The 57,671-nt window shown below is 59.1% G+C and carries 49 protein-coding genes and 1 pseudogene (1 of these 50 running past the window's edge); 21 read left to right on the forward strand and 29 right to left on the reverse strand.

Annotated elements, in window-relative coordinates; all coding sequences use genetic code 11:
• The 3 genes from repA (at nucleotide 1) to repC (ending at nucleotide 3,743) form a co-directional block, all read left to right on the forward strand.
• Nucleotides 1-1,191, forward strand: a complete 1,191-nt coding sequence (gene repA / locus Amn_RS32200; protein ID WP_286300064.1) for a plasmid partitioning protein RepA — start codon at nucleotides 1-3, stop codon at nucleotides 1,189-1,191.
• An 84-nt stretch (nucleotides 1,192-1,275) separates the two neighbouring features.
• The gene (repB, locus tag Amn_RS32205) at nucleotides 1,276-2,271 is read left to right on the forward strand and encodes a plasmid partitioning protein RepB (RefSeq protein ID WP_286300066.1); all 996 of its coding nucleotides are present in this window, start codon (nucleotides 1,276-1,278) and stop codon (nucleotides 2,269-2,271) included.
• Nucleotides 2,272-2,429: 158 nt separating this feature from the next.
• Nucleotides 2,430-3,743 carry a plasmid replication protein RepC gene (repC, locus tag Amn_RS32210; RefSeq protein ID WP_286300071.1) on the forward strand — a complete coding sequence of 438 codons (1,314 nt, stop codon included), beginning with the start codon at nucleotides 2,430-2,432 and terminating at the stop codon, nucleotides 3,741-3,743.
• A 12-nt stretch (nucleotides 3,744-3,755) separates the two neighbouring features.
• On the opposite strand, the gene Amn_RS32215 is transcribed toward repC, so the two are convergent.
• Nucleotides 3,756-4,697 carry a recombinase family protein gene (locus Amn_RS32215; RefSeq protein WP_286300072.1) on the reverse strand — a complete coding sequence of 314 codons (942 nt, stop codon included), beginning with the start codon at nucleotides 4,695-4,697 and terminating at the stop codon, nucleotides 3,756-3,758.
• Between the two features lie 275 nt (nucleotides 4,698-4,972).
• On the opposite strand from Amn_RS32215, the gene Amn_RS32220 reads away from it, so the two are divergent.
• Nucleotides 4,973-6,118: an RHE_PE00001 family protein gene (locus tag Amn_RS32220; protein WP_286300139.1), complete on the forward strand. Its 1,146-nt coding sequence runs from the start codon at nucleotides 4,973-4,975 to the stop codon at nucleotides 6,116-6,118.
• A gap of 50 nt (nucleotides 6,119-6,168) precedes the next feature.
• Here the strand turns inward: Amn_RS32220 and Amn_RS32225 are convergent, their stop codons facing one another.
• From Amn_RS32225 to Amn_RS32235, 3 genes are read right to left on the reverse strand one after another with little or no spacing between them, the layout of a single operon-like run.
• Nucleotides 6,169-6,894: a PP2C family protein-serine/threonine phosphatase gene (locus tag Amn_RS32225; protein ID WP_286300075.1), complete on the reverse strand. Its 726-nt coding sequence runs from the start codon at nucleotides 6,892-6,894 to the stop codon at nucleotides 6,169-6,171.
• Entirely contained in the window at nucleotides 6,884-8,350 is a 1,467-nt protein-coding gene (locus tag Amn_RS32230; RefSeq protein ID WP_286300078.1) for a hypothetical protein, read from the reverse strand. The genes Amn_RS32225 and Amn_RS32230 overlap by 11 nt, the downstream gene beginning before the upstream one ends.
• Nucleotides 8,347-11,814: an AAA domain-containing protein gene (locus Amn_RS32235; protein WP_286300081.1), complete on the reverse strand. Its 3,468-nt coding sequence runs from the start codon at nucleotides 11,812-11,814 to the stop codon at nucleotides 8,347-8,349. The genes Amn_RS32230 and Amn_RS32235 overlap by 4 nt, the downstream gene beginning before the upstream one ends.
• 351 nt (nucleotides 11,815-12,165) lie before the next feature.
• Between Amn_RS32235 and Amn_RS32240 the strand changes: the two genes are divergently transcribed.
• Genes Amn_RS32240 through Amn_RS32250 form a run of 3 tightly spaced genes read left to right on the forward strand, consistent with a single transcriptional unit; the run spans nucleotide 12,166 to nucleotide 21,010 of the window.
• Entirely contained in the window at nucleotides 12,166-14,010 is a 1,845-nt protein-coding gene (locus tag Amn_RS32240) for a hypothetical protein (protein WP_286300084.1), read from the forward strand.
• A gap of 2 nt (nucleotides 14,011-14,012) precedes the next feature.
• Entirely contained in the window at nucleotides 14,013-15,554 is a 1,542-nt protein-coding gene (locus tag Amn_RS32245) for a methylation-associated defense system protein MAD7 family protein (protein ID WP_286300091.1), read from the forward strand.
• Nucleotides 15,551-21,010, forward strand: a complete 5,460-nt coding sequence (locus tag Amn_RS32250) for an FtsK/SpoIIIE domain-containing protein (protein ID WP_286300094.1) — start codon at nucleotides 15,551-15,553, stop codon at nucleotides 21,008-21,010. The genes Amn_RS32245 and Amn_RS32250 overlap by 4 nt, the downstream gene beginning before the upstream one ends.
• 14 nt (nucleotides 21,011-21,024) lie before the next feature.
• On the opposite strand, the gene Amn_RS32255 is transcribed toward Amn_RS32250, so the two are convergent.
• From Amn_RS32255 to Amn_RS32290, 8 genes are all read right to left on the reverse strand, one after another.
• Nucleotides 21,025-21,864 carry a phosphoadenosine phosphosulfate reductase family protein gene (locus Amn_RS32255; protein WP_210057572.1) on the reverse strand — a complete coding sequence of 280 codons (840 nt, stop codon included), beginning with the start codon at nucleotides 21,862-21,864 and terminating at the stop codon, nucleotides 21,025-21,027.
• Nucleotides 21,861-25,169 (reverse strand): hypothetical protein, encoded by a 3,309-nt coding sequence (locus Amn_RS32260; RefSeq protein ID WP_286300105.1) that lies wholly within the window; start codon nucleotides 25,167-25,169, stop codon nucleotides 21,861-21,863. The genes Amn_RS32255 and Amn_RS32260 overlap by 4 nt, the downstream gene beginning before the upstream one ends.
• On the reverse strand, nucleotides 25,166-26,089 hold the full coding sequence (locus Amn_RS32265) for a DUF4007 family protein (protein WP_210057576.1): 924 nt from the start codon (nucleotides 26,087-26,089) through the stop codon (nucleotides 25,166-25,168). Before Amn_RS32265 ends, Amn_RS32260 begins: the two co-directional genes overlap by 4 nt.
• A gap of 10 nt (nucleotides 26,090-26,099) precedes the next feature.
• Entirely contained in the window at nucleotides 26,100-27,269 is a 1,170-nt protein-coding gene (locus Amn_RS32270) for a cysteine desulfurase family protein (RefSeq protein ID WP_286300109.1), read from the reverse strand.
• Nucleotides 27,270-27,330: 61 nt separating this feature from the next.
• Nucleotides 27,331-28,020, reverse strand: a complete 690-nt coding sequence (locus Amn_RS32275; protein WP_286300110.1) for an RES family NAD+ phosphorylase — start codon at nucleotides 28,018-28,020, stop codon at nucleotides 27,331-27,333.
• The gene (locus Amn_RS32280) at nucleotides 28,017-28,454 is read right to left on the reverse strand and encodes an MbcA/ParS/Xre antitoxin family protein (RefSeq protein ID WP_233470353.1); all 438 of its coding nucleotides are present in this window, start codon (nucleotides 28,452-28,454) and stop codon (nucleotides 28,017-28,019) included. The genes Amn_RS32275 and Amn_RS32280 overlap by 4 nt, the downstream gene beginning before the upstream one ends.
• Before the next feature lie 88 nt (nucleotides 28,455-28,542).
• Entirely contained in the window at nucleotides 28,543-29,298 is a 756-nt protein-coding gene (locus Amn_RS32285) for a hypothetical protein (protein ID WP_286300114.1), read from the reverse strand.
• 148 nt (nucleotides 29,299-29,446) lie between these two features.
• A complete protein-coding gene (locus Amn_RS32290) occupies nucleotides 29,447-30,076 on the reverse strand; it encodes a hypothetical protein (RefSeq protein ID WP_286300116.1) in 630 nt (209 codons plus the stop codon).
• 118 nt (nucleotides 30,077-30,194) lie between these two features.
• On the opposite strand from Amn_RS32290, the gene Amn_RS32295 reads away from it, so the two are divergent.
• The 8 genes and pseudogenes from Amn_RS32295 (at nucleotide 30,195) to Amn_RS32330 (ending at nucleotide 36,170) form a co-directional block, all read left to right on the forward strand.
• Entirely contained in the window at nucleotides 30,195-31,769 is a 1,575-nt protein-coding gene (locus tag Amn_RS32295) for a recombinase family protein (RefSeq protein ID WP_286300117.1), read from the forward strand.
• Nucleotides 31,769-32,668, forward strand: a complete 900-nt coding sequence (locus tag Amn_RS32300) for a plasmid partitioning protein RepB C-terminal domain-containing protein (RefSeq protein ID WP_286300141.1) — start codon at nucleotides 31,769-31,771, stop codon at nucleotides 32,666-32,668. Before Amn_RS32295 ends, Amn_RS32300 begins: the two co-directional genes overlap by 1 nt.
• Nucleotides 32,661-33,602, forward strand: a complete 942-nt coding sequence (locus tag Amn_RS32305) for a plasmid partitioning protein RepB C-terminal domain-containing protein (protein WP_286300119.1) — start codon at nucleotides 32,661-32,663, stop codon at nucleotides 33,600-33,602. Before Amn_RS32300 ends, Amn_RS32305 begins: the two co-directional genes overlap by 8 nt.
• A gap of 104 nt (nucleotides 33,603-33,706) precedes the next feature.
• A pseudogene (locus tag Amn_RS32310) lies at nucleotides 33,707-34,686 on the forward strand (3'-5' exonuclease).
• 16 nt (nucleotides 34,687-34,702) lie between these two features.
• Entirely contained in the window at nucleotides 34,703-35,083 is a 381-nt protein-coding gene (locus Amn_RS32315; RefSeq protein WP_286300122.1) for a hypothetical protein, read from the forward strand.
• Between the two features lie 29 nt (nucleotides 35,084-35,112).
• Complete coding sequence (locus tag Amn_RS32320; RefSeq protein WP_286300126.1) at nucleotides 35,113-35,523, forward strand: DUF429 domain-containing protein; 411 nt, start codon at nucleotides 35,113-35,115, stop codon at nucleotides 35,521-35,523.
• A 93-nt stretch (nucleotides 35,524-35,616) separates the two neighbouring features.
• Nucleotides 35,617-35,919 carry a DUF736 domain-containing protein gene (locus tag Amn_RS32325; protein ID WP_286300128.1) on the forward strand — a complete coding sequence of 101 codons (303 nt, stop codon included), beginning with the start codon at nucleotides 35,617-35,619 and terminating at the stop codon, nucleotides 35,917-35,919.
• 92 nt (nucleotides 35,920-36,011) lie between these two features.
• The gene (locus Amn_RS32330) at nucleotides 36,012-36,170 is read left to right on the forward strand and encodes a hypothetical protein (protein WP_286300130.1); all 159 of its coding nucleotides are present in this window, start codon (nucleotides 36,012-36,014) and stop codon (nucleotides 36,168-36,170) included.
• Between the two features lie 52 nt (nucleotides 36,171-36,222).
• On the opposite strand, the gene Amn_RS32335 is transcribed toward Amn_RS32330, so the two are convergent.
• Nucleotides 36,223-36,501 carry an HU family DNA-binding protein gene (locus Amn_RS32335; protein WP_286300132.1) on the reverse strand — a complete coding sequence of 93 codons (279 nt, stop codon included), beginning with the start codon at nucleotides 36,499-36,501 and terminating at the stop codon, nucleotides 36,223-36,225.
• 54 nt (nucleotides 36,502-36,555) lie between these two features.
• Nucleotides 36,556-36,849: a WGR domain-containing protein gene (locus tag Amn_RS32340; RefSeq protein WP_286300143.1), complete on the reverse strand. Its 294-nt coding sequence runs from the start codon at nucleotides 36,847-36,849 to the stop codon at nucleotides 36,556-36,558.
• Nucleotides 36,850-37,008: 159 nt separating this feature from the next.
• Here Amn_RS32340 and Amn_RS32345 point away from each other — a divergent pair, with 159 nt between their 5' ends.
• Nucleotides 37,009-37,236: a hypothetical protein gene (locus tag Amn_RS32345; RefSeq protein WP_286300134.1), complete on the forward strand. Its 228-nt coding sequence runs from the start codon at nucleotides 37,009-37,011 to the stop codon at nucleotides 37,234-37,236.
• Nucleotides 37,237-37,238: 2 nt separating this feature from the next.
• On the opposite strand, the gene traG is transcribed toward Amn_RS32345, so the two are convergent.
• The 3 genes from traG to traC are packed head-to-tail and all read right to left on the reverse strand — an operon-like array spanning nucleotide 37,239 to nucleotide 39,679.
• Nucleotides 37,239-39,158 carry a Ti-type conjugative transfer system protein TraG gene (gene traG / locus Amn_RS32350; RefSeq protein WP_286300145.1) on the reverse strand — a complete coding sequence of 640 codons (1,920 nt, stop codon included), beginning with the start codon at nucleotides 39,156-39,158 and terminating at the stop codon, nucleotides 37,239-37,241.
• On the reverse strand, nucleotides 39,151-39,366 hold the full coding sequence (gene traD, locus Amn_RS32355; protein ID WP_286300147.1) for a type IV conjugative transfer system coupling protein TraD: 216 nt from the start codon (nucleotides 39,364-39,366) through the stop codon (nucleotides 39,151-39,153). Before traD ends, traG begins: the two co-directional genes overlap by 8 nt.
• A gap of 4 nt (nucleotides 39,367-39,370) precedes the next feature.
• Complete coding sequence (traC, locus tag Amn_RS32360) at nucleotides 39,371-39,679, reverse strand: conjugal transfer protein TraC (RefSeq protein WP_286300135.1); 309 nt, start codon at nucleotides 39,677-39,679, stop codon at nucleotides 39,371-39,373.
• A gap of 247 nt (nucleotides 39,680-39,926) precedes the next feature.
• Between traC and traA the strand changes: the two genes are divergently transcribed.
• The 5 genes from traA (at nucleotide 39,927) to Amn_RS32385 (ending at nucleotide 46,196) form a co-directional block, all read left to right on the forward strand.
• Nucleotides 39,927-43,229, forward strand: coding sequence for a Ti-type conjugative transfer relaxase TraA (traA, locus tag Amn_RS32365; protein WP_286300137.1), 3,303 nt, complete (start codon nucleotides 39,927-39,929; stop codon nucleotides 43,227-43,229).
• 17 nt (nucleotides 43,230-43,246) lie between these two features.
• On the forward strand, nucleotides 43,247-43,756 hold the full coding sequence (gene traF / locus Amn_RS32370; RefSeq protein ID WP_286300149.1) for a conjugative transfer signal peptidase TraF: 510 nt from the start codon (nucleotides 43,247-43,249) through the stop codon (nucleotides 43,754-43,756).
• A gap of 28 nt (nucleotides 43,757-43,784) precedes the next feature.
• Complete coding sequence (locus Amn_RS32375; RefSeq protein WP_286299966.1) at nucleotides 43,785-44,924, forward strand: conjugal transfer protein TraB; 1,140 nt, start codon at nucleotides 43,785-43,787, stop codon at nucleotides 44,922-44,924.
• A 13-nt stretch (nucleotides 44,925-44,937) separates the two neighbouring features.
• Nucleotides 44,938-45,567, forward strand: a complete 630-nt coding sequence (locus tag Amn_RS32380) for a TraH family protein (protein ID WP_286299969.1) — start codon at nucleotides 44,938-44,940, stop codon at nucleotides 45,565-45,567.
• Between the two features lie 320 nt (nucleotides 45,568-45,887).
• Nucleotides 45,888-46,196 (forward strand): transcriptional repressor TraM, encoded by a 309-nt coding sequence (locus Amn_RS32385; RefSeq protein ID WP_286299973.1) that lies wholly within the window; start codon nucleotides 45,888-45,890, stop codon nucleotides 46,194-46,196.
• A 3-nt stretch (nucleotides 46,197-46,199) separates the two neighbouring features.
• On the opposite strand, the gene traR is transcribed toward Amn_RS32385, so the two are convergent.
• The 12 genes from traR to Amn_RS32445 all read right to left on the reverse strand — a co-directional run.
• Nucleotides 46,200-46,904 carry an autoinducer-binding transcriptional regulator TraR gene (gene traR, locus Amn_RS32390; protein ID WP_286299975.1) on the reverse strand — a complete coding sequence of 235 codons (705 nt, stop codon included), beginning with the start codon at nucleotides 46,902-46,904 and terminating at the stop codon, nucleotides 46,200-46,202.
• 219 nt (nucleotides 46,905-47,123) lie between these two features.
• Complete coding sequence (locus Amn_RS32395; RefSeq protein ID WP_286299978.1) at nucleotides 47,124-49,271, reverse strand: methyl-accepting chemotaxis protein; 2,148 nt, start codon at nucleotides 49,269-49,271, stop codon at nucleotides 47,124-47,126.
• A gap of 244 nt (nucleotides 49,272-49,515) precedes the next feature.
• Nucleotides 49,516-49,902: a nitrile hydratase accessory protein gene (locus Amn_RS32400; protein WP_286299981.1), complete on the reverse strand. Its 387-nt coding sequence runs from the start codon at nucleotides 49,900-49,902 to the stop codon at nucleotides 49,516-49,518.
• Complete coding sequence (gene nthB / locus Amn_RS32405) at nucleotides 49,889-50,557, reverse strand: nitrile hydratase subunit beta (protein WP_353622458.1); 669 nt, start codon at nucleotides 50,555-50,557, stop codon at nucleotides 49,889-49,891. The genes Amn_RS32400 and nthB overlap by 14 nt, the downstream gene beginning before the upstream one ends.
• A gap of 12 nt (nucleotides 50,558-50,569) precedes the next feature.
• On the reverse strand, nucleotides 50,570-51,199 hold the full coding sequence (nthA, locus tag Amn_RS32410) for a nitrile hydratase subunit alpha (protein ID WP_502874788.1): 630 nt from the start codon (nucleotides 51,197-51,199) through the stop codon (nucleotides 50,570-50,572).
• A gap of 10 nt (nucleotides 51,200-51,209) precedes the next feature.
• Nucleotides 51,210-52,592: an amidase gene (locus tag Amn_RS32415; RefSeq protein WP_286299987.1), complete on the reverse strand. Its 1,383-nt coding sequence runs from the start codon at nucleotides 52,590-52,592 to the stop codon at nucleotides 51,210-51,212.
• Between the two features lie 118 nt (nucleotides 52,593-52,710).
• A complete protein-coding gene (locus Amn_RS32420) occupies nucleotides 52,711-53,814 on the reverse strand; it encodes a phenylacetaldoxime dehydratase family protein (protein WP_286299990.1) in 1,104 nt (367 codons plus the stop codon).
• Nucleotides 53,811-54,845 carry a branched-chain amino acid ABC transporter permease gene (locus tag Amn_RS32425; protein WP_286299993.1) on the reverse strand — a complete coding sequence of 345 codons (1,035 nt, stop codon included), beginning with the start codon at nucleotides 54,843-54,845 and terminating at the stop codon, nucleotides 53,811-53,813. The genes Amn_RS32420 and Amn_RS32425 overlap by 4 nt, the downstream gene beginning before the upstream one ends.
• Nucleotides 54,842-55,720, reverse strand: a complete 879-nt coding sequence (locus Amn_RS32430) for a branched-chain amino acid ABC transporter permease (protein ID WP_286299995.1) — start codon at nucleotides 55,718-55,720, stop codon at nucleotides 54,842-54,844. Before Amn_RS32430 ends, Amn_RS32425 begins: the two co-directional genes overlap by 4 nt.
• Nucleotide 55,721: 1 nt before the next feature.
• Nucleotides 55,722-56,435, reverse strand: a complete 714-nt coding sequence (locus Amn_RS32435) for an ABC transporter ATP-binding protein (RefSeq protein ID WP_286299997.1) — start codon at nucleotides 56,433-56,435, stop codon at nucleotides 55,722-55,724.
• A complete protein-coding gene (locus tag Amn_RS32440; RefSeq protein WP_286299999.1) occupies nucleotides 56,432-57,202 on the reverse strand; it encodes an ABC transporter ATP-binding protein in 771 nt (256 codons plus the stop codon). Before Amn_RS32440 ends, Amn_RS32435 begins: the two co-directional genes overlap by 4 nt.
• Before the next feature lie 7 nt (nucleotides 57,203-57,209).
• A protein-coding gene (locus Amn_RS32445) for an ABC transporter substrate-binding protein (protein ID WP_286300001.1) crosses the window boundary here: on the reverse strand, nucleotides 57,210-57,671 show its final stretch. It continues 867 nt past the right edge of the window; only the last 462 of its 1,329 coding nucleotides appear in the window; its start codon lies beyond the right edge, outside the window; it ends in the stop codon at nucleotides 57,210-57,212.

Raw genomic sequence — 57,671 nt, forward strand, 5'->3', positions numbered from 1 at the left:
ATGAGCCACCCGCAGCCCAACCGATTTGATCTCGAGATCGCCCAGCAAGGGTCAAAGATCTCGAGCGCGCTGCATATGTTGCGCAGTCAACAATATCCGCCAGACGCTCGCAAGGGGTTGAGGAAGTTTCAGCTCGGCGAAGTGGCCGAGTTCATGGGGGTAACTCAAAGCCATCTCAGACAAATCCATTCTGAGGGCAAGGGTCCCGAGATCGAAGCCACTGGCGGTCGGCGCTATTATACGGCCGAACAGATGCTCGAGCTTCGTGAATATCTGGAGGCCAACAAGAAATCGGACAAAAGGTATTACATGCCGCAGCGAAGGCCGGGGGAGCCGCTGCAGGTCTTGTCCGTCGTAAACTTCAAAGGTGGTAGCGGCAAGACCACCACTGCTGCACATTTGGCGCAGTATCTTGCCCTCACCGGCCACCGTGTTCTCTCTATCGACCTTGATCCCCAGGCATCCTTGACATCGCTCTTCGGCATCCAGCCGGAGCTAGATGAAGTAGCCTCGTTGTACGAAGCGCTCCGCTTTGACAAGGAACGCAGATCGATCTCCGAGATCATTCAGAGGACCAATATCCCCGGCCTGGACGTCGTTCCTGCAAGCCTGATCTTGCAGGAATATGAGTATGACGTGCCACTGGCGATTTCGTCACAAAACGGCGCTGAAGGTCGACTGTTTCACATGCGTATCGTCAACGCCTTGAAGGAGGTTGACGACAAGTACGATGTGGTGGTCATCGACTGCCCTCCCCAACTCGGCTACCTGACACTGACAGCCTTGATGGCTTCGACAGGCATTCTGATCACCATCCATCCACAGATGCTGGACGTTATGTCGATGAGCCAGTTTCTGATGATGCTCGGCGGAATCATGACTCCTGTTGCCGAGGCTGGAGCGCAAATCCGCGTTGAATGGTTCCGATACCTCGTCACCCGATTTGAACCAACGGACATTCCACAGGCTCAAATGGTCGGCTTCATGCAGTCCATGTTCGCTCAGCACTTGCTCAAGAACCCTGTCTTGAAATCCACCGCGATTTCCGACGCCTCCATTAAAAAACAGACGCTCTATGAGGTCGAGAGAGGAGAGTTTGTTCGTTCGACTTATGACCGCGCCATGGAAAGTCTCAACGCTGCAAATGGCGAGATCGTGGAATTGGTCCACAGCGCATGGGGGCGGAAATGAGAAACTTGTCAGCCGTTTTTTTCGCTGTTTTTTCAAGGATAAACAGCAGCTTATCGGATTTGAAGGCGAAGCCGGAGGCCCATGATGTCTCGTAAGAATCCCTTTGCAGCATTGGATATGGCTTCGATCTCGGCGGAAGCAGCCCCTGCCAAACCTGGTTACGGCATGACTGGCGCCGCCAAGACGGTCGTTCGCTCAATCGAGGACCTGGCTGAGAACGCCAAAAAGCTCATGGAAGGCGAAGTGATCGTGGAGTTGGATCCTCGTTCACTTGACGTTTCCTTCGTAGCGGACCGCCTGTCTGACGACGATGAAGAATATCAGGAACTGAAAGAGGCCATCAAAGCGTCAGGGCAAACGACACCTATCCTTGTTCGGCCGAGCCCCAAGGATGCGCAGCGCTACATGGTGGTCTTCGGCCACCGCCGTCTAAAGGTCGCCCATGAACTCGGGATACCGGTGAAAGCCGTCGTTAAGACGCTCGACGACATCACGTCTGCGATTGCCCAAGGGCAAGAGAATTCTGCCCGCGCGAACCTTTCGTTCATCGAACGGGCCTACTTCGCCCAAAACCTTCTGGCCACCGGAATGAGCAAGGATGTGGTGAGGTCGTCACTAGCGATCGATGAAGCCATGCTCTCGAAGATGCTGAGCGTCATCGAGATCGTACCAGCGGCTATGCTCAAGGCGCTTGGCGCATCGAAGAAGATCGGTCGTGACAAGTGGCTCAACCTGCGCCAGATCCTTCTCAACCCCGCCCACCTGGCAGTCGCGTGCGATTACATCTCTTCGGATGAATTCATTGCGATCGCTGAAGAAAAGAGGTTCGACGACCTTCTCGGCTACTTGAAAAAGTACAAGGCCAAGTCGGGAGCGAAAAAACCCAAGCGTGACGCCGCCGAAAAGGAATGGACCGCGAGCGACAGCTCGTTGAGTTTCGTCATGAACGCGAAGTCGAAGAAGGTTGCCATCGAACTCTCAAAAGCCGAGGCGCGGCCCTTCAGCGACTGGCTATCGACCCATATCGATCGTCTTTACAGCGAATACAGGCGATCACAATCTGAAGCTGATGGAGACTAGAACGCGAAAGAAAAAGGCCCCCAAGCGGTAAACCGTGGAAGCCCTTCTCGTTATCCGTAGCAAGATCGAGAATCGCATTTCCCTGAATCTCAGTCAAGAGTCTTTGGCACCGTTTTGGTGAGCGTATTTCTTTTGCCTAAAGAAAGGTGAGAGAAAAAATGCATTCGGGAAGTGTGACGACGCCCTTCGGGCGGCGGCCGATGACGCTCGGCCAAATTTCAAGCCAGATGGCGGCAAAAGCCATCAAGCCGGACGCCGTGGCTCACAAGTGGCAGGTTTTCCAGCATATTCGTGAGGCGAGGGAACTCATCGGCGCTACAGATCGCGGGCTTGCGATCTTGAATGCATTGCTGACCTTCCATCCGGAAACCACTCTTACAGGCGATGCCGAGCTTGTCGTCTGGCCATCCAACGAACAGCTGATGGCGCGTGCCAACGGGATGCCGCCGACGACGCTGCGTCGGCATCTTGCCGTGCTGGTCGACTGCGGTCTCATTATTCGGCGCGACAGCCCGAACGGCAAGCGCTTCGCGCGCAAGGGTAGGGGAGGGGAGATCGAGCAGGCTTACGGCTTTGATCTCTCGCCGATCGTTGCGCGAGCAGAGGAATTCCGCGACCTCGCTCTGGCGGTGCAGACCGAGAAGAAGGCATTCAGAGTCGCTAAGGAGCGCTTGACGCTCGTGCGCCGCGACATCGTCAAGCTGATCGAGACCGGGATTGAGGAGCACGTTCCTGGCAATTGGGGCAGGGTCACGCAGACCTACCAGCAGATCGTGAGCCGCTTGCCACGCTCGGCGCCACGTCAGCTCGTAGAGGATGTGTGGCAGCAACTTCACGAGCTCTACGTCGAAATCCATGACGTGTTGGAATCCTTCGTGAAAAACGAGAATGCGGACGCCAATGAGTCCCATTCTGGACGCCACATACAGAATTCAAAACCAGACTCTATTTTTGAATCTGAAAACGGCTTTCGAGAAGAAATGGAAGCGGGCGGCAACGTCGAGGAAACCGACAACGTACGGAGCTTGCCGAAGCGGGAATTGCCTTTGGGAATCGTGCTGGACGCCTGCCCTGGGGTGCGAGAACTGACCACCGGCCGCGAAATCCGGCACTGGCGGGATTTCGCGGCCGCAGCTGAGCTTGCCCGGCCGATGCTGGGGATCAGCCCGAGCGCTTGGCGGGAGGCGCGCGAGGTCCTGGGCGAGCAGCACGCGGCGATCACGCTTGCGGCGATCTACCAACGGGCTGAGCAGATCAACAACGCCGGCGGGTACCTCCGCAGCCTGACAGATCGTGCCCGGGAGGGCAAATTCTCAACCTGGCCGATGATAATGGCCTTGCTCCGAGCCAAGCTCGATGCGCAGAATTCCGCTGACACGGATGCGCCGCACCCGACAGATCCGGTTGACGGCGTCGGGGGAATGCGCGTCTCGGAAGCGCTGCTGAAAACCCTGCGAAAGCCGAGGGCTTAATGAATGGCAGGGTCACTCCGCGGCGCGAGCTACTTCGGCTTCGATCAAGCCGGACCGGCGAGCCCGGTCGATGAGGTTCTTCACCGAGGAGGGCGACCACTTCGATCCTCCGCGCGGCGTGCGCTCATGAAGCTTTTCGAGCTGCGCAGCGATTTCGCGCAGGGTCAGGTTCGGATTGCTCGAATGAATGCCGGCGACCAGAGTCATCAGGCGATCTTCGGGAAGGCGAGGAGGGGACTTCCTCAGCAAGCTCGGATCGGCCATGTGTTCGGCCACGAGCCATTTCACTGCCCGGCGCAAGCGTTCGGGCGTCCAGTCGAAGCCTCGTTGCTTCAGGACGCGCGCGATGTCGTCCCAGGTGTGGTCAGGCCGCATACGCCGGACGGTTGGCAGCCATTGGTTCGCCGTCGCCTGTACCCGATCGCCATAGGCAGCCCTTTGCGCGGCCGTCATATTTGCCAGCACCTCCGGCGTCCCTGCCCTGAGGCCCGGGTTACCTGGCATCCGTCCTTTTGCCTTCGCCGCCGTGATGCCTGCTTTGGTTCTTTCGGAAATCAGCGCGCGCTCGAGTTGCGCCACCGCGCCGAGGACCTGGAGCGAAAACATGCCCTGGGGCGTCGTCGTGTCGATTGGATCCCGCAGCGACCGGAAGTGCGCCCCCTTGGCGGCCAAATCCTCGATCATCTCGAGAAGATGGCTGACGGATCGGGCAAGGCGGTCGAGGCGAACCACCACGAGCGTGTCGCCGGCGCCGATCTCGCGCAGCAGCTTTGCAAGAGCTGGTCTGGCTCGCGAAGCGCCCGAACCGTGCTCCTGGACGATCTCGCTGCAGCCGGCCGATCGCAGTTCCATTTCTTGCGCTTGCGTTGCCTGCTCCTCCGTCGAGACGCGTGCGTAGCCGATCAGGCGGCCCTGTGGTCGACCAGAAATCCGATTTTGTGTGTCAGCGGCCATTTGGAGGGTCTAAGAGGTCGTTAGTTGAGCGGTTTTCCAAATCCAGAGGATACGGATAACCGATCGTTTGTAAACGTCTATAGCGTGGTTTCGCTGGCTTGGGGGTCGCCTGAAACGACTGGAAATCGGGCTTTTCTATCCAGAAAAGCTCGTTCTCAGAGGGCTTTGTTCAATTCGATATGGGATACTTATCGGAAGTGAGAGGCCCAACTATGGACCGTAGCAAGTGAGGAACTCTAATTTTCAGATAGAGTTCTTTTACAAAATCATTTATCATAATTTCAATGGCTTACGATCTTGCCAAATTGCCTACCCAGAGCCTGCTGCGGCCCATCTCGGACGCCGGCATCGCGCTCGCCCGTCTGGACGAGCGCATCGCCCGTTCGCCGGTCGGCGCGGGCTTTCTCGAACGCGCTCATTTTGCCGATGCCTGCGCCTCATTGTGGATCGACGGGGAACTCGTCCACCTCGAGGATCTGGTACTGCACGACGCCCGCGCCGACGTCCGCACCCCGACCCATGAACTGACCATCGCCCGCGACGTCCTGAAAGCCCGCCGGCGCATGGTATCCCAGCCGCCCGGCTGGACCCTCAGCCCCGACGGCCTCCACACGCTCCGGCAGGCATGGCCTGCAGCATCACTTGGTCGCGACAGCGCCGGGGGAAATGCTGGCGCCGCGGCGGATCTTGCTTCCATCGAAGAAGGGGAGGGGGAAGCCGCATCCGAACAAGATTCCAGTCCCCTCGAAGCAGAGCTAGCCGCCATCGATGCGCTGCTCGCCCGATCGGAAGCAGCCATCGAGGCAGCGAAGACGCCCGGCCGGCTCGGGCTGCCCGGGAAAAAAGATCCGCTGGTCTACGATCTCGATTGGGACGAGGACGCGCGCCTCAACGAGTGGCGCGGCGTGCTCGCCGTGATCGGCGATCTGCCAGCGGTGCTGCTGGCGATCGTTGCCCTCGACGCCTGGAACGAACTCGCGGTGCTGCAGCATGCGCCCTGGCTTGGCCGGCTGCTGTCGGCGTCGATGCTGCGCCAAGCTGGCCTCACCACCGCAGCGCATCTCACCGCCTTCAATCTCGGCCTGAAATCCATTCCCGTCGATCGGCGCCGGCATCGTGATCGCGAAACCCGGCTGCTCGCGATCGCTCACGGCCTGATCGCAGCCGCCGAGCTCGGCCTGAAGGAACATGACCGGCTGGCGCTGGCGCGGCAGATGATGGAGCGGAAACTTGCCGGCCGGCGGACGTCGTCAAAGCTGCCGGAGCTGATCGAGCTGGTGATGGCAAAACCGCTGGTTTCGGCGGGCATGGTCGTGAAGGCGCTCGACGTCACGCCGCAGGCGGCGCGGCGGATTGTTGGCGAGCTCGGCCTGCGGGAGTTGACGGGGAGGGGGAGGTTTCGGGTGTGGGGTGTTAATTGATTTTCACCACACGGGCATCAAGTGCCGTTAACACTACACTGGACGGAAAGTCATGCGATAAAAATAACAGATACATTGTCGTCGCCACCTGCGTCCAAGGCAGAGGTGAGTAGTGCGTTGGCAGGGTTATTCGGATTTCTCACTATTATGTTTGCGATCTCGTCATCAGCCAAGAGATCCGATAGGCCATCGGAACATAATAGGATTGGTCGGTCGAGAGTTGTTCCCTTTTGCATTATATGTGGTCGGATCGGGAGGCGCTTTGTTGAGCCACCAAGTGATTGTGTTAGTGCGTGGCTACGTACTCCGCGAATCGATGCTGTGTCATCTTTGCTGACCTGCAGCAGTCCGTTCGGCTCGACAACATATGCCCTGCTGTCACCTATATTGAAGAAGAAGGTTTGGCTGCCGCAGAACTTTATGCCGACGATAGTACTGCCCATCCTTGGGCGCCCTCGCGGATCGAGCATAGATATGAATACCCTTTCGTTAGTTTGTTGGAGAAGGGCCTCCAATTCTTCATTCGAGTTGGCGCTATCAATGCCGCCGAGCATATGTTCTACGACAATCTCACTGGCATATTCTCCAGCGTCGTGGCCTCCCATTCCGTCAGCTATGAGGGCCCATCCGCGTGATGCCGATATCTTGCCATGCCAACTTCCGTGGTTCGCGCTGCTCTTCCATCCCTGAACGGCAATGCGATCTTCGTTGTTGGATCGCACGAGACCCACATGGCTAGATGCCCAAACCTCCCTGATGGCACCGCTATCCCCCATGAGTACCTCCGAGGAGGTGGGTCATGGCGCTTCGTATCGCGTCGACATATTCAGGGCGTCGCGTAACTACGCCCTCCACCCGCCTAAAGCCGGATCGACGGACCATTTCCCCAAGAAAAGGCCTGTTCGAAACCACCGCCAGATCATTGTCCTTGAGCAGAAAGAAGATTTCTTTCGGTTTTGTTTGTGTCAGCCGAAGGAAGCCCTTTACTGACCTGCGAGTCAATTCGGATAAAGGGTCATATGTGTTGCCCTGCCGCGGTTCGCTTTGAGGTGCAACCATTGAGTAGATTTCGATGTCCACTTGTTGTGATATCAAGCTATCTACGTCTCGCAGCATGAAGCCGTTAACAATGACGGATTGGACGCCTGCCGTTGATACGACCAACTTGCTGGCCGCTGTCTTCAGAGCCTCCTCAAGCAGCTCACCTTGCTCGTACGGCGCCAACGTGCGAACTGGAAGGGCGTCGATACCGTGCTGGGCAACCTTGTGCCTTTCTTTCGCCGCCAGCAAAGCAGCGTGCGCAGGATTGGCCCTTCGGGGCCGGGTGTCGGATTGAACAGCCGGAGCGATCGAACGCACCTGTCCGCGGGCAGTCGCCTCTTCCAATCTGAGAGCACGAATATCCTCGGCGTGCGGCAAGGCCGCAACTATACTTCTCCCAACCAGGCGATCGAGGCGCCTTCGTCCTTCCGATTCCTCTATTGCCTTGACAAAGCCCATTTTCCTTGGACCGCCGTGTTCGGCGAATGCTCGCTCGTGCGGCTCCGAGAGTTTCCCGTCAAGAGCAAAGCCAATCTGTATTTCCTTTCCCTTCTCTGCCATGTAGACCAAGGCAATGGCCTGCCGAAACACATTGCTGCGGCGGACAATCCGCTTCAGGGCGAGAACGTTGCGTCGAAAATCTTCCCCGCCCTGCCGGCGGATCACTTTAGTCACATCAGGAATATTGAGTTCGCTGATTGTTGGAGGATCTGCGGGATAGGGTCTGATCTCGACCGCTCCGCCGCTCTTGAGTTCAGACGCCCTGACAACGCTCTCGCCCGCAAGACGGATAGGCAGTCTCTGTATCCCATCATAGTCGATTACAAGCATCTCTTCTTGGGGGACTTCCTCGCGCTCGATCAAGAGCCTTGCGTCGCCAGCATTCGTCAGCTTGAAAGATTGAAAGTCCGTCGAGATCTGCCTCGCCACAAAGCCTTCTGCGACGAGCGTATCGATGGTGCTCTTGACGATATCAGGCTTCAGCCCGAGCATTCCGGCAATTCTCTTCTCCTGCGTTTCGCCTAATGACAAGCATCGCATAACAAATTCGCTGATTGTCGGAAGTATCCGATGCGAGGTTGTCACAGCTTCGATGGTGAGACGGAAGATAGGAAGGCCCACCTCCCCATAGTCGATCAACCGGAAACCTTCTCGAAATTGGTAGGCCCTTGCGACATCTTCCGGGCTCATGAAAGGGTCTCCGTCTCACAAGTTTCGTCGTTCCTGTCTATGTAGTCAATTACCTTGCGAAAAGGGTTTATACCTTCAACTGACCGGCAAAACATCTGATCCCCAACGATGACGAGTGCGCTCTTACCACGAGAAAGAGCTACATTAAGCCGGGGCTTTTCCCGCAAGAAGCCGAGTTGATTATTTGAGTTCGAGCGAACGACCGAATAGATGCAAACATCTGCTTGCCGGCCCTGGAATGCATCGACGCTGTTGCAGGTGACTTCCAAATCGGACCACTCCGCCAGACCCTGGGAGTTCATTTCGCGCAACGCGGCCACCTGGCCGGTGTATCCGGCAATAACGGCAACCGAGATCTTCTTCTTCTGTGCCTTGGCTAGAAACTGAAGACGCTGCAGGATTCCCCTAATAGCTGCGACTTCGGACTGGTTACTGTAAGTCTCGCCTTCTTTCTTTTCACGCCTGTTCGGGAGGCTGTGCGTCGAATACCAGGTAACTGGTCTTGGAAAAGCGCTTGCGAGCTTCAAGCCGTGGGACATTTTTGGGCTATCCAGTCCACGATCGTAGAAACACTCGCTGATCAAATCGCCAATAGGCTTGATCATACGGTACTGATTGCGGAGCTTGGCTCTGTTAGCATTTGGCAATCCAAAGTCTTCCTGCAGAAAGCGATCGAGCAGCGTCGATTTCACTTCCGAGCTATCGAAATTCGCAAGCAGTTGTTCCCCGAGATCCTCAAAGAAAGGCGGAAGCTGTTTTGGATCGCCGACAACTATCCATTTCCGGCTCCTCGACATCGGAATGAGGATTTCCGTCGGCGTTGCCTTTGAAGCCTCGTCGACGATGCAAAGGTCGTAGGCTACGTCCTCCATACCCTGGACGCTTGCTATACCTACGCAAGTGCCCGCGATGATTTGTGCCGACGACAACATTGCGGCATTGAAGTCGGAAGATCTTCCAACTCGCAGCTGCCAATCCTCCAACAGAGAGAGCCGCTCACGGCAAGCATCGACCAACGGACCCGGGGCAAGAAAATGGATCGCCCAATCGGCCAATTCCGACTTATCGGTCGAATGAGCTAACGCCTTAGGGTATTCTCCCATTTGTTCGAGTTCACTGCGCAGCGTCGCTTGCTCGCGTCGACTGCGCTGCAATTCCGCTTGAAGCGCACCGATTTCGCTATCGAGCTGCGTTGTTTCCTCCTCCTGCTCCTGACTAGTCTGTGCCGGAGGGGTTCCCGTCTCGCTGTTTCCGTCCCGCTCCTTCTTTCGCCGCTCGATTTCCTCGACCGTGTCTTCTTCCCGCTTCAGGAGTTGGATCAGTCGTTCCACTTTGATGCCGATTGCCACAGCATGTTTGTCTACACCTACTGCCGCAGCCCACTTCTCGAGGTCTTCTTCTGCTGCCTTCCGAACTTCAGCGATCCAAGCATCCACCCGCCGCGACAGAAGTAGCGCTTTGCTTTGCTCCGAAATTCTCGGCTCATCGGCCCTACCGATGCGGATCATGTCCAGTTCGGGTGCAATACCTGACACTTTTTCAAGGACGTTATCCAAAGCTATGTGTGTCTGAGAGGATAGGAGTATCCGATCGCCTGGATTGCGTTTCAGCCATTGGAGGACGATCTCGGTAATCAGCGTCGTCTTCCCGGTGCCTGGGGGGCCTTCGATAGCGAGGATGTCTTCCACGCCAAGCGCTTGTTCAAGAATCCGCCGCTTTTCATCGTCCAAGGATTCAGTATCCCCATTAACGGATAGGTCATCGGCCGTTTCCAGTTCGACAGAGGTGATGGGTGTTGCAGTAGACGGATTGAGTATGAGTTGCTTGAGCCTTGGACTAACCGCTCTGTCGAATAGAACAGCATCGAGCGCTTGAGTCTGGTGGCTGAGAGCCTTCTGGGCTGCAATTGTATTGATGGCGATATCGCCTCGCCTTGGCAGCCGTGCGGCGTCGCCGAAGGTCACAGTCATGGTTATCTGGTTGAATGCGACGCCGGTGATCTTGCCGCAGACACGACCGTCGGAAAGTTGAACGAGCCTATCCTGACCGATTAGGTCGTCGCCATGAGCAAGTTCTGTAGTAAACACGACCTTGTCGCCCGACCGTTTCATGTCGACATATTTAATGGCGTTGCTTTTTCTTGCTTCATGATCGGCACGGTCTCGGAGATAGCTTCTCCAGACCCGGAAAATTCGTTGAGTGGCTTTTGCTCGTCTCTCTTGCTCGTATTCTTCGCAGGCTGCCTTCGCTTCTACCAACAGCACCCGTAACTGGCGCCCGGCGTCCTCCGGGTCCGCAGGACGGCCAAACGAAAAGCGCAGAGGGCGGTTGAATGCGGCCTCTCTCATCTCAGAGGCGAGGCTTGCACCGATTTCGCTAGCGCGTTCTACAAACAGCGCCTCTCCACTCTTGCCATCGATTGCCACCTGGTAGCGCCATGTCGCGCCAACGAGAGTTATCTGCAACCCGTCGCCATCTTTATCGCCCTTCACCCCTAGTGCAGCGCACTCGGAAAGATCCTCAAGCACAAATGCTTCGATTGCGCTCTGGCTGTCGGCCGATAGTCGTTTTTCCAAGGCAGACCTAACCCTAGGGGCGAGCAGAAGGTATATGTTGATCTCGGCGGCGTTGTGGTGATTAACCTGCGCCTGCTCGAGAAGTTCTTTTAGGACTGAGGCAAGCGGCGGCCTGGCCGATGGGTCGGCGTCCAAGCAACGCTCCATGATCGGTCGGATCTCAGCAGGGAGAGGAGCCTCCTGCAATCCAGCCATAAGCTCCTCTTCTTTGTCGAAAATTCGGCCCGTTACGCAAGAGATCGCAACAGCTGCAAACGCGTAACAATCTCTCGTGAACTGATAGGGTGGATATTCAGGGCTTGACGGGGTGTAACCCGGCGTGTGGTCGAAACGGAAGGTCAGCCCGGATGAAGGGAGCCAAGCACTATTATTGTCGGTCAACTTTGAAATGCCATAGTCAGCAAGTTTCGGCGTCCTGCTGGCATCGATGAGAATGTTCTTCGGTTTGATGTCGCGGTGGACGACCTGATGCTTTTGTGCGAAGGCGACACCCTCAAGGAGGCCGTGCCCAAAACGCTGCCAGAAGGAGTTCCAACTCATTGGACCTTCCTGCTTTATGACGTCCTCCAGATTGTCCTCAATCCATTCAAGAACGAGATACCAGTTTCTGTCCTCGTCTATGTCTGTGGCAATCCACTCAACAATATTTTTGTGCTTGATGTTCTGCAGGAACGTTGCTTCCCGCGTGAAACTGGCCATCGCACGTTCGTCGTGAGGACCGAATTTCACCCGCTTAATTGCCACGAGATTTGTAGATACTTGGTCGAATGCCTTGGTGACGGTTGCCTGAGCCCCGTATCTGATATCAGCAGTGAGGAAATAACGGCCTCCCAAGATGGAGTTTCCGCCGTTTGCCATTGCATCCTCCCAGCGCGTATTGATCGTCAACAGATGGACCGTGGTCGAGCCTACCAGCGGCTACGGCAATGTTATCCGTCTAGGGAACTTCAATTAGCCTCGCATTTTCTAGAACGGAATGCTTGAGCGTTTCAATTCTTATGGTTGCACTCCTCACAACTTTGCATCGAGGACGGCGCCGACAGTGCTCGACACCTGTGGCTATTCCAATCGGATGTTTCGTTAGCGAGCAGTCCAAGCGATCGAGCTGGCGTCGCAATCTTCTTAACTTGAAGCATCCCGCACCGCGCTGACTGAGACGCTGGTGAGAACTGTTGCTAAATAAGTTGATCGAATCAGTTCTTCGACTACAACTTAGCCGGAAACTCGGGGGCGGAGCTTTTGTCGGAAACACCTTCTACTCATGCGTGGATACGGTTTTTAAGGAACTACGGGCCGATCCCCACCAATGACAATATGTATGATGAGACGATCCAGCGCGCCCTGCGACGTCATAAGATCCGGCCGATCACGCTCCCAGCGCCGCTTCGCGACGAACTCGTTGAAAATTTTCGCGGCCCCTCCCCAGGGTCATACATCATCACCGGTACAGCAGGTGATGGAAAAACATATCATTGCCGAGAAGTCTGGATCGAACTCGGCGGCGACGCGAACCTCTGGAACCAGGGCGACAAGGTTCAGCGTCTGGACCTTGGCGACGGCCGCTTACTTGTCGTCGTCAAAGATTTGAGCGAACTGCGCGATGACGAAAGTGCGTCGCTTATTGCAGAATTCTCGGCCGATATCGCGAACCCAGCCGCCTCAACATCCTACCTCCTTGCCGCCAATCACGGGCAGCTCCTCGAGAAATTCAAATCGGCGCCGAAGACGCCTGAGATCGAACGGGCCAGCCGGGTTGTCGAAGACCTCTTGGTAACCGGGGTGACGAACGACGCGGGAATTCGTCTCGAACTGAGAGACCTCAGTCGATCTCCGGCGGCCCAGATGGTGACGGCGATCATCGAGGCGATGACCGAGCATGAAGGTTGGCAGGGGTGCGACAGCTGCTCCGCGCGCAGCGACGGCGCAATCTGTCCCATCTTCGAAAATCGCCGTCGGCTCATAGGCGTCGGCGAAGAGGATCCATTCAAAAGGCGACTAGCGGCGATCATTGAACTCAGCGAGCGTAACGGGAGCCATTTTCCGGTGCGTCAACTCCTGGCCCTGATCGCCAACAGTCTCCTCGGCCATCCCGAGGCCCGGGACGGCTTGATGACATGCGCCGACGTGCCTGCGCTTCAGGACGCCGGACACCTCGATCTTGCGAGCATCTACCGCAACATTTTTGGCGAAAATCTGAAGCCAAGCAGGGCCGAGAAGACGGAGCTTTTCCGTAAGCTCAATGCGTTCGGGATCGGTGCGGAAACGAGCAACCGGGTTGATAATCTGCTCGTCTATGGCGCTGATGATCCGGCCTTCAAAGCCGACTACGATGAACTTGTCGTCTCGGATCCTGTGTACGGGGCGACGCCCGCCTTCACCAGTGCTCAACGCACATACCTCGAGGGCGCTGATCCTAATGAACGCACCGCTTTCCTTGGAGCGCTTCGCGCACAACGGCAGCGCCTGTTTTTTATGATGCCGGAGCCCAAGCTCGACGAGTACGATCTCTGGGACCTCAGCGTGTTTCGTTACGCGGGCCTGTACCTCGAAACGGCGCAAAAAATTTCCAGCGGACAAACCGCTCCCCGGCAGGCGGTCAGTATGATTGTCCGCGGGCTGAATCGTATCTTCACGGGGATGTTGGTTCAGAACCAGGATGAGCTCGTGCTTGCGACGTCTGGCAGCTTTTCGCAGTCGAAGCGCAGTCCGCTGCTCGATGAAATCATCTCGGTGCCTCGAGCGAGCGGTGAAGAGGTCAGCGTTGTCTCGGACAAAGCCGGCCGAAACTTCGGAGTCTCGGTCAAGCTGGTGCGCGGTGGCGAAATTCCTCCTGTGTTCCTGGCATTGTCGCCGACTAGGTTCGAGTTCCTCGGGCGCGTCGCCGAGGGTGCCCTCCCCAGCAGTTTTTCGCTTGAGTGCCACGAAGATCTACTGGCCTTCAAAGCCCGGCTGCTGCGGGAGACCGAAAACCGCCGCAAGCTCGATGGCGATGACGTGACCGCAGACGGAGAACTCGTTCTGCGGTTTATCGACATCAATTCCGATGGCCGCGCTCAGCCGCGACGCGTGATCGTGCGAGTATGACAATGGAATTTCTTGATCGCCCTACCCAGTTCGAAGAACGCGCCGGTCCTGCCTATTGGATCGACGAAGCGATCTGGGGACATCGCCTTCATGACGAGCAGTCACCGTGGCTAACGTTTCTCGAGTTTCTGACGGTGCTCCTGTCGGAGCACCGTGAAGGGCGCGCACTCAGCGAGGAGGTGTATAACAGTCTCTCGTATAAGCCACAGCTTCAGCTACGTCTGCGCAACCTCGTGTTCAACAATCCGCATGTTATGACGGTTCGCGCCGAAGCGGGATCAGACGATGCGGCTTGGTCGCTTTGGCTCGATAAAATGGCGGAAACGGCAGGCGGCATCGACAAGCCTGATTTCAAGTATCTTCGCGATCGCTTCGAAACGTTCGACGATTTCGCGGCCGTCTTGAGCTTCCTTCAAGGCTCAGCAATTGAGGGGTCGAGCAACAAGCGGTGGAGCTCCAAATTCGTCTTCCCGTTTGGGCCGCATTCTCTGTTCGAAGACGTCAACGTCAAGCCGAACGGTAGCGTCTCGAACGATCGCCGCTTTTTTGCCCGCACCGGCGAAATCCTCTATCTCATGTTAAGCAGGAGCAAACACGCTGACGAGCTTCGCGCCTTGCTGACCTCCCGTTTTCTGGATCAACCGGCACCCTATGATGCGATGGCGCGCGCGCTCCAGGGAGACATCCAGCTCGCCAAGGCAGAACGTGGGGGCGCCTATCTGCCATGTTCGCGGCATCCTGTCTTCGATCGAATGGCGCAAGATTGGCTTTCGATCCTGAAGTTGCCCATTCCCGGCCACGACGCAATCCCGCACCTTGTGACCACTGCTGGTCTCAATTTGCTTCTTTATCAACTCGATCGGGCAAGAGAGCTGCTTGATCGTTCTCCTGTCGAACTCGTTTGCGAAATCGTCTCGCCCAAAAAGTCCGTTGTGCGGGATCTGTCGGCCGACTCCTATCAACACAACAACATGCTGCCGCAACTGGCGATCGAGCGATTTATCATGCGCATTGCCGAGACGCCGGCCTGGACGGCCGCCGTTGCATCTGACGAACCCGTCTTGAGGGCCAGTGACCTGATGCAGCGCGAGTTTGGATGGCCGGACGGGGACGAAGACGACACCGTCGGCGATCCGAAGGATCTGCTTGACGAGCTGCTCAGGAAGGCCACTACCCGTCACAAGCAGCACGTGGGCAAAATTCATGCGACATGGTCGCGGGCAATCGGACTGTCGTCACGTCGATCGAGCAGGCGCGTGCGCTACGCACCGACCGATCGGTTGCTGAAGACCCTCGTCGTCGCCTGCGTGGATAACAGGCTCGAATTCAAAGATTTCCTGGCGCGCTTGCATCATCGGTACGGGATCGTCATCGGGGATGCGCAGGCACGATCATTTGTCGATGCCGGGACCGCGGACCAGGAAGACTTTTCGGACAATGCCCATCGCCTTGAAGAACGATTGGCAAGCCTGGGTCTGCTGAGACGCCTATCGGACAGCTGCGCCTACGTCGAAAACCCATTCCAGAGAGCGAGAGCCGAGTGAACCCCTCTGATCTCATTGGCGCCGCCGGCGCGACATCGATCCGTTTGCGTCTTGACGCGCTCTCGCCGGAAGATGGAATGGCGCGATATCTTCTTGATCGTCTGACCGGCGAGCAGGTCGCCGCAATCACCCAGGCGTTGCTCACCGATGCGAAAGCCACTGAGCTTCTGAACATTGCGTTACCGCGCAGCCTGGTTTCACCGTTCGGACTTCCGGACAGTGTGATGACGGACGAGCGGATGGTAGCGATCCGGCATGCCGACTACGACCGGCCCGCACTTCTCTTTGCCAACACGGATGAGGACCAAGGTGCCTCTCTCGGGGATGTAACCCTGATTGGCGCGAAACAGCTGACGGAGGAGCCGGGGCCTTGGGTCGAGGCCGCCGCCGCGGGCCTTGGTCTGAGCGAGGGCCAGGTCGCGACTTGGATGGCTGCGTTGAAGGGGCTGACCTCGGCCGATGACTGGACGCTCCACCAGATTGCAACCTATGTCGCGATGACCCGCACGCGTATCGAAACCGATGCGGTGCCTGTCACGGACGCATTGGGGTGGGCATTGTCGGCGTTGCGCCTGCCGCGCGACAGCGGTTACTTCCTGGGGCTTGGCGAACGCGAACGCGAAGTCCCGCGTCGGTGGAAAAAGCTGTTCGAAAAGCTCGTCGCCGAGCGCAAGCCTTTGATGGTCAAGCAGCGTCCCAATCGCCAGCTTATCGAAAATGACGAGTTGAGAGAGCAGTTCGCGGAGGTGCGGGACGATATCCCAGCGGAGGTCCATTCGGCCATCGAGGCTTTCATTGAGGCCGCGCCAGGGTGGGGCCCACAAGCAGAAGCGCTCAGCCTGTTCGAATGGGAGGCCGAGAGCGTTCTTCAGTTGTTTTCCGGGATTAAGCTGAAGAAAACCTCGCTCGCCCAAGAGACAATCAATTTCTTCGAGTTCACGTTTCCCGACCGACTGAGCCCAGCCGACAACGAATACCTCCGCGCTCTCAAGGGGCGGTCGCTGAAGGAGACGCGGGAGGATGATCGCGAGTTTTTCGAGGCTCACAGGGATGATCTGGCGCAAGACAAGGCTCTCAGGGTCAAGTGGGAGCGCTTCGTCTTCGGTCGCCCGATCGAGTGCACAGATTTCCTTGAGGGCCTGCTGCGAGTAATCGAACGTCTCTTTGGCCAGGTGAACCTCGGAGGTGGGCCCCGTAAACTGAGCATTAAGTCGGCCAGGCGATCGCGTAACCAGTGGCTCGACCTCAATGCCGACGTTGGCCTGTATTTCGGCCTGCGCTACAGAGGGTTGCCCGCGCTTCTCGGCGCAGCCGTCGAATGGGACGTACCCCATCTCTTCAGCTACGAAGAACTGCTCGATCGCGCAAAAGCACGTCAGAAAAAGTACCGGCGAAACGAGTCGACGGCGCGAAGTGCCTTGCAGATCAAATTCGATGTGGCGCTAACAGTAGGACGGGAGCGGGCAACCGTTCAGCTCGTGTGGACCGGCCAGCCATCAGCCATCGGCCTGGAACTGCCGAAAGATCTCGGCCGCCTCATCAAGCGCCCGTTTGGACGCAGCAGCGTTGCACGTCTCTCGGTTAGTCGAAAGGGCGCCCTCCAGTCGGTATCTCTGAGCGATACGGGAACGCTGCAACCAGCCTTCGGGCAGGATGCCGGAACGCTTATTCCGCGCACGAGCACCGGAATCGACCTTGCAAAGCTCTTCCCAAAACTCTTGAGGGAGGCAAAGGAGGCAGGCCGGATCACACAGGCGGGCGCTGACGACATTGCTGCGGCGTGGAAGCAATTCGCCACCATGTATGCGGACGCACTTACATCACTGCAGTCGTCCGGGTACGCGTCTGCCACCCTCATCGCGCAGGCTGACGCCTACGGCGCCCTGCTGAACAGTTTGGCCAAGAATGCCATAGGTGATCTTAACCGCCGCGATATCTGGGAGCCGGTGCTGCGGATCGGGACGATCGAAGTCCTCGGCAGCGCGCCCTCAGCCATTGTCGCGCCTTGGCATCCGCTGCGCTTGGCCGGTGTCGCGGCCAAAATGCGATCGGTGACAGGCTTGGCCGATTACCTGTTGTCGGATGTCGATGTGAACTTCGGCGACTCGCGTCTGTTTTTCAGCGATCTACGCGACGAACTCAACCATCCCCTCTATCCTGAAGTGGCCGTCGGCTATGACGGCAGCGAACCTGTCTTGCTCACGGAAACAAGCACAGTCAACGACTACAGTCTGATCGAGCGGCCGGTCCGAGATCCATCCGAGGCGACCACGGATGTCGATCCCTCGGAGGCCGCAAGACAGATCCGCGCTCTGCTCGAACGCTATCTCGACCTGCAGCCGCATGAGCGGTCGAATCTCAGCATCATGCTCTACAATTGCGATGCGGCCGGGTTGCCGCTCGCAACCGTGAGCGCGCTAAGTTCGGTGCAGGACCAGGAAGAAGTTCATTGCAATGTGCTGGTCCGCCATCGCGACCGGGCCCGCTTGTCTGGAGTCTACACCGAGCTGCTTGAACGATCGGAAAACGATCCCGACGCGGTTGTGGTCAGCGAGACATCGCGGAATTTCATGTCGAAGCTGCGCATCGGCGTCATGCTCGACGTCGCGGGCGGATCAAAATCGGGCGGAGCACGCGAGATAGACGTGGCATTCCTGCACGACGTTGTGTCCCGTCAAGCGCGCGAACAGTGGTTTCCGGTTCCGGCCTTGACGGATAACCCCACCTTGCTGGAACACGTGCCCGCGCGCTGGTCGTACCGGCGCGTCACTGCCGAAGACGAACTCAAGGCGACGAGCTACTTAACCTGCCCGCGTCAGCCAAATGCTGGCTGGGCCTATATCGATGCCGTTGCAAACGTTATTCGACGCCAATCGCACGGTCCGGACGAACATTATCTCCCGGCTCGCCAAATCTCGTTCCAGGATGGCGGCCTGAAGGGCATGTTCGACGAGGTGCATAAACTGGCGGAGTGGGTCGCCACCTATGACGATCTTCTCGACAAGCGGCAGCTTGCTGCCCAAGGGATCAACGTGATCCGGTATCGTCGCCAACGCACGCACGGCCGCAACATGGTCGTGTCGTCGACATCGGAGCTGCGAATACTTCACGTGCTGTTCAAGCGGCGGCTTGCGGAACTCTCCTTGGGTCTTGGCGACGACCGCCTTGCGGGTCTCGCGCGGCGAATGATCGAAGACGCCAATGCTATATCGGGAGATATCGTACTGCGGGCAGCCAAACGGGGTGTCTCGGCCGGCGAGCTAATCGGTCTGGTGCTGAGCCGGGCGCTGGTCGAACAAGAGCTTGGTGAGCGCGCAGCCGTTGCCTGGTTCCTCCTCGATGATTATGCGGAATGGCTGGGACAGAAGGAAGAGGGCATCGCTGACATCCTTGGCATCAGCCTCTCGACAGGTGAGGATGGTCTTCCGAAGCTGAGGGCAATCGTGACCGAAGCGAAATACGTCGACCAATCCGGTTTGGCTGAGGCGAGTCGGAAGTCACGCAGCCAGTTGCGACAGACGGTCGCCCGGATCGATGACGCGCTGTTTGGCGATCCCGGACGCCTCGATCGCGACCTCTGGCTTTCCCGGATCTCCGATTTGCTGCTGGACGGGACAGCAGCCTTGGGTCAGGCAAATCTTCTCGAACGCGTTCGTGACGGCATTCGCCGGGGCGCTGTCCCGATAGATTTGCGCGGCTACTCGCATATTTTCGTTTCCGGCCCGGCTACGGACGGCATTTCGCCGGGAGAGCAGGATGAGTTGCCGGAAATTCAGATGGGGCTCCAGGAAACGTTCACGCGCGAGGGGCTTCGCAAACTGATCAAGGCTTACGAGGCGAAACAGAGCCTGACCGAACTTCGCGGCCAGCTTGGCGAAAAGCATACGTGGAACTCGGTCAGTTATCGTCACCCGGCGCCGCGGGTCGATTGGACGAAGACTATCAAAGAAGAGCATTCGATTGCGGGGAGCGAAAAGCCTATCAGCCATGACTATGATCAAGATGACGACGAGGGCGATCCCGAAGGCGGAATTGTTATTGAGGCCGTAGAACCGGGCACAAACGGCAATGGTTCGGTCGCCGTGAGCGGCGACGGCGGCGGTCTGTCCGGCGGGGAAATCACCCCCGCCCCAGCTCCGAACCAAACCAAAGACCAGCCAACCATCTCACTACCTTCTTTGACGAACACGCAACCGAGTGCTTCTGCGTTGCCGAGCGGCAGCACGGCTGCTCCGACGCCCGACAAATTTCCTCGCGCCGGCGCCGAGAAGGGCATTGCCGCTCTCATCGAAGCTCGCGCTCAGAAAGCTCGCGAAAACTCGGCGGATGAACGTGAGTGGCTGGACAGCACCGCACAAAAGCTGCGCTCCGCACTGCTCGGCTACAATCTCCAAGCCAAGATCGTCGGGACGCGCCTAACCCCAAACGCCGCACTCATCCGTTTCATGGGGTCGGATCGTCTGCGCGTTGAAGACATCGAAGCGAAACAATCATCCCTGCTGACGACGCATGGGCTTAGGTTGATCTCGATTTCACCATTGCCGGGCGAGATCGTCGTCGGCGTAGCGCGGCCTCAGCGACAGGTGGTTTCTCTTTGGGATGTTTGGGGCCGACGGGAAATTAATCGCAATGCCGCGGGCGTGAACACGTCCTTCGTGCTCGGCTTGAAGGAACTCGATGGCGATATCCTCTATCTGAACCTTGGTGTCCCGTTCGCCGGCGGACAACAGCATGAGCCCCACACGCTCGTCGCGGGCGCAACGGGGTCTGGGAAATCCGTGCTGATCCAAGCACTCCTCCTCGATATCGCTGCGACCAACTCCAGTGATCTGGCGCACATCCACCTGATCGACCCGAAGATGGGTGTCGACTATGCGGCAATCGAGCGGCTACCGCATCTGCAGGGCGGGGTGATTGTCGACCAAACGCGGGCGGTTGTAGTCATGGAGGGTCTCGTCACAGAGATGGAGCGCCGCTATGAGCTTTTCCGGTCCAAGGGAGCTCGAGACATTCGAGCATTCAACTCCAAAGTCGACACTGCTGAGCGGCTGCCATACGTCTTCCTGGTCCATGACGAGTTTGCGGAATGGATGTTGACGGAAGATTACAAATCCGCCGTGACATCCAACGTTTCGCGCTTGGGGGTGAAGGCGCGCGCCGCCGGCATGCATCTGATCTTCGCTGCGCAACGGCCCGATGCCAATGTCATGCCAATGCAGCTACGCGACAACCTCGGCAACAGATTGATTTTGAAGGTTGCGAGCGTCGGGACATCCGAAATCGCGCTCGGCGTGAAGGGAGCGGAACAGCTCTTGGGGCTCGGCCACCTTGCGGCAAGGCTGAGTGGTGAGCCAGCAATCATATATGCCCAGGCGCCGTTCCTGTCCGATGACGATATAGACGCCGCGGTTGACGCAATTCTGGCCAGTGACGCCGTTAGTGGTCCGGCTGACTAAGCCGGCCGGGGGGATTACTTGTGGCAGACGACGCAGCTAGCGGCTGCTTCGTCGAGCCCGTAGACGTCGTCGATCGTCTCCGAGGTTCTGCCGGATAGCGGATTGATCCGCCGGCCGCGCCGCAGTCGCTCCCGGCGTTTCTCGTAGTCTGACTTGATCTGTTCGACCCGTTCGGGCGAGATCAATTCCGTCAGGCTTTCGCCCTGGCTCCACGTGAACGGCGAGCCGTCTCGCAACGCGGTCTTTTCATAATCGACGGCCTCGGCAAAGCGATCCGGATGATGTTCGGCGAGCCGAACCCATTCGATCTTTTGCTGATAGAAGCAGAATGTGCAGCCAGACCGCGAACGCCATTGATAGTAGGCCGGCTCACCGACGTCGGACTGCTCAAGTATCTCAATGACACCGGTCCGATCGACGCCTGCTTCACGAAGCGGAAGATGGACCCGCATGTTGGGGTGTGTGGCTTGATAGCCCTCGCGGCTTGGCTCATCGGCTCGGATGGCGACGTAGGAGTGGACGATCGTCCCGCTTTCCAGATCCTTTTGCAGCCAATGCTCCAGCGGCCGGAGTTTCAGCTGTCGCGTGCACCAGCGGGTGCGGGGTGAGGGGAGAAAATTGCCGTACTCGTCCAACCAGAAATCGAAGTCGCGATCGGGGTTAAGCCGCTGGATCGGCCGGCCCAAAAAGCCTTCGAGCTTATCGAGGAAACTATAGACCTCAGGCAGTTCCTTACCGGTATCCGTGAAGAAATACTCGATCGGCAGCTCTGGATGATGCTGCCGCATGTAAACGGCGAGCGCGGCGCTGTCGCGCCCGCCCGAGAGCCCGAGGATATGACGTTCCCCACTCATTGCCTGCTAACCTCATCTTCGCCATCGGCTGCCATCATCGCGACCGCACGCGCCAGTGCAGCAAGCTGCAGTCGTCCACTCTTGTTTTCTGATCTGAGAGAAGCCACCAGGCGATCAGCGATCCCCGCGGCGGCCACTTTTTCGCTTTCGCTCAGTTCGAAGCTGCGCATCAACGGCGGCGTTTTCGGGTCGAGGCCGACGACAAGTGCAAGGGCCTCGGTTTGGGAGCGTCGATCTCGCACGATCGCCAGAGCCTCAAGCTCCCGGAAACGGCGCCCGTATCGCGCAATTTCCGTTAACGCTTCCTGCCGGTCTCTGTCCGACCAGTTCCGGGCGGGGCGGTGCAGCAAAACGCTGACAGTGCTCTCGATGTCGCCTTTCCCCAGCTCCATCGCTGCGACGCGATCTGCAAAGGCGTCGAAATTGTAATCGTTCGTCAGGCCTTTCAGCAGCGATGCGCGTTCCGCAATTCCAGCGAAACTCGCGGCGTCGATGCCGAGGGCCTTTGCAAGTGCCAGACGCAACTCTTCGAGCAGTGCCGGATAGCTCGCTTCGGCCGCTTCAAGGGCATGGTAGACGGTCCCCGGGGCGAGCTTTTCACCGAGAGCAGCCGGGAGATCGTCAAACAACAGACGCTCGGGATCGTCTGCCTTCATCACGATCCCGCGGATTTTCACGGCCAAAGGATCAAGGTAGGTCGTACGCTTTGCGAACTGTGAGAGCTCTTCAAAACGCTGAAAGAGAGCTGCGGCAACGGGCAATGACGCCCCGTGATGGTCGACGCCGAGCAGCTGTGCGAGCCCACTGAGAAACGCGGTTTCGCGCACGGACCGGTCGATCCGCCTCAAACGGAAGAGGCCGGGCTTCTGCAAAAGCTTGTCGACGACGACGTCATCGATTGCTGTTTGATAGATCCCGTTGATATAGACGGCGACGCTCTCGCGCTTGGCAAGCATGTAGGCAAGCGCCAACACCGGCATGACACCGGCTTTGATGCCATAGGGCGGCCGAGCCCACTCCGCATAGACAGCATCGAGAGGCTTTTCGCCCGCAAGGTCGATTACCTCCCACGCAGGCCGAAGCGATGCTCCCTCTTGGCTATCGTCCGGCTCTGAAAAACCAAACACGCCGGCCTTGATCTCTCTGTGCAGTCCGAACGGTCGAAGCAAGGTAAGATAGAGGCCGAGCTCTGCAGGATACTGGGTCATTCCCAGCCGCTCATCTGCATACGAGTTGACCATTGCATGAGCCAGTTCGCGCAAAGCCGCCATCGAGTTCGATGATGGTTTGTCGCGCTGGAGCAACTCGCTTTTGATGATCGGCGCCTTCGAGAAACCGGCGTCGGCGAGCGCGCTTGCAACGACCGTCAGCGGTGCGCGAACGGCTTGACTCGGCTGAGGCGCCAGGTACCAGCTTGCATTCTCGAACGCCGTTTCGAGCGCCCGATGAAGCTGATCGATACAGTGGGATTGTCTCGCGGCAATCTCCCGCCTCGCTATCCGATCGCCCTCCAGCTGCGGGTGCTCACGGAAAACGCGTTCGACCGCCAACAACTCTGCGGCAGTTGACCGGAGGGCAAAGCTGTCGTTTGCCCCGCCTACGGCAATCACACGCTCCTCAATCGCCAGCGCTTTGGCGGTTTTCTGCGCTAGTTGATTGACTGATTTCGTCGTCAAAGAACCGTCGCCGAGGAGCAATAGCAAAAGGCCGCTGCCATGAAGCGGGCGGGCCAAAATGCCGCTCGTCAAAGACTCGATCGTGTCGTTTGGGCCAACGACCTGCAGCGCTATCTCAAAAGTCCTCAGCGCGCCTTTCTGAAAATAATGGCGTTTAGCCGTAGCAAAGCCCAGGCCGACGCGGCGCGGAATATCCGCCAGTTCAAGTGAATCCGCCGGTTGGATAGCGCGGCTGACGGCTTCCTCAAGATCGAAATCGCTGCCGGCAAACAGCGCGTATCCGCCAAGGCGTGGCTGCCGGATCAGAATAGCCCAATCGAGGAGATCCTTGATCGCTCCGCTGATCGCTTTCATTGCGAAGCCGGGTACCGACGCACTTAAAAAGTCGTCTGCGAGCACGACGCCAGACCCGTTCCGGAAAAACTCGATGATCGCGGCAGCTTTCGTCAATGCGACGTGCAGACTAGTTCCTTTGACACCGGCCCGCTCGATTGCTTCGAATGCGAGGCTGAAGCGATTACCGTCCACACCTGCGGTAAGGGCCATTCCGAAGTTAGCCGCAAGATAATCCCAGAGCATCGCGGGACTGTAAGTTCCGCCCTCCAGATCGGTTGTCTCCAGAAACTCTTTGAAACCGAAGGGCTCAGCCGAACTCAAGAAGCCAAAGACGCTTCGCTCATTTTGGGCAAAGCGCGCTCTCGAGATCGGTCCGAGTAGAAGTGCGCTCACCGGGTTAAGGGGCCATGTCTGCGCAAGCGCTTCCGCCAGCACATCAACGTCCGTCGGACGGCGTTTGGCGACCGCTTCAGCAACAGTGCGGGCGCCGGACGCGTCGCGATCCGGGCCCTCAGCGGCGATCGCCCGGCCGAGCAGCGCAACTGTTTCGTCTGCGCCCGAAAGAAATGCGATGTCCTGGTAGCGGCCCTGGACCTTACGCCATTCCTGGCGCGCGTCGCGCGAAGCGCGCGCTGTGTATTGGTCGAACGACTGGTGGAGAATGCCAATGACGACCAAGCGGCCGCTGCTGCGAGACGCATGCTCGGCTAGATCCTGAAGCAGATGGACGTCGCCGCCCTCGAGTGCTTCGTGCTCAAGTAGCTTGCCGAGTTCGTCGAGAATGAGGAGGATTCCGCTCGACGCGCCTTCGCCACCGGCGATCAAAGCCTTGATAAGGCGATCATCACTTGCTGCGAACTGTGACGCGGTATCCTGCGACCAACCAAGCGCGTTGCGTGCGGCTTCAACGATTGCGTCGCGGAGCCGTGTCCGGCTTCCGGTAACGGCGACGACTTTCCAAGCGCCGCTGGTTTCCGGGAACGCCTGGTTGAACAGGGTCGAAAGAGGTTCCCCCGCGATGTCTCGAGCAATATTCCGATTCTTCTTCGTGCCGGCCACGAGGTTCGCAAGCAGCAAGGCAGCACTCGACTTGCCGCCCCCATAAGGACCGGTCCAAGTGTAAGCGCCTTGATGGTGGTCCCGCTGGCTCTCACCAAGAGTACGCAGAGACTTCGCGACGCTTGCCTGCAAGACGTATCCGACCAATGGCGGCGTGCCGTTCAGGTCCGCATCGAGCCGGGCCGATCGCGCGAAACGGCGATCAATGGAAACTATACTGGAAAGCTTGCTCATGCTGCGATCTGACGGTCGAGTTTGCGTGGGTAAGCGAGAGAAAGAACCGTCGTCGGATCGAACTCGAACGTGCGCTGGATCTGGCGAAGACCGGCCGTGTCGACCCATTGCCAAGCGCCTGCCGTCAGATCGTCAAGCCGCATCAGCCGGGAAACCACGCTGTCTTCGTCGAGTTTGAAAACGCGGCCTGGCGACCCTGTTCCATAACAAATCTGTTCAGCCGTTAATGTGGTCGCGCCACCGGAGCGTTCCCAGAACTGACCAAGCGCGCAAGCGAAAACGGCGTCATGGAGGCCTGGCTTGGGACCGCGAACAAACTCGTACCAGCCGCCAAGCCGAGCTTCCCGGATTAACGCAAGCTCGGCTAACAGAGGCTCTGCTGCGTCTTCGTTGAGAGTATCCGGGCGCCGCACATAGCTGCGCAAGAAAACCTCGATATCGCGCTTGAGTGTTCCGCGCGTTGCCCGCCATCCATTGCTCTCAACCAATGCCATGAGCTGGTCGAGCAACATAGCCGGATCAAACTCGATCGCGTTGAGCAAATTGAACGCATAGTAGGCAGTTGTTGTCATCGAAGGCGTGCTGGCCATATGCCAATGAGCGAGCCAAATCGTCGATGATTGCTCAAGGTAGGGATCGAGACCATCATCGGAGAGAATGGCCCGACCAAGCCCGGTTGGTGAAATCATGCGTTCAGCTTCGGCAAAGAACCCCGAAGCAAGCGCCCAATAGCGCATAGAGACGGCCATATTGCGCCCGACGCCGAAACGGGTTATCGCATCTTGTTCCTGAAATGTTCTCGAATCGGCTCCGTCGCCGATTGCATCGAAGGCTTTCTTCAACCACAGCAGCCGGAGCGGGAACGTTTCGTGCCCCGCAAACTGCCCTCTCGAATCGATCTTTATCGTCGCGTGTCCCATAGAGGGGATCTTACTGGTGAACCCCTCCAGTTTCAAGGCGAGACAGCGCGGCGGCATCAACAATATGGCCGGCAGCGGCTAATATCTCTTCCGAATTCTGGTAGCGATTACAGAAAATCCGAATAACGCCACGAGCATCTAATTCTGAAAGACCAATAGATTCAAGAACATGTGAAGTTTTTATTTGCCCTGAAGTGCATGCCGACCCCGTTGAAAGCGATACGTCACGCGCGATGCGGGCGCAGAGCTCGTCCGCATCGACGTCGAAGAGTTGGATGGACGCAGCGCCTGGAACGGTTGCCGCATCGCCGCTGACCCGCCGGAAACGAAGTTGCCGTTGTTCAAGCGTCTCAAACAACTGCTTGATCAACGCCGAGCAGTGCGCTTGGTCGGATCCAAGCCGATCTCTCGCGGCCCGAGCTGCCGCACCGAAGCCTGCAATCAGCGCGACTGGTTCGGTTCCGGGCCTTAGACCGCTTTGCTGGCCGCCACCCAAAGTCAGGGGGAGGGGCTTCAGCGCCGATGCGGCAACGTAGAGGGCGCCTATTCCCATCGGTCCATAGCATTTGTGGGCCGAAAGGGTGAGATAGTCGACCTCAAGCTCGACGACGTCAACATCGATCTTGCCGGCGGCCTGCGCAGCATCGGTGTGGAAGAGCGCGCCGCTCTCATGCGCCAACGCAGCAGCTTCCTTGACCGGCTGAATGACACCGGTCTCATTGTTGACCGTCATCACGGATGCGAACAGGAGGTCCGGGCCGACAAGTTTGGCGTATTCAACGAGGTCAAGGCGGCCGCGACTATCAACTGGTGCTATGGTAACCTCGAAGCCTTCGGGCCGCAAAGCATATGCAGGTTCCAGGACAGCTTTATGTTCGATTGCCGAGACCAATATGCGGTTCCGGCTCGGGTCTTGGTTCCGGGCCGCTCGAACCGCACCGATGATTGCGAGGTTGTTCGCTTCGGTGGCGCCCGAGGTGAAGGTGATCTCGTGCGACGATGCGCCGATTAGATCTGCCACGAACTCGCGACCATTGGCGATCGTGCGCGCTGCCGTTTCACCGGAGATGTTTGGCGAGCCAGCGTTACCGGGTTGTGTCCAAACTGCAATCATTGCATCGCGCGCTTCTGGCGCAAGCGGCAGGGTGGCGAAACCATCGAGATAGATCGGATGCATCATCTGAAATTCCGCCAGCTATAAAATGAGGAGCTGGTTCTTGACGTTGCCAGGGTTTTAGGGCTCAAAGCCTCGTTATTTCCGGTTTCGGCCCTCCCTGCCACTCGAGTCGCCATATTGCTCCTTGCCGCAGATTTTGGACGAGCGAGGGGTGAAAAGCCACGAGGCAGGTGCCTCCCGGCGATCTCACGGAAGGATAGATCAGCCCTGGGCTGTCTTTTTCCTTACGAAGCCACTTGGCAAGAGTTTGCCCTGCTGGGTAGGCGACCGCGGGGTCGGCGCTCAGGCTAGGGTCGGCGGCAAATTCCCCGCCCCGCAGATCGTGAAATTGACCCACGAAGTCGGCGATCAATTCCGCGTAGTCTGTTACGTTTTCAAAACGGTTGATCGCTTCAAGTTCCCGGGTCAGGTGAAAGGATACTTCAGCCAGGGCAGTCTCGGTTTGGAGGGCGCAGTACCACGCGCCACGTTCATCATCATTGAAGCGGTTTCCGCCGGGGCGAGTGTACGTGAACGCCGCGTTGATGAAAGTGTGGCCCGGCCTGCCGAAGACGAGCTCCTTGGGATCAAGATCCAACAAGCCGCCTTCCTGCCCTTGAAGGCGGCCGCTGGTCGCACCCTCCAATTCAGCCAGATCATCCAATGCACCTTGGTTCGGAGCAAGAGCCAGCAATATTGGTCCCTTGAGCCGAGCGGTGGATATAAGACGGACAGTGTCTCGTTCAAAAATGTCGGCGCGGATGGGCTCGATCAAAGGCCACCTCGCAACGCATCAATATGACGCCTTACGAGCAGAAGCTTCGGGATGCCACCTTCAATCATCACGTCAATTGGCCGTCGCCCGTCGAAAAGCGGTCCCTTGTTTGGAAGCTTCACCCATTCGTCGGCAAGCGGTTCAGAGAAAAGCAGTCGCAAGCCTTTGAAAATCCCGACCAAGGCGCTGATCCTTGTGAGAGTATCCTGAGACAGGCTTCCGCTCCATTCTCCCTTTTTCATTCGGAACCAGGTTCGTTCCGAGACATCACCCAATAAAGCGCATACCTCCACGCTGGTGAGGCGCCAAATCTCGGCCAACCGAACAACTCCGGATACAGCTGCTGAGGTCAGCCGCTCACGTGCGCTCTCGTCGCCAAGGTTGACGGGCGACTGCGGAATTCCATTGTCACGAACTGCGTGTGCTACGACCATGATAGCCTCCATCTGACAGTGAATATACTGCCAAATGGCAGAATTTCAAGACCCCCAGGCTGCTATACCTCCGAGGGGGTTACCGAAACTACAAGGCGTTGAACTCAGCCGCGACGGCCGCCCGTCGCGTATCATCTCGGAGAACTTGCTCTACTTCGGTCGCCGCGTAATCCGCGCTCTGCAATCGGAAGAACCGCATAAAAAGCAACAGCATGGTGCATCCGAGGAGAAGGCAGGTCGAAGCCAGCCACGCTCCGTAAATAGCCAAGACCAAAGCGGTTAGAGTGAGAAGGGTCGTCGCTTCTAAGCAAACCCAATACCAGGACCAATTGGTAAGCGCTTGGATGACCGTGTGACTGTCGATCTCTGGCTTAGTGCTCGACACATAGGCATAGAAGGTGGATCCCATCAGCCTTTTCCGCTGCTGTTTTACTTCATGAAGTCGGGTGATCGACAGAGTAGCTCCCGAGGCGAGGGCGAGCGGATAAAGGATGTAGTGCACATCGAATTCTTTGCGAATTCTGAAAAGGTCGGAAAGTCGGTCGTGCAGTCTAATGGCGTGAGCAATCAGCCCTACGCCGATTGCCAACGTGAACACCCCCAAGAGCGATGCAGGGAATGGCAGAACTTCGGCCGCTTCTCGTGGAAATAGATTCTCAATAAGGGCAATTAGCTTTTTGATTGGCGGGGCAAAGTGACTCAATGTGAAGATACACACTATCGCTACACCGAACGTGTACCAGGCGAGCTTGGTGAGCATCTCGCGATAGTTGCTGACGCTGAAAATCGGAAACAACGACACTTTGGCCCCCCCGAGCGAAATAGCTACTTGTGGCTCGCTCATCATCGAAATGCAACAGGTGGAAAAACCCGCACCTTGAGCGTTTGCGCCTATAAATCGGTCGTTTAAGACATTGTTTCTTTTACAAGGTCGCCGGTTCGATTCCCTTCAACACCTTTCCCCTCTCGGTACATCGAGCGCGAGTGTCTCTTCAACGGACAGGCCGATATCTACCTTTTCGACGTGAACCGAAATATACCAACAGTCCGGCGAGTTGGAGGCCACGGATGTCCCGTCGCGCGGTTTTCAGGCTGACCTGCCAGATGGCCATGATCTCCTTGGCACCGTAGCGGTCACCGTCAACGATACGCTCAAGAAACCAGTGCTGCCGTTCATTGAGCTCCACGGGTTCAGGGTCATTTTTAGGGTCGCGATCAGGGCCACTTTCAGGGTCATTTTCCCGCGCAGCCTTTGTCAGCGCGCTGAAGGCCGCTTCTCCGGCAACGTAGGCTTCCCTCGCAACGGCGCGGACAGCACGATCGTTTGCGGACGACAACGGATTGGAAGCCGGACCCTCGATCAGCCCCAGAACAAAGGCGCGGATGACAGGGGAGGAGACCATAAGGCGTAGGAAAAACAAAGTGTCCGGCGCGTGTTGTGCCGACAGCCAGTGCTTCACCGTGCGTTCGCTCGCATTTGTCTGTCTCATCAATTGTTTGATCGCACGATGGGTATCGCCATGCTCCTTGCGCAACAGATCGGTGATGGTCTGGGCCAACATGTCGCGCTCGCCCAGAACCCCCTTCCACACCGGCAGCTTCCTGCCCTTTTTCGGCAACATCTTCCGCTCCTTCGTCCGCTAAGCTTGCAATATCGCGGGAGGCGGCAGGAATGTTGTCGTGCGCTGTGGCGGGTCAGTTGCCCGGACCGATCCGGCAGGAACGAGGAAAGGGCGAAGCGTGGCGAACCGGGAGACCTACGACAGAGAACTATCGTCAGCGCAGCCGGCGCGTCCTGTTCGCGCTGCCGAATACGTCCGCATGTCGACCGATCATCAGAAATATTCGACGGAAAACCAAGCCGACGCGATCCGCCAGTATGCCGAAGCTCGCGGAATCGAGATCGTCAGAACCTATGCCGATGCAGGGAAGAGTGGCCTCAAGATCGAGGGGCGTGATGCTCTCCGCCAACTGATCGAGGACGTGCAGGCTGGAGATACCGACTTCACCATCGTCCTTGTCTACGACGTCAGCCGATGGGGACGGTTCCAGGACGCTGACGAAAGCGCCTATTACGAATATATATGCCGGCGCGCCGGTATCGCGGTCCAATATTGCGCCGAGCAGTTCGAAAACGACGGCAGCCCGGTATCGACGATCGTCAAGGGTGTGAAACGGGCGATGGCCGGCGAATACAGCCGCGAGCTATCAACGAAGGTGTTTGCAGGACAGGGCCGATTGATCGAAAAGGGTTTTCGCCAAGGCGGGCCGGCTGGCTTCGGTCTGCGACGTACCCTCATTGATGAACACGGTGCTGTCAAAGCGGTCCTGCAGCGCGGCGAGCACAAAAGCATTCAGACTGATCGCGTCATTCTGACACCTGGGCCGGTTGAGGAGGTAAACCTGGTCCGCGAGGTTTACCGGGCCTTTGTCTACCATGGAAAAACTGAGAGCCAGATTGCAGTAGATCTCAATGCCCGAGGGATCCTGACGGACCTTGGCCGTTCATGGACGAGAGGAACTGTCCACCAAGTCCTGATCAACGAGAAATATGCCGGCGACAATGTCTGGAACCGCCGCTCGTTCAAGCTGAAGAAGAAGCGTGTCCGGAACGATCCCGAGATGTGGATCAGGGCGGAGGGAGCATTCGAGCCTGTCGTCGCGCGCGAGCTTTTCGAGGCGGCGAGAACAATCATCAATGCGCGCTCGTTCCGTCTGAGCGATGAAGAGATGTTGCAGTCCTTGCGAGACCTCTTCCGGCAAAAGGGGTTGCTCTCCGGCATTGTCATTGATGAATGTGACGGCATGCCGTCCAGCAGCGCCTATAGCGCGCGCTTCGGGAGTCTGCTTCGAGCCTATCGCCTCGTAGGCTTTACCCCCGATCGGGATTACCGCTATGTCGAAACCAACCGGGAGCTCCGCAAACTCCATCCCGGTGTGGTCGGTGAAGTTCTGGAAAGATTGCGGGCCACCGGCAGCGATGCCTTGCAAGATCTGCAAACCGATCGGGTGATCGTCAATCAGGAATTCACGCTGTCGGTGGTCATTGCTCGTTGCCTTCAGACGTCGACAGGACTTTTGCGCTGGAAACTCCGTTTTGATACGTCTCTCGGTCCCGACATCACGGTTGTGGTGCGCATGGATGCGGCTAACCGGGCGCCCTTCGACTATTATCTGTTCCCGCGGATCGACGTTATGTCCGAGAAGTTGCGGCTGTCGGAGGACAACGCTCTCCACCTCGATGCTTATCGTTTCGACGACCTTGAGCTTCTCTATCAAATCGCAACACCCGTTCCCTTGCCGGAGGCCGCATGATGTCTGCCTTTCGTCCGAACCGGATCGAGATGATTCCGATTTCTCGAATCACGGTCCTCAACCCACGAGCCCGTAACAAGCGCCAGCACCGCGACATCGTGAACAATATCGAAGCCATAGGCCTCAAACGTCCAATCACGGTGAGCCGACACGATGGCCCCGGTGGTCCGCGATATGATCTGGTGTGCGGCGAAGGGCGTTTGGAAGCATTCCAGATGCTCGGTCAGAACGAAATTCCGGCGGTTGTTATCGAGGCCGCCGAGGACAAATGCCTTGTGATGAGTCTCGTTGAAAATATCGCGCGACGTACGCCGCGGCCGATCGACTTGATGCGCGAGATCGGTGCCTTGAGAGCGCGTGGATACACCGACGCGGCCATTGCCGAGAAGATTGGCGTTGGTTCGTCCTGGGTCAACATGATCGCGTCCCTTCTCGAAAAAGGAGAGGAACGGCTCGTTGCCGCTGTGGAGACAGGCCTCATCCCGATCACGCTTGCTATGGAGATCTCTCGGGCGGAAACGGAGGAGGCGCAGAACCTGCTCCTCGACGCATACGAGGCTGGTCAGCTGCGGGGGAAGAAACTCGCCGCTGTCAGGCGAATGCTCGACATACGGATGCGCGCGCAGGGCAAGGGTTTGCCGGCAGGGCGTCTTGGTAGAAAGGGCGGCGGACGCCGGATGACGGCACATGACTTGATGCAGGTCTATCAGCGTGAGGCAGAAAAGCAGCGGCTGCTGGTCAAGAAGTCGGATTTCACGCAGACGCGGCTTCTGTTCATCGTTGAGGCACTGAAAGACCTGCTCGCTGACGAAGGATTCGTCAATTTGCTGCGGGCCGAGGGACTGGCGACCATGCCAAGGGCGCTGACCGCTCGGATTTCTGGAGGCCGCGATGAATGATGGGCGGGACACCGGCAGTGAGGGGGATGGGCGAATTCGCCTCGCTTTCGATCGTGATATAAGAGCCATTCCTATTTCCGCGATCATTCCCCTTAAGGCGCTTCCGGACGGCGCTCGCGAAAGCAGAAAGTTCGCGCAGGTTCTAAGCTCGATCAAGGCGATCGGCTTGGTAGAGGCGCCGGTCGTCGTCGCTAACTCCCAGAATGCCGGGACCTGGTTCCTGCTCGATGGACATCTGCGGCTGGAAGCACTTAAGGGACTCGGCATTGAGGAGGTCGAGTGCCTGATCGCCACCGACGACGACACCTATACCTATAACAAGCGGGTCAACCGGCTGGCGCCGATCCAGGAGCACAGAATGATAGCGCGCGCCATCGAGCGCGGCGTTTCCTCTGCCGACATAGCCGACGCGTTGGGCCTTCAGGTGGAGTCCGTCATTCGCCGCTTTCGACTACTGGAAGGCATCAGTCCCGAGGCGGCCGAGATGCTGAAGGATACGCCGTGTTCTATGAAGGTGTTCGATGTTTTGCGGCAGATGTCGCCGGTTCGGCAGATCGAGGCGGCAGATCTGATGATTGGTCAGCATAATTTTACCGTCATGTTCGCCCGAGCGATCCGTGCTGCCACGCCTGACAGCCAACTGGTAACGGCCAAAAAGGTGACGGGCGCGGCTGCAGGCACGCCATCAGGCCAGCAGATAGCCCGTATGGAACGGGAGCTGGCCGCACTGCAGACGCAAGTGAAAAGCGTCGAGGAAACCTATGGCATCGACAATCTGCACCTCACCGTAGCGCGCGGATATGTCGCCAAGCTGCTTGCGAACGGTCGGATCAGCCGTTGGCTTACGCATCATCGCCTGGAATATCTCGGGGAGTTTCAGAAAATAGCTGAGATAGATTTGATCGGCCTTCAATCCGACGCGCCGGAGGCATAGCCGCATGCTACCGGGGAAAGGAACCCTTTTGGGCATATCGTTGCTTGCTCCGATGTCGATGCTTATTGTGCGCTCTCTTTAAGCCGCAATTGGATCGGAATTGAATGACCCGGCAACTCGACTTCTTTGCAGTCCCTGTTCCGCCGGCCGCAGATCGGACTGCAAGGTCGCAGGTTGTCGCCAGAAGTTATCAGGCCGCGAGCTGTTCGGGTGACGAGGCGATGGCCCGTCAACTTGAAGCGACCGGCAATTACCGGATCCTGCGAAAGCTTCTACCGCGGCCGATCGTCGAACGCCCACGGCAGGAATTCCGGCGCCGCGGCGTGATCCTCGACACCGAAACCACCGGCCTCAACTACCGCTCCGATGAAATCATCGAAATCGGCGTGATCGCCTTCACCTTGAACGAAGCGGGTGTGATTGGCGATGTCACCGGCGTCTATGGCGGACTTCCGCAGCCGACCGTTCCTGTCCCAACCGAAATCACACGCCTGCCGGTATCACCGACGACATAGTCGCCGGTCAGGTCATCGACGTGGCGCGTCTCAAATCCCTCATCGAGCCGGCCGATCTGATCATCGCCCACAACGCCGGTTTCGACCGACCCTTTTGCGAAGCCTTCTCGCCGATGTTTTGCAACAAGGCCTGGACCTGTTCGGTTTCCGAGTTCGACTGGTCGGCGCTGGGTTTCGAGGGAAGCAAGCTTGGGTACTTGATCGGCCAGTCGGGATATTTTCACGATGGGCACCGCGCCGTGGACGATTGTTTCGCGCTGTTGGAGGTACTCGGGCAGACACGGCTCGATTCGACCTCGACGCCATTTGCGGAGCTCTATCGAGCCGGCCAGCTGTCGCGGGTTCGCATCTACGCCGAAAACAGCCCATTCGACATGAAGGACCATCTCAAGGCACGTGGTTACCGCTGGTCGGACGGCTCTGACGGCCGCCCGAAATCCTGGTGGGTTGAACTGCCTGAAGAAAAGCTCGACGAGGAGCTGCATTTCCTGCGGATGGAGATCTATCGCTGGGATGCCGATCCACCGGTCAAGTATCTGACGGCGTTCGATCGCTTTCGGGCAGATTGAATGGTCGGGGGGGGCGATGACGATCATTCTGGGTATTGATGCAGCCTGGACCGCGACACAGCCGAGCGGTGTCGCGCTGGTTTCCTCCACGGACGGCAACCGGCGCCTGATCTTCGCGGGATCGTCCTATCGTCACTTTCTGGACCACGCCGATGAGGGTCTGATCTCTACCTCCCGACCGTCCGGCTCGGTCGCAGGGGCCGCGGCTCTCCTTGCCGCAGCCGGGAAAACCGCCGGCGCTCCTGTCGACCTTGTTGCCGTGGATATGCCCCTTTCTTTCGAGCCGATCACCGTGCGGCGAGTTTCGGACAATCTGGTTCGGCCGCCTATGGCGCCCGCCATTGCAGCACGCATACCCCGTCTGCGATCAGGCCCGGCAAGATCAGTGACGATCTGAGGAGTGGTTTCGAGTGCTGCGGATATGGTTTGCTGACTAAAGAGGTTGGCGTGCCGGGCCTGTTGGAAGTCTACCGGCATCCAGCTCTGGTCGAACTGATGAGTGCCGAAAAGCGGCTGCCTTACAAGCAGGGGAAGACTCGCAATTACTGGCCGACGGAAAACCCTGCAAACCGGCGCACCAAACTCTTTGAAACCTGGCGGACGATCGTCGCCCATCTGGGCCAGGAAATACCGGGCGCTTCTAACGCTTTGCAGCTTCCCCCGTTCGAGGCGCCATCATGGCGGTTGAAGGCGTTCGAGGACATGCTCGACGCGGTCATCTGCGCCTGGGTCGGGATATGCGTCTTCGAGGGAACCGTCGTGCCATTCGGTGACGACACCTCGGCGATCTGGATACCCCAATCAGAGCTTCTGGCGTCGCGGCGGGGCCGGCCATGATCGGATTCCTGCGGCAATGGATCGAGCACCGTCGGGCGGTCCGCCGCCGTTGGCAAGAAGATGCCGGGCGACTTGCCGGGGCGGACCCGATTAATGCCTACTATGAGGCGCAGCGAAGAGCTGCGCGCAACCGAGCGCAAGGGAATACCGCCGAATACTGGCATTGGGCAAAGGTTGCCAGCGAAGTCGCCCGTATCGATCCGCGTCCGCATCACCGCCGGCAACGGCGTCGAGGTCGGCGCGGGCTGGAAGGCGGTCTCCAACGACGGCGAGGAGTATATCTCGGTCAAGCTGGACGACCCGAGCTTCAACGCCCCGATCACCGCGGCGCTTTGGCCGAGCGAGAAGGAAGGGGAATACTCCCTCATCTGGAACCGCCCGAAGCGGGAAGCCTGATCCGAGCCTCTGGCGGTCGCGAAGCGATCCTTGACTCTGTCCCGTCTCCCCGACCGCGGACGTCGTCTTTCACAAACGTCAAGGAAACGACGATGACGATTTCCCACGAGCAGCAAGTCGAAGAGCTTCGGGCCGAGCTTAGGGCGGTTCTGGATGCTGACGAGCGCCGCCAGATCGCGGCGGAGCTGGAGATGGCGCTGGCCGAGCCTGCTGTCATCGAGGCCGAGCAGGACGGCCGCGTGAGCGCGTAGCCTCCTTTCTAGGAGGCCTCCATGTGCTGCCAAAACCGGCAGCACGTTCGCCTCAGCCGTTGAGCGCGTCCTTCACCGCCTTGCCCGGCGTGAAGGTCAGCTTCTTCGAAGCGGCGATCTTGATCGTCGCACCGGTCGCGGGATTGCGGCCCTCGCGCTCAGGCGTGTCCTTGACCTTGAACTTGCCGAAGGACGGGATGGAGGTTTCCGCGCCGGCCTTTGCTGCCTCTGCGATCTGGTTGAAGACGCTTTCGACGATGGCCTTGGCCTGCGCCTTGGTCAGGTTCTGCTCGGATGCGATCTTGTCTGCGATCTCATTGGTGGTCGTCATGGATGATCCCCTTTCTTCCGTGCGCGGGATCATCCCCTTCGGCCCGGGCTCTTGTCACGGGCCTTCGGGGCGGCCACCGCGAGAACGAGCGCTATTTCCACAACTTGCTGCCGGTCGATAGCCTTTTCTCCGTTTGCACCGTGCAAGTTCGAGGAAGCGGAAGGCCGCCTGCGCCTCCGTCTCAAACAACTCGCTCATTTCTCCGCCGGACTTGCCGATGCGTCCCCAGGATCTAACGACCGCCGTTTCGCCGAACAGGGTCGGCTGGATCGACAGCATGTAGTACCGGGCCATGTTCCTGGCGCGGTCGATGCGTTCGCAATAAAGCTGATAGGGATAGAGGCTAATTGCAGGATGGTCGCCTACAAGCCACACCTCGTCCAACGAGAGTTTTGAATCGGTCACCTCGGATCGATTCATGACGGTGATGAATGTCGCCGCCCGCCATCCACTTGGCATTCCGTCGGTCCGGCTGTATTGCGAACTTCCATCCACGAAAGGCGTAGAATGCAACACACGATCCAAATCGGAAATCGGGGTGACTTCGGCCTCTGGGCGATTGAAGTCGCCAAGCAGATTGTCAGTGAGCAGGGCTTTGAGCTTGCCAGGGCAGCGCGCGACGGTACCGAGGACGATGTCCGTGCGGCCGGCAACGCCTTGGGCCAGGCGATCACAAACGCGCTTATGGAGGTCTATGACGGACTTCTTGAAGAGCCTGCCGCGGGCGAGACCTGAGATCAGCCTCCCCCGCTTTCCCGGAAGAAGACATTCGGCTTCACACAGGCCTTCATGTCGTCACGCCGGAACCACATGGCGCGACCGCATCTGAGCGGCGCGTTGCCCGCGGTGAAGACGATCTGTTCGTCGCTGCGCATGCGCAGCACCTCATGCGGCATGATCAGCGGCCGGCGGCTGAGCTGCTTCGATCGCGAGCGTGACGAGCCCTTCATCCCAGTCGAGCGGTTTGTTTGGTCGACCTCGACCGTGGTATCGCCACAGCGCTTCGAAATATAATCCGCCGTGTCCGAATCGTTGATCGCCGCGAACGAGATCCACGATGCGGACTCGAACCATTTGTTGGTCGCGTCGCGCCCTCCATAGGCCTCGCGCATCTGGCCGATAGACTGGAAGATCATGGCAAGCGTGATGCCGTATTTCCGGCCGGCGTCGCGGGCCGTTTCAAGGATGCGCAGATAGCCGAGGCGGGCGACCTCATCGAGCAGGAAGAGCGTGCGTCCCTCCACATTGCCATTGCGGTTATAGATTGCGTTGAGCAGGGAGCCGATGACGACGCGCGCCAGACCAGGATGGGCTTCCAGCACCTTCAGATCGAGCGCGATGAACAGGTCCGCGCCGCCTTCCGCGAGATCGTCGGTCGAGAAACTGTCGCCCGATACGAGCGCCGCATAGTTCGGGTAGGACAGCCAGTGCGTTTCCTTCACCGCATTGGCGTAGACGCCGGAAAACGTCTCCGGCGTCATGTTGACGAAGACGGCAACATTCTCCTTCACGAAGTCGGACTCGGACTGCTCGTATATCCGCGTCAGGCGCTCGCGCAGCTTCGGTTCCGGCTCCGAGAGATTGGCTCGAACGCGGCGCAAGGTCTGGTTTTTTTCGTCCGTATGCACGGACAGGCAGACGTCGGCGATCAGTGCCGTCAGGAGTTGCATGGCGGATGCCCGGAAGAAGTCGTCGCGGGCCGACGCGGTGCGCGCATTGTCGGTCATGATCCACGTCGCCACCGCGACGATATCCTCTTCTTTCGTGTTGCCGTGGCGGCCGATCCAGTCGAGCGCGTTGAAGCCGATCGCGGGCGTGGCCGGATCGAGCACGATCACGTTTCGACCAGCCTTGCGCCGATGATCGACGACCATCGGCGCGACTTCGCTCGACGGGTCGAGCACGACGAGGCCGCCGCCCCATTTAAGCGCCGTGGGTATCGTCACAGATGTCGTCTTGAAACCGCCCGAGCCGGCGAAGACGATGCCGTGCGACGAACCGAACGAGCCGTCGAAACACAATAATGGAGACTTGCCGCCGGCGCCCCAGCTCAGCGCCTCACCGGCGCGAAACGGTATGGCCGTCACGCTGTCCTTGTCGACGCGATACCGTTCACCGATCACGATGCCACCGGCATCGGGAAAAAGCTTGACGGCGTCGGCCATCTTCATCCAGTCGGCGTCGCCATGCACGGCGCGCTTTCCAATGATCCGCCGCGGCGCTGCTTTAGCGAAGGCGGCGTTCCCCCTGATCGCGACGCGCAGTGCGAAGATGCCGCCCAAGACGGCGGCGAACGCGCCAAGCATCGACGACGGATCTGTATAGGCGAACACCGACTGGCCGTGAGGCACCTGATCAGCAAGAGCACGCAGCCGCCACCCTTCGCGTGCGATCGCTGCTATGCAGACGAATGAAGCGCCAGCCAGTACGCTCAAACCGGCAGTCTTGATGTTCGCCGCGCCCGCCGTCGCGAACAGGGCCATCATGCCGATCGCGGCCGCGGCCGAGTAGGGCAGGGCGAGACCGATCCGCCCGAGCATCAGCTTCGCTTGGGGCGACGTTCCGAAGCCCGAGAGCCAGGTCTCAATGCCCAGCATTGCCAACATGGTGGTGATCATCAATGCCGCTGGCAGGATTGTGAGAAGGAGCCTATTCATTGTCGCGACCAAATGCCTCCGCGCCGATTGCGGCCAGGCGCGATCGCTCGGTTTCGTCACCGCGGATCCGCCCAGCGGCATCGATCAGCAGCCCGAGCAGCAGAGCCCGTTTTTCGTAGCGCAGGCCAGCCTTCACGATCAGGCCGCCGAGCTCGATCTTCTCGCGCGTATCCTTCTTCCTCGCATCGCTCGAATTGGTTCGCTGCATCCGCTCAAGCCTCGCCAACGCCGCCCGCATTCGAGCCAGTCGCGAGCGTCGCGGACGTGTCGTCGCCGGTCCTGCCGTCGCCGACATTCTTCTTTCCGGTCGTAGCTCGCGTTGTTGCCCCTTGGCCTCCGCGAAACCGCCCGGCAATGTCCTCGAACGCCGCCTGAAGCGCGGCTTCCTCGATCTCGATTTCGCCGAGCCCGGCCTTGAGCGCGATCCTGCCGATGCGTTCGGCCTCGCGTGTTTCTGCTGCTTTGAGCTGCTCCTGGAGCCTGACGATTTCCTCCCTGATCTTCGACGACGGCTTCTTCATTCCGGTGGCACTCCTTGGCTCTTTTGGCGTTGCATGCGCGACGCCAAAACTCCTCCGGATGCCCTTGGGATGAAATGTGCAGATTTGCACGTCGGCAAAGCCGACACTTTGGAGGATCATCCCGCCGTTCCGAAGGAGCGGTTCCAAGGGCGCAATTATACGTCGCTGACGCGACGCCCTGCGTCTAAACCGTGAACGCCTGGCCGCTCCCGACGAACGAGGTTCGCAACCGGGAGGTCTTGCCGCCGTGGCCATCGCCCATTTCTCAGCCGGCATCCTCAGCCGCGGCAACGGCCGCAGTGCGCTGCTGTCGGCGGCCTACCGGCACTGCGCCAGGATGGCACACGAGCGCGAGGCCCGCACCATCGACTACACCCGCAAACAGGGGCTCCTGCATGAGGAGTTTGTCCTACCGGTCGACGCCCCGAATTGGGCGCGGATGCTGATAGCCGATCGCTCGATTGCCGGTGCTTCGGAAACCTTCTGGAACAAGGTCGAGGCCTACGAGAAACGCTCCGATGCCCAGCTCGCCAAAGACCTGACCATTGCCCTGCCGCTGGAACTGACGCCCGAGCAGAGCATCGCACTGGTGCGGGATTTCGTGGAGAAACATATCCTCGCCAAGGGCATGGTGGCGGACTGGGTTTATCACGACAATCCCGGCAATCCGCACATCCACCTGATGACGACATTGCGTCCGCTCACCGAGGATGGTTTCGGTGCGAAGAAGGTCCCGGTCCTCGGCGAAGACGGGCAGCCGTTGCGCAACAAGGCGGGGAAGATTGTCTATGCGCTCTGGGCCGGCGGGACGGATGATTTCAACGCTTTTCGTGATGCCTGGTTCGAGCGTCTTAATCATCATCTGGCGCTGAACGGGATCTCGCTGCGCGTCGACGGCCGGTCCTACGAGAAGCAGGGCATCGATCTCGTGCCGACCATCCATCTCGGCGTCGGGGCAAAGGCGATCGAGCGGAAGGCGGAGAAGCAGGGCGTCCGTCCGGAGCTCGAACGGCTCGAGCTGAATGAGAAACGCCGCAGCGAAAACGCCCGCCGCATTCTTCGAAACCCAGGGATCGTGCTCGACCTGATCACGCGGGAGAAAAGTGTCTTCGACAGCCGGGATGTTGCGAAGGTTTTGAATCGCTATGTCGATGATCCGGCCGTGTTCCAGCAGCTCCTGGCTCGGATCATACAGAGCCCGGAGGTGCTGCGTCTCCAGCGCGACACGATCGACTTCGCAACCGGGGAAAGAGTGCCGGCTCGCTACACGACGCGCGAGCTGATCCGGATCGAGGCGGACATGGCGCTTCGGTCGGTCTCGCTCGCAGCAAGGGCGTCGCACGGCGTCTCGGCCAAGGTGCTGGAGGCCACCTTCGCCCGTCATTCGAGTCTGTCAGAAGAACAGCGGACTGCCATCGAGCATGTCGCCGGTTCCGCGCGCATCGCGGCCGTGGTCGGCCGCGCAGGTGCTGGCAAGACCACCATGATGAAGGCGGCACGCGAGGCGTGGGAACTCGCCGGATATCGCGTGGTCGGTGGTGCCCTTGCCGGCAAGGCGGCCGAGGGACTGGAGAAGGAGGCGGGCATCGTCTCCCGCACACTCGCTTCTTGGCAGCTGCGGTGGCAACAGGGGCGTGACACGCTCGACGACAGATGCGTCTTCGTCATGGACGAGGCCGGCATGGTTGCTTCGAAACAGATGGCGGGTTTCGTCGAAGCCGTCGTCAGGGCAGGGGCGAAGATCGTGCTCGTCGGCGATCCCGAACAGCTTCAGCCGATCGAGGCGGGCGCTGCCTTCCGCGCCATCGTTGATCGTATCGGCTATGCCGAACTCGAGACGATCTACCGCCAGCGCGAAGACTGGATGCGGCATGCCTCGCTCGATCTGGCGCGCGGCAACATTGAACAAGGGTTGCTGGCCTATCGCACCCGCGGTCATGTCGTTGGAGAAAAGCTGAAGTCGGAAGCCGTCGAAAGCCTCATCTCGGCCTGGAACCACGACTACGATCCCGCGAAGTCGACGCTGATGCTGGCGCATCTGCGCCGCGACGTTCGCATGCTGAACATGATGGCGCGTGCAAAACTGGTCGAGCGCGGCATCGTCGGAGAGGGACACGTCTTTAAGACCGCCGACGGCATTCGCCACTTCGACGCTGGCGATCAGATCGTTTTCCTGAAGAACGAGGGTTCGCTCGGCGTCAAGAACGGGATGATCGGCCGTGTGGTCGAGGCCGCGCCCGACCGCATCGTCGCGGTTGTGGGCGAGGGCGATCAACGCCGGCAGGTCATTGTCGAGCAGCGCTTCTACAACAATGTCGACCACGGTTATGCCACCACGATCCACAAAAGCCAGGGCGCCACCGTCGACCGGGTGAAGGTGCTGGCTTCGCTCTCGCTCGATCGTCATCTGACCTATGTCGCGATGACGCGCCATCGGGAGGATTTGCAGGTCTATTTCGGGCGCCGCTCCTTCGAAATGAACGGTGGGCTGACCAAGATCCTGTCGCGGCGAAACGCCAAGGAAACGACCCTCGACTACGAGCGCGGCACGCTCTACCGCCAGGCGCTGCAATTTGCGGAGAGCCGAGGGTTGCATATCATGCAGGTGGCGCGGACGCTGATGCACGACCGGCTCGACTGGACGCTGCGCCAGAAAAGCAAGCTCACCGATCTCACAACCCGCCTTCGCCAGCTCGGTGAACGTTTCGGCCTGCGGCAATCCCCGCCAACCCAACCAGCTAACGAGGCGAAACCCATGGTCGCCGGCATCACCCGGTTCGAGAATTCCGTTGCAGACACAGTGGAGCAAAAACTCGACGCCGATCTGGCGCTTAAGAAGCAATGGCAGGAGGTCTCGATCCGCTTCCGCTATGTCTTCGCTGATCCCGAGACGGCGTTTCGGGCGATGAACTTTGATGCCGTGTTGGCGGATAGGGACACGGCGCGACAGGTGCTGCAGAAGCTTGAGACCGAGCCGGTGTCGATCGGGCCGCTCAAGGGCAAGACCGGCATTCTTGCCAGCAAGACGGATCGCGAGGTGCGCCGCGTTGCCGAGGTCAATGTGCCCGCATTGAAACGCGACCTGGAACGCTATCTGCAAATCCGCGAGAGCGCGGTGCAACGGCATGAAGCCGAAGAGAACACGCTGCGCCAGCGTGTCTCGATCGACATACCGGCGCTGTCTCCGGCCGCGCGCGCCGTGCTGGAGCGAGTACGCGACGCGATCGACAGGAACGATCTGCCGGCCGCACTTGCATATGCGCTGAGCAATCGCGAGACGAAGCTGGAGATCGACGAGTTCAACAAGGCTGTGGCCCAACGGTTTGGCGAACGCACCGTGCTGACCAATGCCGCGCGTGAGCCATCGAGCAAACTCTTCGACAAGCTCTCCGAGGGAATGCAGCCACAGGAAAAGGAACGTCTCAAGGAAGCCTGGCCGGTCATGCGCACGGCCCAGCAGCTTGCCGCCCATGAGCGTACGACCGAGACCCTGCGGCAGGTAGAGGAATTGCGTCTCGCGCAACGCCAGGCTCCGGTTGTGAAGCAATGAAGCGGCGCGGTGCGATCATGCTGTTGAGCACGTTGTTGATGGCTGTCGCGAGCGTTGGCACGATCGCGACCGTCGGCGGCTATCGGCTAAACCTGACGCCGAGCGAGCCGCTCGGGCTCTGGCGCATCGAGAAACTCGATCGTCCGGTCAAGGCTGGGGATCTTGTCTTCATCTGCTCGCCTGCGACCGCACCGTTCGAGGAAGCGCGCCGGCGCGGCTATCTTCGCCGGGGCCTCTGCCCCGGCGGTTTCGCACCGCTAATCAAGACCGTTGCGGCGCTGGTCGGTCAGCGGATTGAGATCAGTGATCACGTCGTCATCGACGGTCGTTCCCTTGCTGCATCTGCCGTCCGGAAGACGGACGGAGAGGGCAGGGCGATCATGTTCTATCCTGGCGGTGTCGTGCCGCCCGGATACCTGTTCCTCCACTCTTTTTTTGCGAGTTCCTATGACTCCCGATACTTCGGACCGGTCCCCGACAGCGGCCTTCTCGGCCTTGCCCGGCCGGTCCTCACCTTCGATCCGTGACCACATTTCTGGCCATCGGCGATCTGCTTTGCTCATCCTCGCATCCGTCGCCTGCGGCTCACTCGGCTGGTGCGGCAATGTGCTCGCCCTTCCGGCCGCGATGCTCTTCCCGGCGCTCTGGGCGATGTCGCCATCGCGCAGGGTCGGGGCGCTCGTGTCAGCCTGCTATTTTCTGGCCGCCTCGCGCGGTCTGCCGCAGGGGGGCGCCAACTTCTATGCTGCCGATCTCTGGCCCGGCCTTCTGCTTTGGCTGGCGGCCTCGGCCTCCTTCGTCGCCGTGCACGCGGCGCTCTGGACAAGGCATCCGGGAAGGGGGAGGGCGGTGCGTTATCTGGCGGCGGCGGTGCTGACGGGGCTGCCGCCCTTCGGCATCACTGGATGGGCGCATCCGCTGACCGCAGCCGGGGTACTGTTTCCCGGATGGGGATGGTGGGGATTGCTCGCGACTGCAACCGGCCTGCTCGTCGTGACGACGAGGTTCTGGCCGGCTGCGGCCATCGCGCTCGGAGCGCTCTGGCTTTGGTCCGCCGCAACGTGGACAGATGTGAATCTACCGGAAGGGTGGCAGGGCGTCGATCTTGAATACGGCCAGATGCTCGGTCGCGATGCTTCGCTCGAATATCACAGTGACCTGATAGCAACGGTGAGCAAGGCCGCAGGCAAGGGAACCCGCGTCGTCGTCCTTCCCGAAAGCGCCCTTGGTTTCTGGACGCCGACGGTCGCTCGCCTCTGGCGGGAGGGACTAAACGGGATCGACGTCATGGTCGTGGCCGGCGCCGCCGTCATCGATGCGCAAGGCTATGACAATGTCATAGTGGCGGTTGGTTCCGGCGCCGGAGACATCCTCTACAAGGAGCGCATGCCGGTTCCGGTTTCCATGTGGCAGCCATGGTTGCTATGGACAGGGCAGGGCGGCGGCGCTCAGGCGCACCTGTTTGCGAACCCGGTCGTGGAGGTTGGGACAACGAGGATCGCGCCGCTCATCTGCTACGAGCAACTCATCCTCTGGCCGGTCCTGCAGTCGATGCTGCATTCCCCTGCCGTCATCGTCGCCACGGGAAACGGCTGGTGGACCGAAGGCACCTCGATCGTTGCAATCCAGAAGGCGAGCGTCACCGCCTGGGCGAAGCTGTTTGAGCTGCCCGTCGTCATGGCCTTCAACACATAACGGAGATCGTCAGATGGTCGATGCCGCTGTCATCCAGCAATGCGCCGGCCCCGGACTGAAACCTGCGATCGTCGAAAGGTTCATCGAACGGGTAGGGTCGGAGGATCCGCTCGCGATCACAGTCCGGTCCGGAAACAGGATCGTGCTGGTGCCGAAACCCACAACGCCTGAGGAAACCCTGGCGCTGATCCGCGAGAACCTTGGTCGCAACATGGTTCGCGTCGGCATCACGCAATACCCCGCCGGGCTTGGCATCATGGAAGCGGGTGAACTGAAGCCCAATCTGGTCGATCCTTGTGAAAATATCCGTATGGGCACCGCGCTCTTCGCCAAGGTCTATCGGACGGTCATGAAATGGTACGGCAATCCCACCGAGAAGGACGTTCTTCCGCAGGTGCTCGACGATGCGATCATCGCCTGGCAGACGGGGTATTTCGAGGGGACGGCGGTGTTTCGGGCGCCGGACCTTGATGAGGTGGAGTTGGCCGCTCCAGACGAGGAGAAGCCTGAGATCGATGCTGACGAGCAGTCAGCAGATGCCGCCGGGGAGGAAGTGAGCGATCCTGTCAAGGATGGTACTAGCGACGACGATCCAAACAAGGCCGGCATCCGCATCGATCTTTCCGGAATCGGTGCCAAATGACATTGATTTCGCGAAACTCACCGCGCGACTTACGTGATCATGTGCATGTTTGCACTGGTGAATTCAGCGTCCGCCCTCTATAAGGGCGGATAGGGCAGTACGCGCTGCCCCGAGGTGTGGAAACCTCTATCTGGCGGTTGGTGCTGGCCGTTGCAGCACCAGAATCCTCTGACCGATTGGCCGGGGGCCTGTGACGTATGTCCAGGTGCTCCGGTACTAAAGGTCGCAGGACTGTCCAGGTACAGTTTCCAACCCCCGGCTTGGGATCAGGGATTAACGTTTGCGGGGGCGCACCGCGGACAAGCCGGAGATTGAATCGAATGACACCGGACGCGCTACCATCGAAAGATAAACTCGAAATGCGTCCTGTGTACGGGCTGACACAAGGTCTGCCCAAGGCTGACCTGGAGAGCTTGACGGTGGATGCTATCCGGACCCATCGGCGTCTGGTCGACAATGCAGATCGGCTGTTCCAGGCTCTGCCCGACACCTACAAATCCGGTAAGGAGGCGGGCGGCGCGCAGCACCTCACTTACATCCAGGCCTGCATGGAGATGCACGCGCAGATGTATGTGGTGAACACGCTGGTCACCATCCTCGGCTATATCCCAAAAGTGTCGGTGAGCTGAGGCTCAGATCAGCTTTCGGCGAATGGCGACGGCGGTCAGGTGGGGCAGGGTGTGCACGTCGAAACGTTTCTTTGTTTCGGCGATCTTGACGCGCACGCTATTGTATTTGACGCCCTCGAGGTCCGCGGCTTCCTCCATCGTTTTGCCGACAGCGATCCAGCTGAGATAAGCGGCCCCCTTGGGATCGAGACCAATCGGCTCTTCGACACTTGGGGTCGGATCAGCGAGATTGATGCGGGCATGAAGTTGCGCGACCGCGCATGCAGCTTCGACAGGGTCCATCTCGCGGTCCATGTCGATTGCCGGCTTCTCCGAGGCAAGCGTGAACATCGCCATGGAACCGTGTGCGGCTTTTATGGGCACCGTGATGCCGGAGCGAATTCCGAAATCGGCTGCATGCGCAAAGAACGAGCGTTCCGCTTTGCTTAGCCCTAGGCTCTCCTGTTTGCCGCTCCAGGTGAAGGCTCGTTTCAGGGACTTGGCGCGTCGAATGACGGGGTCGATCGCAAGATAGCCTCGCTCGAAATAGTCAGACTGCCACTCTTGACGATAGTTCGAGATTGCGAGCGAACGCCCTGGCTGGATGTTGAGATAGGCATAGCCTCCAAAACCGACCTGTTCCGTAAAGGTTGCAAGGGCGTCCTTCAAGATGCTTTCGTCGCCAGGAATAGAGGCGAGATCGGTCAGCTTATCCAGCCAGTGTCGCATTCAAAATTCCTTGTAGATCGTCAGGTGGAACAGATCGTGCAATCCCTAGATGAGTAGATGAATCTAAGACGCAATTTAATGATGCTTAATGTGGTTTTTGCTTTTCGGCGGGCAACGCATGCAGACAGGCAATCTCAATAATCTCAAGATTGAGAACCGCCATTGCATAGGAGGAATCGCCGGCTTTGATCGTTTAGCCAGAAGGTCTTCGCGCAATGGTCATGCGGCCGTAGAGTCGCGCATTTCCGTAGTGCTGGTATCGGCATCCTGGACATTGACCTTGAAACGATGCAGCAAGTCGTGGAGTTCAAATATCTCCAGGGTCACGCTCGAAACTACGCTGTGGGTTGCCTCCACCATCATTCCGTTTTTCTGCGTGATCGTGTCGATCAGGTTGACCGCCTCGCTGATTTCGCGAATGCGCGCGGACTGGTTGCCGGAGCCCTCGGCGACGGATTGGACGCTGGTGCTGATCGTCGCGATACTGTTGGTGACCTGATCGAGTGCCATGCGCGCCGCCTTCACCAACCCGACACCTTCGGCAACCTGTTTGCCGGAAATTTTGATCAGCTCGCGTATCTCCAGCACCGCCGCACCGGTTCGCTGCGCCAGCTCTCGCACCTCATGCGCAACGACCGCAAAGCCCTTGCCGCTTTCGCCGGCGCGCGCGGCTTCGACGCCCGCGTTGAGCGCAAGGAGATTGGTCTGGAACGCGATCTGCTCGATAATATCGGCGATCGTCGATATCTGCGCCGACGACCGTTCGATCTCCGCCATCGCACCCACCGCCTTGAACGCGACATCACGGGATCTCGCGGCTTCCGCACTGCCGTGGCGGGCGGCTGCCTCGGCATCATCGGCGACCTTGCTCGCTTCCACTACCATCGTCACAATCTCGTGGAGCGCGGCGGACGTTTCCTCCACCGAGGTCGCCTGCTGTTCTGTTCGTCGCGACAGGTCTTCGGCGCTGCGTTGCATCTCGGCCATGTCGCTGCTGATCACCGCGACCTTCCGGTTTGCCCGCAGAAGCGAAGCGCTCAGCCTGTCCATCGACATGTTGAAATCGATCCTAAGCCGATCCAGCTCGTCCTTGAAGGGCACGACAATGCGAACCGTGAGATCCCCGTCGGCGAGCCGCTCGAGACCCTGTGCGATGGCCGAGACGGCAGAGCGGGTGAGTTCCGCGTCTTGCTGCTTTTCGGCTTCCTGCCGACGCCGCTGTTCCCCCGCGATGCCGCGCGCTTGATCGGCCTCGCGTTCGACCTCCAGCTTCTTGAACGCATTCTCGCGGAATATTTTCAACGCACGCGCCATTTCGCCGATCTCGTCCGGTCTGTCGGCGCCGGTCACTTCCGTCGAAAGCTCGCCGGATGCAAGCTTGCGCATGGCCAGTGTCAATGCCTGGATCGGCGACTTGAGCGCAATGACAAGCATCACGCTTGCGAAAAGCCCAAAGAGCGCTACGACGCTAGCGGAGACGAGCGACAGATATTCTGCTTGCCGTTTAACTAGCGCCGCGCCTGTTCGTTGTGCATCGGCAAAGCTCACGATCCGCTCCCACGCTTCGTTGATGGAACCCGCTGCCGAGGCATAGGATTCATATCTATGGTTGGTCTCGTCGATGAGCTTTTCCGCTTGAAGGTTTGCGTCGTGGATGATGCTGCCAGCCTGATCGAGCAGATCCCGGACAGGCTGATGCTTTTTCGCGAGTGGCTCATACTTCGCCAGGTAGACGCCCACACCCTTCATCTTGTTCTGGTATTTCTGCATATTGACCTTTGTTGGGTCGCCGAGAAGCTCGGCGGAGGCGATCCGGGCCTCGAAGATGGCGCTGTCGAGCTTCTGGCTGCGGCTGGAATTGTTGCCGTAATCCGGGATGGCGGAAGGGCCGATCGTCGTGACCTGTGAAAAGAGGTTTGCTCGCGTTTCATGCAGGGAACGCAAACTGCCGGATATAGCCTCACGCGTTTGCAGTTCGCCCTGATACATGGTCCAGAGTTCGTGAACTTTTCCCTGCAATGCGAGCGTTATGACCTGCGCCTTGTGGAGGTCCGCGAGCTCATCCGGTGAGGATGCGAGCGCGATGTTCTTGTCGATCTGTGAAACCTGATCATCGAGCAGTTTTTTGACCGAGGTCAAGCTGCTCTGCGTCGTCGCCGAGAGAAACAGGTTCATCTGTTCCTGCGCCTGCTTGTAGCCACCGAGCGTCAGGATGCTGGCACTCGTGCCCTCAAGTCGCTTGTCGAGCATTCTGCTTGAAAGATAGTTGACGCCGGCCAGCGTCAATATCCCCACCATTAGCGGTAGCACGAGTATGATGATTTTCGTCTGAATCCGGCCTTTGGCCAAGAGCCCGCTGATGTTCAAGTTACCCTCTCGATTGCTGGCGCATGTGATCACTCTTCAGTCCAAATTCGAAGAATTGAGACATCGATTCGGGCCAGGCAAGAATCTCGAAGAAGCAATCCGAGAATTGACGATCGTAAATGCAACGAGCCGTCAGTGCTCCTGTCACGCGGCAATGGACCTAATAATCATCGTCCAGCAGGCCGGCTGGCAAGCCGGCATGTTCCGGTTTGATTCCAAGGCTTGTGGCTGGTGTAACGTCGGCCTAGGGGTCTGATTGGTCGGCGGGAGTTTGCTCCGCTCGTATCGCTTGGACTGTCGCGCGAATGCGTTCGATCTGATCCAGAACCTCACCGAGATCAAGGAACCCGCCACCGACGAGCGTATCCTCGGCGGCTTCCAGCCAATGTACGAAATAGTGAGCTGTGACGTCGTCGCCGTGACGCTCTTCGTCCTCGTGGCCGCTCAGATGGTCGACCAGCCTTGGTTGAAAGTCCTGCCAGTCGAGCTTTCCCATTTCGACCATTGCGACCACCAGTGCGAATATCCGAGTATGCCATGCTTGAGGGAACAATGGACCATCGGTGCATATTCTCGGTATTGCCGACTCGGCTTCGCCGCGGATCGGAAAGCTGTCCTCAGACGTGTTCAAGATAAGCCTCCGCCAGATCGACATAGACCTTGTCCTTGCAATCCCCGGAGACCTCGCCCCACAAGTCAAACGCCTCGAAAACAACCGTGTAGCAATGCTGTGGGTCCGGTCCGGCGCCCATGGCCACCGAGTCGGCGAACTGGAATACGCCGTTTTCGGCGATGACCGTGCCGGCCTTGCCGCGGACATATCTGGGCACGCGGGTGTGGCCGGTCGCGGAATTGGTCGAGACCCGGATAGACTGACCGCGCGTGAATGGCGACGGCCGCGTCGATGCTGGAAAATCCATCGTCACGCCCGCCGCCAGCGCCTCGATCAATCCTTCGGGAGATGACGGCGCATGCCGGTCAAGATCGACATCATGGCGCTTTGCGCCGGTGGCAAGCTCTTCCGCGCTGGCCAATCCAGCATCCTTGAGAAGCTCGGACGTGGCGTGCGCCCATTTCTCGAAATAGTCCATTCGCAAATAGTCGATGGCCGGTAGCTGCTCGATCTTGTGGCGATGCATATCCGCGCAAAAGGGCGTCGGCCCCGCCAGCGCCTGGGCCAGAGCGAAAGACCGGCGCTGCCAATCATGCCTGAACACATAGTCTTCCTCGCCTAGAGGAACCGGCCCGAAGCCATGCATTCCTCCGAGATCATGGATCCCATCCATCTACCACCTCCCTTAGACGATCGTTGCTATCAGCGACGTACCGATCATGCTGTCGCGGGTGACGATCGTCGCAAGCTGCTCGAGGGACATGCCATCGGTTCCGGCCGGACGCTGCGGCAGGACCATGTAGCGGATCTCGGCGGTACTGTCCCAGACACGAATCTCCTTGCGTTCCGGCACGTCCAAGCCGAATTCGGCAAGCACCGCTCGCGGCTCTCGCACCACGCGCGCGCGATAGGCCGACCCCTTGTACCAGGCGGGTGGAAGGCCGAGCACCGGCCACGGGTAACAGGAGCAGAGGGTGCAGACGATGACGTTGTGTACATTGTCGGTATTCTCGACCACGCGCATGTGCTCGCCCTGATAGCCCTTGAAGCCCATCGAGTGGATCGCCTCGGTACCGTCGCTCAGCAGCCACGCTTTGAAAGCAGGATCAGTCCAGGCTTTCGCGACGACGGACGCCCCGTTGCGCGGTCCGGTCTCGCGCTCGTAATAATCGACGACGCGATCCAGCGCTTCGGGCGTGACCAGTCCCTTGGCGATCATGAGCTCTTCAAGCGCCCGCACACGCAACATCGCCCCCTCCTCGATCGGATCATGATCGTGGCCGTGATGATCGTGGTCGTCCTTCTTTTCCGACATGCCCGAACTCCTATGATGTCGCCCGGCCGGCCGCGTAGGCCAGGGTGCCATGGGTAGCGATTATCGCGGCATAATCCACGTCTAGCGCAAGGATTTTTTCAATGTAGAGAGCCAGCGACAGAAGCGCATCGTCTTCGCCTCGCCGCCCGACGACCTGGATGCTCAATGCCCGCCCGTCAGGCAGCAGAGTAGCCGGCATCGAGACGACGGGATGTCCAGTCTGGTTGAACATCGCGGTGTAGCGGATCGTCGCCTCCAGAGTCGTGACCATTCTGCCGCCGAGCTCGATGGAGCCAACGGCACGAAGCGGAGCATCGATCGGCATTGTAGGGAGGATGAGCGCATTGATACCGGCGAGTGCCGCGTCAACATCGGCACGGCGTTTGCGTCGGAGATACTCAGCCCGCACAATCTCGTCGGCCGAGACTTTTCTCCCTCGGGCCACGGTGGCCCTCGCAATCTGCGGGTAGTGGCGCCATTCATTGCGAAAGACCGTGTCATGGTAGTACGCGGCCTCTTTTGAGAGGTTCACCATGTGGAAATCGAGTATATCGTCCGGAAGGGGGATGCTTGAAGTCTCGAGCATCATCCCGGCCTCGGCAAGGGTTTCGAAGACGCGGTTCATTGCACGCTGCACGACCGTATCCGCATCGGCGAAATAAGCGTATGACGTGCCGATGCGCAGATGCGGATCGGCGGACGCGGGGCGCGTTGGGGGCTCTGCCCCTTCGAGCACGCTTTGCACTATGCGGAGATCCGCGACGTTCAGCGCCATCGGACCGACGTGGTCGAGAGACCGAGCCAGGGGACGAACACCCGTGTCATCGACACGTCCCCAGGTCGGCTTGAAGCCATAGATCGAGCAACAGGCGGCCGGAATTCTGATACTGCCGCCGGTATCCGTTCCGATCGCGGCCGGCACGATGCCTGCGGCGATCGCAGCCGCCGAGCCGCCACTCGACCCTCCGGCAATGCGCGTCGGCGAAAGCGGGTTGGTCACCTGCGGCGTCACCGTTGAAAATGCTCCGGGATCGGTTTCCGTGACTCCGATGATCACGGCTCCGGCTCTTCTCAATCGCTCCACCGCGACGGCGTCACGCGTGGGCCGGTAGCTAGAAAGATGCTGGAGACCCGCCTTGCAAGTCGCGGGCGTCGTATCGATCAGATCCTTGACGGCGATCGGAATGCCGTCGAGAAAACCCAAGTTTTCGCCCTTTCGACGACGAGCGTCCGACGCCGCAGCTTCGGCGAGAGCTGATGCCGCGATGATGTCACTAAATGCCCTCGTTTCGGATCGCGTGGCGGCCTCGATCGCTTGTGCGCACAGGTCCACCGCAGTCCGTTCGCCCTGCCTCAAACGAAGCGATAGCTCGCCAATAGTCAGGAATTCCATCTGCTTGAATGCCTCCCGGTCGCCGTTGTGTCGAGAATCCGACGCGAGCCTAGGGGATCAGGATGATCGTGAGACATCCTGATCTTCCAATGCTTGCATTAATACGAGTAAATGTTGGTCAGGGCACCTTCGAGCGCCGCGTGTCCGGCAGGCGTCGCAGCATTCCCGTCTGGTTATGGCAATTGAAATAGGTGAAGCGCTGATCGCTCGCCTTCAGCACCATCATCTCGTGATATAATCGGAGCTTCGCGCGTTCCCCCGCCTTCTTGAAATGTCGGATGCCCGCACCAAAAATTTGGAGGTGGGTGTCTGCCTTCACCCAGGCCTCCAGATCGGCCAGCGACCGCCAGGCACTGAGGCTGTAGGTTCGTTCAACGGGCGCCCCGTCCATTTCAAGTTGGACATAGCGATTGAAATGGCACCCCATCCCGGCACCATCTTCGCTTATTTCACGCATGCCAGCTTCGAGCAACGGCCTCACCTCCGTCAGGTAAAACTCTCGCTCGGCGCCTGATGTATCGGTCCAGTCCTGCCCCGAGCGGAGCAGGCAGAGGTTCTCATGCGGTTGGACGACGACAGTCCGCCCCTGCGTCTCGCTCTTCGCCGGATCGTCCGCGTGATGAAGCACGCCCGGCGCCAAGTCGTCGAACTGGGCTCTTGGGATCCGGTCCCGGGCGGAACCCCAGTATTCGTGAGTATCGGTCTTGCCGCTCATACCGTCGGCGAGTGTGGCATATCCCTCGGGATGCGGATGGGAGAAGGTCGTCTCCGTGTCCATCACAGAAGGCTGGTAGCGCTCTTCGAACGCGCCGATTTCGCCGCCGATGGCGAGGTCGGCATGCCACCATCCATCGGGCTTCAGGTTGTTCCAGCGCTGGTGGTTCTCACGGCCGCGCCAATAGAGCGCGAAGATAATATTCTCTTTTCCTTGGCTATCGACGTACCGCGCCCTGTCGTGAAAATCCGGTCCGAAGGAGCCGGCAATGCCATCCTCGATTGTCTGGATCGCCGGCTCCACCCGTGCCCTGGGAGGGAACTGGAGACCGATATAGACCATTGGCAAAATTGCCACGTCCTCGTCGAATCGTGCCGAATAGGACGCGTGTTTCGGCGTGAAGCCCGGCGGCGATGAACGCGGCCGCGTCCTAGGACGCTTAAGGTGAGCCGGAATTGCCTCCTCAAGGACTTCTGGTTCTAGAGTTGTCACTTCCACAATCGTCACTGCGTTGCTCCCGCCAGTTCGCGAACCGGTTCATTGTTCGCCGGCGTTCGAAATCGTGCCAGAATCTTCGCGGCGACCCCGACCAGACCCTTGGGCATGAGCACAACGAAAAGAACGAGCACGACACCGATCACCATGTTCTTCACATCGCCGAAGTCCTGGGCGCCATCGATAAGCGCCATCATTGCGGCAGCCCCCAGTACTGGCCCCCAGGTCGTGCGCAGGCCACCCACAATCATCATTCCAAGCAGCAGAACCAACGTAGGCAGCTCGAACAGGCTTGGGCCGGCGAACCGGAAGTGCGTGGCATAAACGGCTCCCGTCAGCCCGGTGAAGAAGGCGGTGATGACGAAGGCGGTGATCTGGAACTTCGTCCTGTTGAGGCCCCGGCTGGCCGCGTAGATCGAGCTGTCGCGGAGTGCGCGAAATGCCAGGCCCAGCCGGCCATGGATGATCACGATTGAGGCGAGGATCGACAGAAACAGGGTGGCCAGCACCACGAAGTAGTTGCCGATCAGCCAATTGCCTTTCAACAGTTGACGGAAGCCGAAGTCCGCCATCCCGGAAAAGCCATTGCCACCGCCAAAGAGCGGCTGGCAGAGTCCGCCGCTCATGGCGAAGCAGCCAGAGTCGGTCACAACAAGGGTCTGTACCATGTAGACGATCGCGAAAGTCAGCAGCGCCACATAGGCATTCGCAAGCCGTAGGCAGGCCACGCCGATGACCAGCGCGACGACGGCGGCGACCACGGCGCCGGATGGCATTGATATCCAAGGTGAGATGCCGAGATAGGTGCCGCTCATGCCGACGGTATAGGCGCCGATAGCAAAGAACAGAAGCTGACCCAATGAGAACACACCCGCATGGCCTAACAGCACATTCCACTGTGTCGCGACCGAAGCCCAAATCATAAACAGGATGATCTCGCCCAGCACATAGCGCTGAGTGACGAAAAGCGGCACGACGGCAAGCAGAATGAGTAGGAGCAGCAAGGCAACCAAGTGACGCTGGAGGTTTCCGAACCATGTCATGAGCGTACGATCTCCCTCTGCCCGAAAAGGCCGGCAGGCTTGATGATGAGCACAAGGATGACGACGGCCAGCATCAGCGGAAGGCCGAAGCGGACACCGAGATAATAGCCGATCGCCGCCTCGACGATTCCGAAGGCGACGGCGCAGAAGCCGGCGCCGGTGACGCTGCCAAGACCCGCCACCACACAGATGATGAAGGCGCGTATAAGCGGGTTGTCGCCCAGCGCCGGCGAAAGGCCGGCAAGAGACGAGATCAGAATTCCGGCGGCCGCGGCGAGCACGCCGGAAATCGCCATCACCTGCAAATAGATCCTTTCTGTCCGTACGCCCATCAGTTGAGCCGCCTCGCGATTCATTGCGGTAGCGCGGATAGCCCGCCCGAAGCGCGTGAATGCGAGGAGCCAAGCCATGGCGCTGATCAGAATGCCGGCGATGACCAGGATCAGTACGGATTGATAGGTGATCGCGACATTCCCGATCTTGAACGCCCCTTCGAGCTGTATCGGCTGCTTGAACGGATAGGCACCGAATTGCTTGAGAATGATATCCTGCAGCAGAATGGCAACGCCGGCGGTCGCGACCATGATGATCGTTTCGAAGTCATCGGCGTCTAGGATGTTGCGAACGACGAAGACATGCAGCAACGTGCCGGCAAGGCCCCCGGCCAGAATCCCGAGCAACAGGCCTAACGGCAACGGAAGCCCCCAGTTTTGGCAGGCGGCGTAGGCCGCGTAGGCGCCGACGGTCATGAACAGCCCATGAGACATGTTGAACATGCCCATCGTGCCGTAGACCAGCGCCAAGCCGACCGATGCGAGCGCATACATCGCGCCTAAGTACAGGCCCGTGACTATTATTTGCAGAACGGCGTCCATATCACGCGCCTCCCAGATAGGTCTTGACGATGCTGCCTGACTTCGAGAGCTCGTCGGCCGTTCCGCTCCAAGCGAAATGGCCTCCGTCCATCAAATGAAAAGTTGATGCGATATTGGCCACCCGGCTGGGGTTCTCTTCGACGACGAGGATCGATTGCCCGAGTTCGGCAAGCCGGCCGAGCGCCTCGTAGATCTGCTCGATGATCAGTGGGGCCAGGCCCAGCGAGGGCTCGTCGATCATCATCAGTTTGCCGCTGGCCATCATACCCCGCCCGACACCGACCATGCGGCGCTCCCCGCCCGATAGCGAATTGGCAAGTTGCGAGCGGCGGTCGCGGAGCTTGGGGAACAGTGCATAGACCTCCTCTAGGCCTCGGATGATGTCTGCTCTGTTGGATCGGGTGAACGCCCCCATTAACAAGTTCTCCTCCACCGTCATCCGCATGAAGAGTTGGTCGCCCTGCGGCACGAGAACAAGGCCGGCACGAGCGCGGTTGGGTGCGCCCGGCTCCATCGCCGCGCCATCGAATTCGAGCGTGCCGCGCCAAGCGGGCAGCAGGCCGGCGATGGTCTTGAGAAGAGTAGACTTGCCGTGCCCGTTCGGCCCGATAATTGCTGTCAGCTTCCCGCGGTCGATGTCGAGGTCGAGATCGTGCAGAACCTGGATTTGACGATAGCCCGACGCGAGACCTCTGATTTTCAGAAACGGGATCATGACGCGTTACCGCCGAGGGTTGAGGCCGAGGATCCGAGATAGACGGAGCGCACCAGTTCGTCGGCGGCAATGCCTTTCGGCTGACCGTCATAGATCAATTTGCCCTGGTGAATGATCAAGGCTCGGTCCGCCACCGTCGTGAGGAAGCGCATGACATGCTCGATAAAGACAATACAGATACCTTTGCTACGAAGCTTGAACATCAGTTGGATGAACTCGTCGATCTCGGCCGGCATCAAACCACCCACCGGCTCATCGAGCAGCAGGATGCTGGGGTCATGAACCACCGCCGATGCCACCATGAGCTTCTTTCTCGCAAGGACCGGAATATCGCCGACCGTATGGGCGGAAAGATCGCGGAGTCCGCATTCATCGAGCACGCGCATCGCCCGCTCGCGATGCTGGTTTCTCACAAAGAGACCTGGACGCTCTTCACCGCTCCCGAAGATTATGGCGGCGAGCAGGTTCTCAAGCACCGTGAGGCTTGCAAAACCGCTGGTGACCTGGAACGTTCGCGCCATTCCTTGCTGGAACAAGAGATGCGGTGCGATGCCGGTGATGGGCTGGTCGCGAAAGAGGACCTGACCGCTGGTAACAGCGGTCAGACCCGAGATGAGATCGAAGAACGTGGTCTTTCCGGCACCATTTGGTCCGCCGATACCGACTGTTTCACCTTCTTTGATCTTCAGGTCGATACCGTCGACCGCGGCCAACGCGCCGTAGTGCTTCTTCACGCCACGGCATTCAAGGATCGTCTTGCTTGGCATGGATCACCTAGGACTTTATCCATTTCGGCAGTTCGAATTTCGCCTCCTCATACGGGAAGGGCGAGATGATAGCGCCATTCTTGGCTTTGTCCTTGATCTGGCTGAAAATATGCGCCATCCCGAGCGACGGGTCCTTCGTCTGGACGGGATAGGAGATCGCCTGCTGCGCCTCCTGATCGAAGCGGATGATGCCGGTGGGTCCGCGATAGATGCTGGCCTTCAGGCGCGCCGCGATCTTGCGGTTCTGCTCGTCCTCATAGGCCTTGCCGACACCGCCGGCGATCGCGGCAGCCTGCGCGAAGAGATGCAGGGCCTCATAGGTCTGGGCGCCACCGTTGGGCGAAGCTTTCTCGCCATATTTGGCAAGATATTTTTCGGTGAAATCCTTGCTGACCTCGCCGGAAAGCACCCCGATATTCGTCGCATAGAGCGCACCCACCGACGCATCGCCAGCGATGTCGCGGAATGC

Origin of the sequence: Aminobacter sp. Y103A (genome assembly GCF_030294925.1) — a bacterium.
GTDB lineage: Bacteria > Pseudomonadota > Alphaproteobacteria > Rhizobiales > Rhizobiaceae > Aminobacter > Aminobacter ciceronei.

Bases quoted from the DNA above. Each gene is read 5' to 3' on its own strand.
- Amn_RS32300 (WP_286300141.1), top strand. From the start codon at position 31,769: ATGTCTGCCTTTCGTCCGAACCGGATCGAGATGATTCCGATTTCTCGA.
- Amn_RS32290 (WP_286300116.1), bottom strand. From the start codon at position 30,076: ATGTTGCCGAAAAAGGGCAGGAAGCTGCCGGTGTGGAAGGGGGTTCTG.
- Amn_RS32305 (WP_286300119.1), top strand. From the start codon at position 32,661: ATGAATGATGGGCGGGACACCGGCAGTGAGGGGGATGGGCGAATTCGC.
- Amn_RS32435 (WP_286299997.1), bottom strand. From the start codon at position 56,435: ATGATCCCGTTTCTGAAAATCAGAGGTCTCGCGTCGGGCTATCGTCAA.
- repC (WP_286300071.1), top strand. From the start codon at position 2,430: ATGCATTCGGGAAGTGTGACGACGCCCTTCGGGCGGCGGCCGATGACG.
- Amn_RS32415 (WP_286299987.1), bottom strand. From the start codon at position 52,592: ATGGAATTCCTGACTATTGGCGAGCTATCGCTTCGTTTGAGGCAGGGC.
- Amn_RS32345 (WP_286300134.1), top strand. From the start codon at position 37,009: ATGCAACACACGATCCAAATCGGAAATCGGGGTGACTTCGGCCTCTGG.
- Amn_RS32260 (WP_286300105.1), bottom strand. From the start codon at position 25,169: ATGAGCAAGCTTTCCAGTATAGTTTCCATTGATCGCCGTTTCGCGCGA.
- traF (WP_286300149.1), top strand. From the start codon at position 43,247: ATGCTGTTGAGCACGTTGTTGATGGCTGTCGCGAGCGTTGGCACGATC.
- Amn_RS32285 (WP_286300114.1), bottom strand. From the start codon at position 29,298: ATGAGCGAGCCACAAGTAGCTATTTCGCTCGGGGGGGCCAAAGTGTCG.
- traD (WP_286300147.1), bottom strand. From the start codon at position 39,366: ATGCAGCGAACCAATTCGAGCGATGCGAGGAAGAAGGATACGCGCGAG.
- Amn_RS32440 (WP_286299999.1), bottom strand. From the start codon at position 57,202: ATGCCAAGCAAGACGATCCTTGAATGCCGTGGCGTGAAGAAGCACTAC.
- traC (WP_286300135.1), bottom strand. From the start codon at position 39,679: ATGAAGAAGCCGTCGTCGAAGATCAGGGAGGAAATCGTCAGGCTCCAG.
- Amn_RS32270 (WP_286300109.1), bottom strand. From the start codon at position 27,269: ATGATGCATCCGATCTATCTCGATGGTTTCGCCACCCTGCCGCTTGCG.
- Amn_RS32245 (WP_286300091.1), top strand. From the start codon at position 14,013: ATGGAATTTCTTGATCGCCCTACCCAGTTCGAAGAACGCGCCGGTCCT.
- repB (WP_286300066.1), top strand. From the start codon at position 1,276: ATGTCTCGTAAGAATCCCTTTGCAGCATTGGATATGGCTTCGATCTCG.
- Amn_RS32380 (WP_286299969.1), top strand. From the start codon at position 44,938: ATGGTCGATGCCGCTGTCATCCAGCAATGCGCCGGCCCCGGACTGAAA.
- Amn_RS32385 (WP_286299973.1), top strand. From the start codon at position 45,888: ATGACACCGGACGCGCTACCATCGAAAGATAAACTCGAAATGCGTCCT.
- traG (WP_286300145.1), bottom strand. From the start codon at position 39,158: ATGAATAGGCTCCTTCTCACAATCCTGCCAGCGGCATTGATGATCACC.
- Amn_RS32330 (WP_286300130.1), top strand. From the start codon at position 36,012: ATGACGATTTCCCACGAGCAGCAAGTCGAAGAGCTTCGGGCCGAGCTT.
- Amn_RS32430 (WP_286299995.1), bottom strand. From the start codon at position 55,720: ATGGACGCCGTTCTGCAAATAATAGTCACGGGCCTGTACTTAGGCGCG.
- Amn_RS32265 (WP_210057576.1), bottom strand. From the start codon at position 26,089: ATGGGACACGCGACGATAAAGATCGATTCGAGAGGGCAGTTTGCGGGG.
- Amn_RS32225 (WP_286300075.1), bottom strand. From the start codon at position 6,894: ATGGGGGATAGCGGTGCCATCAGGGAGGTTTGGGCATCTAGCCATGTG.
- nthA (WP_502874788.1), bottom strand. From the start codon at position 51,199: ATGTCGGAAAAGAAGGACGACCACGATCATCACGGCCACGATCATGAT.
- Amn_RS32315 (WP_286300122.1), top strand. From the start codon at position 34,703: ATGACGATCATTCTGGGTATTGATGCAGCCTGGACCGCGACACAGCCG.
- Amn_RS32425 (WP_286299993.1), bottom strand. From the start codon at position 54,845: ATGACATGGTTCGGAAACCTCCAGCGTCACTTGGTTGCCTTGCTGCTC.
- Amn_RS32280 (WP_233470353.1), bottom strand. From the start codon at position 28,454: ATGGTCGTAGCACACGCAGTTCGTGACAATGGAATTCCGCAGTCGCCC.
- traR (WP_286299975.1), bottom strand. From the start codon at position 46,904: ATGCGACACTGGCTGGATAAGCTGACCGATCTCGCCTCTATTCCTGGC.
- Amn_RS32335 (WP_286300132.1), bottom strand. From the start codon at position 36,501: ATGACGACCACCAATGAGATCGCAGACAAGATCGCATCCGAGCAGAAC.
- Amn_RS32325 (WP_286300128.1), top strand. From the start codon at position 35,617: ATGCCTACTATGAGGCGCAGCGAAGAGCTGCGCGCAACCGAGCGCAAG.
- Amn_RS32230 (WP_286300078.1), bottom strand. From the start codon at position 8,350: ATGAGCCCGGAAGATGTCGCAAGGGCCTACCAATTTCGAGAAGGTTTC.
- Amn_RS32215 (WP_286300072.1), bottom strand. From the start codon at position 4,697: ATGGCCGCTGACACACAAAATCGGATTTCTGGTCGACCACAGGGCCGC.
- nthB (WP_353622458.1), bottom strand. From the start codon at position 50,557: ATGGATGGGATCCATGATCTCGGAGGAATGCATGGCTTCGGGCCGGTT.
- repA (WP_286300064.1), top strand. From the start codon at position 1: ATGAGCCACCCGCAGCCCAACCGATTTGATCTCGAGATCGCCCAGCAA.
- Amn_RS32255 (WP_210057572.1), bottom strand. From the start codon at position 21,864: ATGAGTGGGGAACGTCATATCCTCGGGCTCTCGGGCGGGCGCGACAGC.